Annotated in this window: 50 protein-coding genes and 1 riboswitch (1 of these 51 running past the window's edge); of the genes, 35 read left to right on the plus strand and 15 right to left on the minus strand. The window is 73.1% G+C overall.

All coding sequences use genetic code 11. The features are described 5' to 3' along the window. Positions 1-70 precede the first annotated feature (70 nt). Positions 71-589: a hypothetical protein gene (locus ABZ172_RS19995; RefSeq protein ID WP_356885066.1), complete on the minus strand. Its 519-nt coding sequence runs from the start codon at positions 587-589 to the stop codon at positions 71-73. Between the two features lie 647 nt (positions 590-1,236). On the opposite strand from ABZ172_RS19995, the gene fmt reads away from it, so the two are divergent. Beyond that, on the plus strand, positions 1,237-2,169 hold the full coding sequence (gene fmt, locus ABZ172_RS20000) for a methionyl-tRNA formyltransferase (RefSeq protein ID WP_356885067.1): 933 nt from the start codon (positions 1,237-1,239) through the stop codon (positions 2,167-2,169). A gap of 233 nt (positions 2,170-2,402) precedes the next feature. Further along, positions 2,403-3,836 carry a transcription antitermination factor NusB gene (locus tag ABZ172_RS20005; protein WP_356885068.1) on the plus strand — a complete coding sequence of 478 codons (1,434 nt, stop codon included), beginning with the start codon at positions 2,403-2,405 and terminating at the stop codon, positions 3,834-3,836. 49 nt (positions 3,837-3,885) lie between these two features. On the opposite strand, the gene ABZ172_RS20010 is transcribed toward ABZ172_RS20005, so the two are convergent. From ABZ172_RS20010 to ABZ172_RS20025, 4 genes are all read right to left on the minus strand, one after another. After that, a complete protein-coding gene (locus tag ABZ172_RS20010; protein WP_356885069.1) occupies positions 3,886-4,821 on the minus strand; it encodes a TauD/TfdA family dioxygenase in 936 nt (311 codons plus the stop codon). A 63-nt stretch (positions 4,822-4,884) separates the two neighbouring features. After that, positions 4,885-5,709, minus strand: coding sequence for an ABC transporter ATP-binding protein (locus ABZ172_RS20015; protein ID WP_356885070.1), 825 nt, complete (start codon positions 5,707-5,709; stop codon positions 4,885-4,887). Further along, complete coding sequence (locus tag ABZ172_RS20020; RefSeq protein WP_356885071.1) at positions 5,693-6,742, minus strand: ABC transporter substrate-binding protein; 1,050 nt, start codon at positions 6,740-6,742, stop codon at positions 5,693-5,695. The genes ABZ172_RS20015 and ABZ172_RS20020 overlap by 17 nt, the downstream gene beginning before the upstream one ends. A gap of 65 nt (positions 6,743-6,807) precedes the next feature. After that, entirely contained in the window at positions 6,808-7,692 is an 885-nt protein-coding gene (locus ABZ172_RS20025) for an ABC transporter permease (protein ID WP_356885072.1), read from the minus strand. Positions 7,693-8,428: 736 nt separating this feature from the next. On the opposite strand from ABZ172_RS20025, the gene rpe reads away from it, so the two are divergent. After that, entirely contained in the window at positions 8,429-9,112 is a 684-nt protein-coding gene (gene rpe, locus ABZ172_RS20030; protein ID WP_356885073.1) for a ribulose-phosphate 3-epimerase, read from the plus strand. A 139-nt stretch (positions 9,113-9,251) separates the two neighbouring features. Beyond that, positions 9,252-10,238 carry a sugar-binding domain-containing protein gene (locus ABZ172_RS20035; RefSeq protein WP_356885144.1) on the plus strand — a complete coding sequence of 329 codons (987 nt, stop codon included), beginning with the start codon at positions 9,252-9,254 and terminating at the stop codon, positions 10,236-10,238. A 220-nt stretch (positions 10,239-10,458) separates the two neighbouring features. Here ABZ172_RS20035 and ABZ172_RS20040 read toward each other — a convergent pair whose 3' ends face one another. Beyond that, positions 10,459-11,511, minus strand: a complete 1,053-nt coding sequence (locus tag ABZ172_RS20040) for a terpene cyclase (RefSeq protein WP_356885074.1) — start codon at positions 11,509-11,511, stop codon at positions 10,459-10,461. Between the two features lie 291 nt (positions 11,512-11,802). Between ABZ172_RS20040 and ABZ172_RS20045 the strand changes: the two genes are divergently transcribed. The 5 genes from ABZ172_RS20045 to ABZ172_RS20065 all read left to right on the plus strand — a co-directional run bounded on the left by ABZ172_RS20045 (position 11,803) and on the right by ABZ172_RS20065 (position 18,485). Beyond that, positions 11,803-13,269: a GuaB1 family IMP dehydrogenase-related protein gene (locus ABZ172_RS20045; protein ID WP_356885075.1), complete on the plus strand. Its 1,467-nt coding sequence runs from the start codon at positions 11,803-11,805 to the stop codon at positions 13,267-13,269. A 207-nt stretch (positions 13,270-13,476) separates the two neighbouring features. Beyond that, entirely contained in the window at positions 13,477-14,937 is a 1,461-nt protein-coding gene (locus ABZ172_RS20050; protein WP_356885076.1) for an aldehyde dehydrogenase family protein, read from the plus strand. A gap of 110 nt (positions 14,938-15,047) precedes the next feature. Then, on the plus strand, positions 15,048-15,506 hold the full coding sequence (locus ABZ172_RS20055) for an Lrp/AsnC family transcriptional regulator (protein ID WP_356885077.1): 459 nt from the start codon (positions 15,048-15,050) through the stop codon (positions 15,504-15,506). Positions 15,507-15,864: 358 nt separating this feature from the next. Next, positions 15,865-16,680: a carbon-nitrogen hydrolase family protein gene (locus ABZ172_RS20060; RefSeq protein ID WP_356885078.1), complete on the plus strand. Its 816-nt coding sequence runs from the start codon at positions 15,865-15,867 to the stop codon at positions 16,678-16,680. A 113-nt stretch (positions 16,681-16,793) separates the two neighbouring features. Further along, positions 16,794-18,485 carry an NAD(P)/FAD-dependent oxidoreductase gene (locus ABZ172_RS20065; protein WP_356885079.1) on the plus strand — a complete coding sequence of 564 codons (1,692 nt, stop codon included), beginning with the start codon at positions 16,794-16,796 and terminating at the stop codon, positions 18,483-18,485. A 65-nt stretch (positions 18,486-18,550) separates the two neighbouring features. Here ABZ172_RS20065 and ABZ172_RS20070 read toward each other — a convergent pair whose 3' ends face one another. The 3 genes from ABZ172_RS20070 to ABZ172_RS20080 all read right to left on the minus strand — a co-directional run bounded on the left by ABZ172_RS20070 (position 18,551) and on the right by ABZ172_RS20080 (position 22,536). After that, the gene (locus tag ABZ172_RS20070) at positions 18,551-19,318 is read right to left on the minus strand and encodes a DUF5995 family protein (protein WP_356885145.1); all 768 of its coding nucleotides are present in this window, start codon (positions 19,316-19,318) and stop codon (positions 18,551-18,553) included. Between the two features lie 312 nt (positions 19,319-19,630). Beyond that, the gene (locus tag ABZ172_RS20075) at positions 19,631-21,022 is read right to left on the minus strand and encodes a solute carrier family 23 protein (RefSeq protein WP_356885080.1); all 1,392 of its coding nucleotides are present in this window, start codon (positions 21,020-21,022) and stop codon (positions 19,631-19,633) included. A 284-nt stretch (positions 21,023-21,306) separates the two neighbouring features. Continuing rightward, a complete protein-coding gene (locus ABZ172_RS20080; RefSeq protein WP_356885081.1) occupies positions 21,307-22,536 on the minus strand; it encodes an MFS transporter in 1,230 nt (409 codons plus the stop codon). Between the two features lie 141 nt (positions 22,537-22,677). On the opposite strand from ABZ172_RS20080, the gene ABZ172_RS20085 reads away from it, so the two are divergent. Beyond that, a complete protein-coding gene (locus tag ABZ172_RS20085; RefSeq protein WP_356885082.1) occupies positions 22,678-23,877 on the plus strand; it encodes an ROK family transcriptional regulator in 1,200 nt (399 codons plus the stop codon). 382 nt (positions 23,878-24,259) lie between these two features. Here the strand turns inward: ABZ172_RS20085 and ABZ172_RS20090 are convergent, their stop codons facing one another. Continuing rightward, a complete protein-coding gene (locus ABZ172_RS20090; protein WP_356885083.1) occupies positions 24,260-24,916 on the minus strand; it encodes a DUF4157 domain-containing protein in 657 nt (218 codons plus the stop codon). A 601-nt stretch (positions 24,917-25,517) separates the two neighbouring features. Between ABZ172_RS20090 and ABZ172_RS20095 the strand changes: the two genes are divergently transcribed. The 11 genes from ABZ172_RS20095 (at position 25,518) to ABZ172_RS20145 (ending at position 36,005) form a co-directional block, all read left to right on the plus strand. Next, complete coding sequence (locus tag ABZ172_RS20095) at positions 25,518-26,741, plus strand: hypothetical protein (RefSeq protein ID WP_356885084.1); 1,224 nt, start codon at positions 25,518-25,520, stop codon at positions 26,739-26,741. A 357-nt stretch (positions 26,742-27,098) separates the two neighbouring features. Next, a riboswitch (FMN riboswitch) is annotated at positions 27,099-27,229 on the plus strand. Between the two features lie 159 nt (positions 27,230-27,388). After that, positions 27,389-28,489, plus strand: coding sequence for a bifunctional diaminohydroxyphosphoribosylaminopyrimidine deaminase/5-amino-6-(5-phosphoribosylamino)uracil reductase RibD (gene ribD, locus ABZ172_RS20100; RefSeq protein ID WP_356885085.1), 1,101 nt, complete (start codon positions 27,389-27,391; stop codon positions 28,487-28,489). Then, positions 28,490-29,107 carry a riboflavin synthase gene (locus ABZ172_RS20105; protein WP_356885086.1) on the plus strand — a complete coding sequence of 206 codons (618 nt, stop codon included), beginning with the start codon at positions 28,490-28,492 and terminating at the stop codon, positions 29,105-29,107. Continuing rightward, a complete protein-coding gene (locus ABZ172_RS20110) occupies positions 29,104-29,748 on the plus strand; it encodes a nicotinamide mononucleotide transporter family protein (protein ID WP_356885087.1) in 645 nt (214 codons plus the stop codon). The genes ABZ172_RS20105 and ABZ172_RS20110 overlap by 4 nt, the downstream gene beginning before the upstream one ends. After that, positions 29,745-31,031 (plus strand): bifunctional 3,4-dihydroxy-2-butanone-4-phosphate synthase/GTP cyclohydrolase II, encoded by a 1,287-nt coding sequence (locus tag ABZ172_RS20115; RefSeq protein ID WP_356885088.1) that lies wholly within the window; start codon positions 29,745-29,747, stop codon positions 31,029-31,031. The genes ABZ172_RS20110 and ABZ172_RS20115 overlap by 4 nt, the downstream gene beginning before the upstream one ends. A gap of 51 nt (positions 31,032-31,082) precedes the next feature. Continuing rightward, the gene (gene ribH / locus ABZ172_RS20120; protein WP_356885089.1) at positions 31,083-31,568 is read left to right on the plus strand and encodes a 6,7-dimethyl-8-ribityllumazine synthase; all 486 of its coding nucleotides are present in this window, start codon (positions 31,083-31,085) and stop codon (positions 31,566-31,568) included. 35 nt (positions 31,569-31,603) lie between these two features. After that, positions 31,604-31,876 (plus strand): phosphoribosyl-ATP diphosphatase, encoded by a 273-nt coding sequence (locus ABZ172_RS20125; RefSeq protein ID WP_356885090.1) that lies wholly within the window; start codon positions 31,604-31,606, stop codon positions 31,874-31,876. A gap of 51 nt (positions 31,877-31,927) precedes the next feature. Then, a complete protein-coding gene (hisG, locus tag ABZ172_RS20130) occupies positions 31,928-32,776 on the plus strand; it encodes an ATP phosphoribosyltransferase (RefSeq protein WP_356885091.1) in 849 nt (282 codons plus the stop codon). 90 nt (positions 32,777-32,866) lie between these two features. After that, positions 32,867-33,346, plus strand: coding sequence for a PH domain-containing protein (locus ABZ172_RS20135; RefSeq protein WP_356885092.1), 480 nt, complete (start codon positions 32,867-32,869; stop codon positions 33,344-33,346). Positions 33,347-33,531: 185 nt separating this feature from the next. Continuing rightward, positions 33,532-34,926: a hemolysin family protein gene (locus ABZ172_RS20140; protein ID WP_356885093.1), complete on the plus strand. Its 1,395-nt coding sequence runs from the start codon at positions 33,532-33,534 to the stop codon at positions 34,924-34,926. Further along, positions 34,923-36,005, plus strand: a complete 1,083-nt coding sequence (locus ABZ172_RS20145; RefSeq protein ID WP_356885094.1) for a hemolysin family protein — start codon at positions 34,923-34,925, stop codon at positions 36,003-36,005. The genes ABZ172_RS20140 and ABZ172_RS20145 overlap by 4 nt, the downstream gene beginning before the upstream one ends. A gap of 61 nt (positions 36,006-36,066) precedes the next feature. On the opposite strand, the gene ABZ172_RS20150 is transcribed toward ABZ172_RS20145, so the two are convergent. Together ABZ172_RS20150 and ABZ172_RS20155 are read right to left on the minus strand one after the other, a co-directional pair. Next, complete coding sequence (locus tag ABZ172_RS20150; RefSeq protein ID WP_356885095.1) at positions 36,067-37,971, minus strand: AAA family ATPase; 1,905 nt, start codon at positions 37,969-37,971, stop codon at positions 36,067-36,069. A gap of 366 nt (positions 37,972-38,337) precedes the next feature. Next, the gene (locus tag ABZ172_RS20155) at positions 38,338-38,952 is read right to left on the minus strand and encodes a hypothetical protein (RefSeq protein ID WP_356885096.1); all 615 of its coding nucleotides are present in this window, start codon (positions 38,950-38,952) and stop codon (positions 38,338-38,340) included. A gap of 214 nt (positions 38,953-39,166) precedes the next feature. Between ABZ172_RS20155 and ABZ172_RS20160 the strand changes: the two genes are divergently transcribed. The 14 genes from ABZ172_RS20160 (at position 39,167) to ABZ172_RS20225 (ending at position 52,957) form a co-directional block, all read left to right on the plus strand. Continuing rightward, the gene (locus ABZ172_RS20160) at positions 39,167-40,522 is read left to right on the plus strand and encodes a peptidase C39 family protein (protein WP_356885097.1); all 1,356 of its coding nucleotides are present in this window, start codon (positions 39,167-39,169) and stop codon (positions 40,520-40,522) included. Positions 40,523-40,836: 314 nt separating this feature from the next. Further along, positions 40,837-41,436: a snapalysin family zinc-dependent metalloprotease gene (locus ABZ172_RS20165; protein ID WP_356885098.1), complete on the plus strand. Its 600-nt coding sequence runs from the start codon at positions 40,837-40,839 to the stop codon at positions 41,434-41,436. Between the two features lie 293 nt (positions 41,437-41,729). After that, on the plus strand, positions 41,730-42,314 hold the full coding sequence (locus tag ABZ172_RS20170) for a TerD family protein (RefSeq protein ID WP_356885099.1): 585 nt from the start codon (positions 41,730-41,732) through the stop codon (positions 42,312-42,314). Positions 42,315-43,054: 740 nt separating this feature from the next. Next, positions 43,055-43,597 (plus strand): GNAT family protein, encoded by a 543-nt coding sequence (locus ABZ172_RS20175; RefSeq protein ID WP_356885100.1) that lies wholly within the window; start codon positions 43,055-43,057, stop codon positions 43,595-43,597. Positions 43,598-43,730: 133 nt separating this feature from the next. Then, on the plus strand, positions 43,731-43,892 hold the full coding sequence (locus ABZ172_RS20180; RefSeq protein WP_356885101.1) for a hypothetical protein: 162 nt from the start codon (positions 43,731-43,733) through the stop codon (positions 43,890-43,892). Between the two features lie 247 nt (positions 43,893-44,139). Beyond that, a complete protein-coding gene (locus tag ABZ172_RS20185; RefSeq protein WP_356885102.1) occupies positions 44,140-45,351 on the plus strand; it encodes a cupin domain-containing protein in 1,212 nt (403 codons plus the stop codon). Next, positions 45,348-46,313, plus strand: coding sequence for an arginase family protein (locus ABZ172_RS20190; protein WP_356885103.1), 966 nt, complete (start codon positions 45,348-45,350; stop codon positions 46,311-46,313). The genes ABZ172_RS20185 and ABZ172_RS20190 overlap by 4 nt, the downstream gene beginning before the upstream one ends. After that, positions 46,310-48,037, plus strand: coding sequence for a radical SAM protein (locus ABZ172_RS20195; RefSeq protein WP_356885104.1), 1,728 nt, complete (start codon positions 46,310-46,312; stop codon positions 48,035-48,037). The genes ABZ172_RS20190 and ABZ172_RS20195 overlap by 4 nt, the downstream gene beginning before the upstream one ends. Next, positions 48,018-48,797 (plus strand): cupin-like domain-containing protein, encoded by a 780-nt coding sequence (locus tag ABZ172_RS20200; RefSeq protein WP_356885105.1) that lies wholly within the window; start codon positions 48,018-48,020, stop codon positions 48,795-48,797. The genes ABZ172_RS20195 and ABZ172_RS20200 overlap by 20 nt, the downstream gene beginning before the upstream one ends. A 44-nt stretch (positions 48,798-48,841) precedes the next feature. Next, positions 48,842-49,591, plus strand: coding sequence for an aldo/keto reductase (locus ABZ172_RS20205; RefSeq protein WP_356885106.1), 750 nt, complete (start codon positions 48,842-48,844; stop codon positions 49,589-49,591). Beyond that, on the plus strand, positions 49,588-50,562 hold the full coding sequence (locus tag ABZ172_RS20210; RefSeq protein ID WP_356885107.1) for an ATP-binding cassette domain-containing protein: 975 nt from the start codon (positions 49,588-49,590) through the stop codon (positions 50,560-50,562). Before ABZ172_RS20205 ends, ABZ172_RS20210 begins: the two co-directional genes overlap by 4 nt. Further along, positions 50,559-51,377: an ABC-2 family transporter protein gene (locus tag ABZ172_RS20215; protein ID WP_356885108.1), complete on the plus strand. Its 819-nt coding sequence runs from the start codon at positions 50,559-50,561 to the stop codon at positions 51,375-51,377. Before ABZ172_RS20210 ends, ABZ172_RS20215 begins: the two co-directional genes overlap by 4 nt. Beyond that, positions 51,370-52,176 (plus strand): ABC-2 family transporter protein, encoded by an 807-nt coding sequence (locus tag ABZ172_RS20220; protein ID WP_356885109.1) that lies wholly within the window; start codon positions 51,370-51,372, stop codon positions 52,174-52,176. The genes ABZ172_RS20215 and ABZ172_RS20220 overlap by 8 nt, the downstream gene beginning before the upstream one ends. Positions 52,177-52,186: 10 nt before the next feature. Next, entirely contained in the window at positions 52,187-52,957 is a 771-nt protein-coding gene (locus ABZ172_RS20225; protein ID WP_356885110.1) for a phytanoyl-CoA dioxygenase family protein, read from the plus strand. 72 nt (positions 52,958-53,029) lie between these two features. Here ABZ172_RS20225 and ABZ172_RS20230 read toward each other — a convergent pair whose 3' ends face one another. From ABZ172_RS20230 to ABZ172_RS20240, 3 genes are all read right to left on the minus strand, one after another. Then, on the minus strand, positions 53,030-54,049 hold the full coding sequence (locus tag ABZ172_RS20230; protein WP_356885111.1) for a hemolysin family protein: 1,020 nt from the start codon (positions 54,047-54,049) through the stop codon (positions 53,030-53,032). Beyond that, positions 54,046-55,383, minus strand: a complete 1,338-nt coding sequence (locus tag ABZ172_RS20235; RefSeq protein ID WP_356885112.1) for a hemolysin family protein — start codon at positions 55,381-55,383, stop codon at positions 54,046-54,048. The genes ABZ172_RS20230 and ABZ172_RS20235 overlap by 4 nt, the downstream gene beginning before the upstream one ends. A 743-nt stretch (positions 55,384-56,126) precedes the next feature. Next, on the minus strand, positions 56,127-56,969 hold the 3' portion of the coding sequence (locus tag ABZ172_RS20240; protein ID WP_356885113.1) for a glycoside hydrolase family 18 protein. 429 nt of this gene lie beyond the right edge of the window; 843 of the gene's 1,272 nt are visible here — the last part of the coding sequence; the start codon falls outside the window, past its right edge; it ends in the stop codon at positions 56,127-56,129.

Genomic DNA, 56,969 nt, shown 5'->3' on the forward strand with positions numbered 1-56,969 from the left:
TACCCAGCGCCGGGCGCCCCCCCCCCCCCCGCCCCCCGGACGGGCCCGTTCGCCGTCTCCGCCGCCCTCCTCAGCCGTTGCGCGGGCCGGGGAAGGCGCCGGGACGGTCCGAGGCCTGCACCTGCGGGGGCATCGAGCGGGCCGCGGGCACGGTCGGCACCGCCGGGGCGGGGACCTGCGCGGCGGGTGCGCTCCGGGGCGCGTTCTCGGCCGTCGCCTCGGCGGCCGCCGGCTGCGGGGTCGCGCGCCGCGCGCCGTAACGGCGGTGCACCGCCTGCTTGGTGACCCCCAGTGCGGAGCCCACCGCGTCCCACGAGAAGCCCAGCGAGCGGTCGAAGTCCACCGCGGCGGTGACCAGCGTCTCGACGCTGTCGCGCAGTTCCTGGGCGAGCCGGACCGTCGGGGCGGGCGCCCTGCCGTAGACGACGAAGCCGGCGGACGGGCCCGTACGGCGGGGGCGGTAGACGTTGCCCAGCTGCGCGGTGAGGGTACGCAGCGCGTCCACCTGCCGCCGGACCCGCTCGATGTCCCGCACCAACAGATGCAGGCTGGCGCGAGCTTGGGCGTCGTGGGTTGCGTGGTCGGCCATGAACAAGCCTTTCGAACCGGCGTTGAAAGGGATCGGGCCGCACGGAGGCGGCCACCTTGGGTCAATCTCACTTGACCAACGCGGCACCCGGCCATGTGGTCACGCAACAGGGGCGTATGGGTATCCGCGCGGGGCGTGTGTCCCTGCGTACGCCCCCTGTCCGCCCTGCACGGAGCCGCGTACGCCCCCGGCCGCCGGGTCGTGCCGGGCCCGTGTCGGGTCCGCGACGGGTCCGCGCCGGGACGGGGCGGCGCGGTTCCAGGCGGGAGCGTGGGGCCGCCGGGGGCGGGGCGCGGCACTGCGGGAGCGCGGGGCAGCCCTCCCCGGGCGTCCGGCGACGGTCCCGCCCGTCCGGGCCCCGCCCGTCGGCGAAGGCCGTCCGGTGCCGCCGGGCAGGCACGTACCCGCCGCACGGCCGGGATCACCCCGGGGCACCCGGGACCGGGCGGACCTCCGTCGTGCGGACACGGGACCGGGCGGACCTCCGTCGTGCGGACACGGGACCGGGCGGACCTCCGCCGTGCGGACACGGGACCGGGGCGGCCCCTCCGCCGTGCGCGCGCAGGCACCGGGCGGCGTCCGGGCAGCCCTTAGACTGGTGCGCTGCCCGCCCCGTACGTTCCGCCCCGAGAGGCAGTGCGCCACCCATGAAGCTCGTCTTCGCAGGCACCCCCGAGGTCGCCGTTCCCGCCCTGGACGCCCTGATCGCCTCCGGCCGCCACGAGGTGGCCGCCGTGGTGACGCGTCCCGACGCACCGGCCGGCCGGGGGCGCAGGCTGGTCGCCAGCCCGGTGGCCGAACGCGCCGAGGAGGCGGGCATCGAGGTCCTCAAGCCTGCCAAGCCGCGCGACGAGGAGTTCCTCGCACGGCTGCGGGAGATCGCCCCGGACTGCTGCCCCGTCGTGGCCTACGGCGCGCTCCTGCCCAAGGTGGCGCTGGACGTTCCCGCGCGCGGCTGGGTCAACCTGCACTTCTCGCTGCTGCCCGCCTGGCGCGGGGCCGCGCCCGTGCAGCACGCCGTGATGGCCGGGGACGAGGTCACCGGAGCCTCCACCTTCCTGATCGAGGAGGGCCTGGACTCCGGACCGGTGTACGGGGTCCTGACCGAGGAGGTCCGGCCCACCGACACCAGCGGTGACCTGCTCACCCGGCTCGCCTTCGCGGGCGCCGGGCTGCTCGCGGCCACCATGGACGGCATCGAGGACGGCACCCTGCACGCCGTGCCGCAGCCCGTCGAGGGCGTCACGCTCGCACCCAAGATCACCGTCGAGGACGCCCAGGTGCGGTGGTCCGCTCCCGCGCTCCGGGTCGACCGCGTGGTGCGCGGCTGCACCCCCGCACCGGGCGCCTGGACCGTGTTCCGCGGCGAACGCCTCAAGCTGGTCCAGGTCAGGCCGGTGCCGGAGCGCGCCGACCTGGCCCCGGGCGAGCTCTCCGCGGGCAAGAACAACGTCCATGTGGGCACCGGCTCGCACGCCGTGGAGCTCCTCTGGGTCCAGCCCCAGGGCAAGAAGCGCATGAGCGCCGCCGACTGGGCCCGCGGGGTGCGCCTCGCCCCCGGCGAGCTGCTGGGACTCTGAGCCCCGGGACCGGGCGCCCCCGTCGCCCCTCCGGGCAGCCCCGCGGCGGGCGCCCGGCCTCCCGCACGGCCGTCCGCGCCCCGGCGACCGGATCCTGCCGCCGGGGCGCGGGGCCGCGGTGAGACGGCGCCGGGCCGGGGTGCCCCGGCGGTGACGGTCGCGGGGCGGGGCCCCGGTCGGCCGACGTACGCTGGACGGGTTCGCCCCCTCATCCTCAGCGGAGCACCTTTCACGTGAACGACCAGCAGCGCCGTCGTCCCGCCAAGCCCCACCGCCGTCCCCAGAAGGACCCGGTCCGGTTCCTCGCCTTCGAGGTGCTCCGGGCCGTCGACGAGCGCGACGCCTACGCCAACCTCGTCCTGCCCCCGCTGCTCAAGAAGGCCCGGGCCAAGGGGGACTTCGAGGGCAGGGACGCGGCGCTGGCGACCGAGCTGGTCTACGGCACCCTGCGCCGCCAGGGCACCTACGACGCGATCGTCGCCGCCTGCATCGACCGGCCGCTGCGCGAGGTCGACCCGCCGGTGCTCGACGTGCTGAACATGGGCGTCCACCAGCTCCTCGGCACCCGCATCCCCACCCACGCCGCCGTCTCCGCCAGCGTCGAGCTGGCCCGGGTGGTCCTGGGCGAGGGGCGGGCCAAGTTCGTCAACGCGGTGCTGCGCAAGGTCTCCGCGCACGACCTCGACGGATGGGTGGAGCGCGTCGCGCCCCCCTACGACGAGGACGCCGAGGAACACCTCTCCGTGGTCCACTCGCACCCCCGCTGGGTCGTCTCGGCGCTGTGGGACGCCCTGGGCGGCGGACGGGCCGGCATCGAGGACCTGCTGGAGGCGGACAACGAGCGCCCCGAGGTGACGCTCGTCGCCCGCCCCGGCCGCTCGACCACCGACGAACTGCTGGACGCGCTCGGCGAGGAGAGCGGGCTGCCCGGCCGCTGGTCGCCGTACGCCGTGCGGATGGCCGAGGGCGGCGAGCCCGGAGCCCTGGCCGCCGTCCGGGACGGCAGCGCCGGTGTGCAGGACGAGGGGAGCCAGCTCGTCGCCGCCGCCCTGGCCGCCGCACCGGTCGAGGGCCGGGACACCCGCTGGCTCGACGGCTGCGCGGGACCCGGTGGCAAGGCAGCCCTGCTGGCCGCCCTCGCCACCGGGCGCGGGGCCGCCCTGCTGGCCGCGGAGAAGCAGCCGCACCGCGCCCGGCTCGTCGAGCGCGCGCTCGCGGGCAACCCGGGGCCCTACCAGGTGATCACCGCGGACGGCACCCGTCCGCCGTGGCAGCCGGGCTCCTTCGACCGGGTCCTCATGGACGTGCCGTGCTCCGGCCTCGGCGCGCTGCGCCGCCGCCCCGAATCCCGCTGGCGCCGCCGCGCGGAGGACATGGAGGGCTTCGCCCCCCTCCAGCGCGGCCTGCTGCGCGAGGCGTTCCGGGCCGTACGTGTCGGCGGGGTCGTCGGCTACGCGACCTGCTCGCCGCACCTCGCGGAGACCCGGGTCGTCGTCGAGGACGTGCTCAAGGGACGCGGCGGGGCGCCCGTCGAGGCCGAGTGGATCGACGCCCGCCCCCTGATGCCCGGGGTGCCCGCGCTCGGCGACGGACCCGACGTGCAGCTGTGGCCCCATCTGCACGGCACGGACGCGATGTACCTGGCCCTGCTGCGCCGCACGGGCTGACCCCGGAGACGCCGGCGTGCGCCGGCCGGCCCCCGGGGCCCGCCGTCGGTCAGTGCGGGCGGTCGCCCGCGACGGCGACCCGCTCGGCCACCCTGCGGTGCGGGGCGTAGTCGTTCACCGCGTAGTGCTGGGTCGCCCGGTTGTCCCAGAACGCGACGTCACCGGCGCGCCACGAGAAACGCACCTGGTACTCGGGCACATGGGCCTGCTGGAACAGCAGCCGCAGCATCCGGTCGCTCTCGTCCCGGTCCCAGCCCACGATGCGGGTGGTGAACGAGGTGTTGACGAAGAGCATCCGGCGTCCGGTGGCGGGGTGCGTCCGGACCACCGGGTGCTCGACCGGCGGGAAGCGGTCCTGGAGGGCGGCCAGCCGCTCCCCGGGGGTGAACCGCGCGAACCCCGGGACGAAGTCGTGCACCGCGCGCGCCCCCTCCAGGCGCGCCCGCACCTCCGGCGCCAGGTTGTCGTACGCGGCCGCCATGTCGGCCCACATGGTGTCCCCGCCGTACGGGGGCACCTCGCGCAGCTGGAGCACCGCGCCGAGCGCGGGCCGCTCACGGAACGTCACGTCGGTGTGCCAGACGTTCTCGAAGCTCGGCGCCGACGCGCGGTCGAAGCGTGCCACCTCGGGGTCGTCCCCGGCCGCCAGCAGGGGATTGGTCTCCAGCTCGCCCCAGTTGCGGGCGAAGGCGCGCTGCTCGGCCGAACTGGGGTGCTGCCCGCGGAAGAAGAGCACCTTCCACTCCAGCAGCGCCCGGTCCAGCTCCTCGCGCACGGCGGGCGTGAGGGGACGGGTCAGGTCGACACCGCCGATCTCGGCGCCGATGAGCGGACCGAGCGGAACGACGTCGAACAGGGTGTACGGCCGGTCCGGCTGCCCCGGTGCCAGCCTGCGCAGCTCGCGCGGGCCCTCGTAGAGCCCGTCCGGAGGCAGCCGGACCGAGCGCAGTGCGGTGCCGGAACCGAGGGGCGTGGTGAGGGACATGGAGACTCCTGTCTGCGTGGGGTGTGCGAGGTGGGCCGCCCGCCGGGGGCGGCCCGTCCGTGCTCAGCGGGCGGCGTCGCGAACGGCGGCTCCGATCTCGGCGCGCAGCGCCGCGTATCCGGGCAGCCCCCGCAGGCCGTCCGGGTCCTCGTCCCCGGTCCGGGGCAGGTCGATGGCGACGTCCAGGGCGACCGTGCCCGGACCGAAGCTCAGGACCACCGCGCGGGTGCTGAGGAAGACGGCCTCGTCCACGCTGTGCGTGACGAAGACCGAGGTGATCCCGGTGCGTGAGCTGACCGTGCGCAGATCCTCCTGGAGCCGCTCACGGGTGAGCGCGTCCAGGGCCGCGAACGGCTCGTTCAGCAGCAGGAGGTCCTTGCCGCCGGCCAGGGCCCGGGCGATGGCCACGCGCTGCTGCTGGCCCCCGGAGATCTGCCAGGTCCTGCGGCGCGCGGTGCCGGCCAGTCCGACCCGCTCCAGCAACTCCTCGACGCGCTCCGGGCGTTCGGCCCGGGGGACGCCCGCGTAACGCAGGGCCAGGGAGATGTTCTCGCCGACCGTGCGCCAGGGGAACAGCCGCGGCTGCTGGAAGACGACACCCGCCTGGCGCCCCGGCTCGGGCGTCCCGCCGTGCACGGCGACCTCACCCGACGAGGGCCGCTCGAAGCCCGCGATCAGCCGCAGCAGCGTGCTCTTCCCGCTCCCCGACGGGCCCACCAGCACCAGGAACGCACCGGCCGGGACGTCGAGGGACAACGGGCCGAGGGCCGTCACGGCGTCCGCGCCGCGTCCGTAGCGGTGCGTCACCTCGCGCACGGACACCGCGGGCGCCTCGGCCGCCGTCCCCGTCGCGCGGGCACCGGTCCGCAGGTCATCGGGAGACGGCATCGCTCAGCCCTTCCACGTAGACGGCCTTCTCCAGCTCCGCGATGTCCGGTGCGGCCGGGATCTGCTTCTGTCCGGCCAGGAATTCTGCCGCGCTGTGCAGGTTCTCCGCCAGACCCCCCACCTTCCCGGGGCGGCCCAGCCAGGTGTCGTCGGCCTGTTCGGCCGGCTTCAGGAAGATGCCCTGCTCCAGCTGCGCGGCGGCGTCCGCCGGTGCGATCCCGAGCTGCTTGCCGACGGCCTCGGCGGCGGCCGGCGGGTCGTCGTGGATCAGGTCCAGGGCCTGCGCCTGGGCCTTGCGCCACGCGGCGATCACCTCGGGCTGCTTCTCGATGAAGGCGGTGGACGCCACCCCAAGGTCGAGGGTGGGCTTCCCGTCCGCGGCCAGTTCCCGGCTGGAGACGAGGGTCTTCCCGGTCCGGCCGAGTTCGTCGAGCGTGGGCAGCCACACGTAGGCCGCGTCGATGTCCCCGCGCGACCATGCGGCGACGATGTCCTGCGGTTCGAGGTCGAGCAGATCGACCTCCGACGGGTCCACCCCCGCCCGGTCGAGCGCGGCGAGCAGGCTGTAGTGCGAGGTGGAGCTGAAGGGGGTGGCGACCTTGTGGCCCGCCAGGTCGCCGACGTCCTCGACGCCGGAGCCGTCCCGCGCCACCAGCCCCTCGTTGTCACCGGCGACGTCCAGCACCCAGGTCACCTGGTACGGGATGTTCAGCGGCTCGGAGAGACCGCGGGCCACCGGGCTCGAGCCGATCGCGGCCAGGTCCAGCGAGCCCGCGACGAAGGCGGTGTTGATGCTGGCGCCGGAGTCGAATTTGATCCACTTCACCGTGTGGTCCGGCAGGGCCTTCTCCAGCAGGCCCTTCTCCTTCACGATCAGGTCGCCGCTGGGGAAGGCCTGGTAGCCGATCCGTACGGTCTTCTCGTCCTGGCCGCCGGCGCCTCCTCCGCCGGTGCCGCAGGCGGTGGCGACGAGGAGGGCTCCCAGAGCCGCGACGAGCAGGGAGGTGCGGCGCGGACCGCGTGTACCGGGCATGGGATGGTCCTTCGTTCGTGGGCCGGAAGGGGCTTGGCGGGGCGTGCGGGGCGGTGTCCGGCGGGTCACGACAGCCGGCGCCACGGAGCGAGGCGGTTCTCGGCGCCCCGCAGGAGCGCGTCGATCAGCAGGCCGGAGGCGCCGATGGCGAGGAGTCCCAGGACGACCACGTCGGACTGGTTGTAGCGCTGGGCGTCACGGATCAGCCCCCCGATGCCGGGCAGCCCGTTGACGGTCTCGGCGGCGACCACGGAGGAGTACGCGATGCCGAACGCCAGCCGCACGCCGACCAGGATCTCCGGCAGTGCGGACGGCAGGACGACGGACGCCACCACCTGCGGGCGGCGGGCCCCGATCGCCCGCGCCGCCTCCACCAGCGCGGCGGGCGCCGAGGCGACGGCGGAGGCGGTGGCCACGGCCACCGGCGGCATGGCGGCGATCGCCAGCAGCCACAGCTTGGGCGCCTCGTCGATGCCGAACCAGATGATCAGCAGGCTGAAGTAGGCGAGCGGCGGCAGGGTCCTGAGGAAGGCCACCGCCGGCTCGCACACCACCCGCACCCACGGCAGTGTGCCCATCAGGATCCCGGCCACCAGCCCGGCCAGGACGCCGGCGCCCGCACCGATCGCGATGCGGCGCAGGCTGACGCCGAGGTGCTCGACCAGGGTGTGGCCCTGGTAGCCGCGCACCCCGTCATGGGTGCCGGACGTCTGGACGAGCGCGTCCCAGACGGCCGCCGGAGGCGGCACCAGCAGCGGTGACCACAGCCTCAGCGCGGTCACGAGCTGCCAGAGGGCGAGCAGCACGACCAGCGCGACCAGCCGCAGCCCGGCCCGGCGCAGACGTGCCGACCTCTCCGGTGAGCGGCGGCGCGCCGGGGGTGCGGGGGCGGGTGCACCGGAGGGCGGCGCGCCCGGTGGCTGCTTCTCGGTGGCCAGGGGTGTGGTCATGGGGGCTCCGTCGGGAGGTGCCGGGGACCGCCGGGCCGCGCGGGAGGCGGACCGGACGGGCCGGGGGACGCGGGGCGCGTGCGACGGCGCCCGCGGGCAACGGGGGAGGGCCCTGCAGAACGCGGACGGCCGGGGACCGGGCCGGGCGTGGACACCCGGCCCGGCTCACGGACGGGTTCTGGAGGGATCACCGGCCCGCCCGAGGGGCGGCCGGAGGGCGCGCGGACGACGCCGCACAGTTCTGGAAGCGCTCAGCCCTGCCGGACCAGGCTCAACAGGAGCAGGTGGTCACACGGCAGAGGTCGATGCTGAGGCGCTCCTTCAGGAACTGGTCGCTGATCACGGGGAGTTTCTAACACAGCCGTACGGCGGGCACCAGGGTCTGTCCGCGCTCTTGTACGGACCGGAGCGGCACGCCGAACCCGGGAACCGGCGGACCCGCGTGGGCGGGCGGACTTGCGCGGGCGGACTGCGGGCAGCGGCGTCGGGAAGCGGGCGTCCGGCGGCGGGCGGCGTCGGGCGTCGGGCGGTGGGCGGTGGGCGGAGGCGGACCGGGACCGGGGCCCCGCCGGGCCGGCCGGACCCGTGGGCGTACCGCTGGGTGGCACCGGGAGCGGCGATCCAGGGTCATCCAGGGTCCCGGAGGGCCGGATCGCGCGAACCGTGATGATCCCGTGAGGCTTCGGGGCTTCCACCACGGCGAGGAAGAGGCGCCGGGCATGGCAGGCTTGGGGGCATGGCCCAGATCAACCCCAGCATCCTGTCCGCCGACTTCGCCCGCCTCGCCGAGGAGGCGAAGGCCGTCGAAGGCGCCGACTGGCTCCATGTCGATGTCATGGACAACCACTTCGTGCCCAACCTGACGCTCGGCGTGCCGATCGTGGAGGCGCTGAGCAAGGCCACGGACACCCCGCTGGACTGCCACCTCATGATCGAGGACGCGGACCGCTGGGCACCGCAGTACGTCGAGGCGGGCGCGGGCTCGGTGACCTTCCACGTGGAGTCCGCGGCGGCCCCGGTGCGGCTGGCCCGGGAGATCAGGGCCAAGGGCGCCCGCGCCTCGATGGCGCTCAAGCCCGCGACGCCCATCGAGCCCTACGAGGATCTGCTCCCCGAGCTCGACATGCTGCTGATCATGACGGTGGAGCCGGGCTTCGGCGGCCAGGCGTTCCTGGACATCATGCTGCCGAAGATCCGCCGCACCCGTGAGCTGATCTCCAAGCACGGCCTCGAACTCTGGCTGCAGGTCGACGGCGGGGTCTCCGCCGCCACCATCGAGCGGTGCGCCGAGGCCGGCGCGGACGTGTTCGTCGCCGGCTCGGCGGTGTACGGCGCCGGTGACCCGGCGGAGGCGGTGCGGGCGCTGCGCGCGCAGGCGGTCTCGGCCACCGCCGCCGCACCCTGGGCGTGCGGCCACTGAACGAAGAGGAGACGAACGCGGCCCGACGGGCCTGATCAAGGACCGCCGGATCTGACAGGATGAACGGCGTATCGAGCGTGTGAACAGCAGTGAGGAGATCGCGGTGTCTGGCATCTCGGCGGGTCGGTCAGCCATGCGGATGGGACCCGCGGAGCTGGTGCAGGCGGCGGCCATGGCCCGCCGGTTCTACCTCGAGGGAAAGTCGAAGATCCAGATCGCCGAGGAGTTCGGCGTCAGCCGCTTCAAGGTGGCGCGGGTCCTGGAGACGGCCCTCGAGCGCGATCTCGTACGGATCGAGATCCGGGTACCGGCGGAGCTGGACGCGGAGCGCTCGGACGCGCTCCGGGCGCGCTACGGCCTGCGGCACGCTGTCGTGGTCGAGTCCCCGGCGGAGGAACAGGACGACGCCGCCGACCCGGAGAACCTGGGCGAGGTGGCGGCCGACCTCCTCGGCGAGCTGGTCAACGAGGGCGACGTGCTGGGCCTGGCCTGGGGCCGCTCCACCATCCACACGGCGGCGGCCCTCGACCGGCTGCCCCCGTGCACCGTCGTGCAGCTGACCGGCGTCTACGACGCGGGCACGGCCGAGCGCGGCTCGGTCGAGGCGGTCCGCCGCGCCGCGCAGGTCTCCGGCGGCGAGGCGCACCCGATCTACGCCCCGATGCTGCTGCCCGACCCGGCGACGGCCGCCGCGCTGCGCCACCAGACGGGGATCGCCCGCGCCTTCGAGTACTTCGACAAGGTCACGGTCGCCGCGGTCTCCATCGGTTCCTGGGAGCCCGGCATCTCCACCGTCCACGACATGCTCTCGGACGAGGAGCGGGCCCACTACGCCTCGCTGGGAGTGGCGGCGGAGATGTCCGCGCACCTCTTCGACACGAACGGCCGCCGGGTCGGCCGGGACCTCGGCGAGCGGTGCATCACGGTGGAGGCGGACCGGCTGCGCCGGATCCCCGAAGTGGTGGCCATCGCCGGGGGACAGCGCAAGGCCGCGGCGATCGGCGCGGTGCTCCGCTCCGGGCTGGTCACCAGCCTGGTCACCGACACCGCGGCGGCCGACTACCTCCTGACGGAGTCCGCCGCCGGGCAGCGTCCGGCGCTGGAGCGGGCCGACCCCGACGACTGACCGGGACCGCCGGACCGGCCGCGGGGGCCCTCGGGGCGGGACCCCGGGGCCGCCGGGGGAGACGGAGGCACGGGGACGGCCGATGGTGGCGGGGGCCGGACACCCGCAGCAGGTGCCCGGCCCCCAGCGCCACCGGCCGCCGTCATGAACCGGGCCGCCCTGCCGTGCGGCTCCCGACTCCCGGCCGCCGCGACTCCCGCCCGGCCTCACCCGTGCCCGGTCAGAGGCCCTTGCACGCGCCCAGGCGTGCGTGGTCCTCGCGCACGCCGAGGACGGACTCCTCCAGATAGGCGCCCGGCTCCGCGTACTGGCTGACGTCCGCGGGGTTGTAGCGGGGGGTCTGGCGAGACCAGTCCAGGTTCCCGCGCATCCAGCTCCGCATCCCGTCGAGGTAGGGCACGAGCATGCCGGCGAGCTCCGGGTACAGGCCCAGCAGCTCGCTCTCGGCCGCGAGGAACCGCCTGGTCTCCGCGGCGATCTCCTCGCACACGTGCTCCAGCGCCTCGTCCTTGCCGTAGCCGCGGTGGTGACGGACCAGGTGGACCAGGTTGTGGATCTCGCCCAGCACCTGTTCCTTCTCGTAGGAATACACGTCGTTGGCCCAGCACACGACGTTGCAGGAGGCTTCCAGGGCCGTGATGAACCGGGCGTCGTTGTGGATCGACTCGGGCGCCTCGGCGCCGGTCACGATCTCGATCAGGTCCATGCACACATGGATCGCACCGGTGTGCCGGCGGTGGGTGATGTACGCGGCCTCGGACGGCACCACCCCGTCGGCGCGGTTCCCCGCCTCCCAGGTGGTGGCCGTCGTCAGGTACATCATGAGGTGCCAGGTGAAGCGGGTGCGCCAGTGCGGAGCGGCGCGGTGCACCGTGCGTTCCCACAGGTCGACCAGGGCGACCAGCGCGGCAGGCGCCTCCTCGTCCGGACCCGGGCCGGGCGACCCGCCCTCGACCACGGCGCGCATCCGCTCCACCACGTCGCGCACCCGCTCGGGGGTGCGCCCCAGGTGTCCGTCGTCGAGCTGGTCGTCGACGAGGAACAGCCAGACGAACCAGTCGGCGACCAGGTCCAGGTGCTCGCTGCTCGCCGTCGGATAGACCATGCCCACGAAGGCGCCGAAGTCCGCCTGCTCGAAGCGGCGTCTGGCCGAATCCCGGTGCACCAGACCGGTGCGCCGTGTCCAGTCGTCGAGGTGCTCACGGGTGCGGTCCACGTGCGCATTGCTCTGCTGGGGGAACGGGCAGTAGATATCGGGCAGTTCGCTCTCCACGGGCGGTACCCATCCTCTCCGGCCGAACGCGTGACAGGTGTTCCGGGCTCGTGGACGGCGTCGCGCCCACCGCGGGACCTGCGGATTTGAAGCTACCTGACCCCTCGTCACCCGGTCCAGGGATAGAGATCACGGAGGAGCGAATCGTGTTCGGGTAGGGTCCCCCGGTAAGGCGGGTTCCACTTGCCCGGCCCCCGGGCGGCCTCCTTGGAGGAACCGACGAACGCGGGGGCCCATCGCTGTGTCTTCGTGGAGACGACCTGCACCGTTTCCTATGAAAAAATGGGCGTTATGCGTTTTCTCGAACCCGGTACCGGTCGTTACACGGCCTCCCCCTCGGTCCCCTACGACCTCACGTACGACGATGTCTTCATGGTCCCCGGCCGTTCCGCGGTCGGCTCCCGGCAGGCCGTGGATCTCTCCTCGCCGGACGGCAGCGGCACCACCATCCCGCTCGTCGTCGCGAACATGACCGCCATCGCGGGCCGCCGGATGGCCGAAACCATCGCCCGTCGCGGCGGCCTCGTCGTGATCCCCCAGGACATCCCGATCGAGGTCGTCACCGAGGTCATCGGCTGGGTCAAGAAGCGCCACCTCGTGCTCGACACCCCGATCGTGCTGGCCCCGGGGCAGACCGTCGCCGACGCGCTGTCCCTCCTGCACAAGCGGGCCCACGGGGCCGGTGTCGTCGTCGACGCCGGACACCGGCCGGTCGGCATCGTCACCGACCACGACCTCACCGGTGTGGACCGGTTCACACAGCTGTCCGAGGTGATGTCCAAGGACCTGGTGGTGCTCCCCGCGGACATCGATCCGCGGGAGGCCTTCACCACGCTCGACGGCGCCAACCGCAAGCTCGCCCCGGCGGTCGACGCGGACGGCCGGCTCGTCGGCATCCTCACCCGGAAGGCCGCGCTGCGGGCGACGCTCTACACCCCCGCGACGGACGCGGACGGCAGGCTGCGGATCGCGGCGGCCGTCGGCATCAACGGCGACGTGGCGGGCAAGGCCGGGCAGCTCCTCGCCGCGGGCGTCGACACCCTCGTCGTGGACACCGCGCACGGCCACCAGGAATCCATGATCAGCGCGGTCGCCGCCGTACGGGCGCTCGACCCGGGCGTGCCGGTCGTCGCGGGCAACGTCGTGGCGGCCGAGGGCGTGCGGGACCTGATCGAGGCCGGCGCCGACATCGTCAAGGTCGGTGTGGGCCCGGGCGCGATGTGCACCACGCGCATGATGACCGGCGTGGGCCGGCCCCAGTTCTCCGCCGTGCTGGAGTGCGCCGCCGAGGCGAGGAAGCACGGCAAGCACGTCTGGGCCGACGGGGGCGTCCGGCACCCGCGCGACGTGGCGATGGCGCTCGCCGCCGGTGCGTCCAACGTGATGATCGGTTCCTGGTTCGCCGGCACGTACGAGTCGCCCGGCGACCTCCAGCAGGCCGCCGACGGGCGGTACTACAAGGAGTCGTTCGGGATGGCCTCGGCGCGTGCGGTCAGGAACCGCACCTCGGAGGAGTCCGCCTACGACCGCGCCCGCAAGGCACTGTTCGAGGAGGGCATCTCCACCTCGCGGATGTTCCTCGACCCCGCCCGCCCCGGTGTGGAGGACCTGGTCGACTCGATCATCGCCGGTGTCCGCTCCTCCTGCACCTACGCGGGAGCGTCCTCGCTGGAGGAGTTCGCCGAGAAGGCGGTCGTCGGTGTGCAGGGCGCCGCCGGCTACGCGGAGGGCAAGCCGCTCCACGCCAGCTGGAGCTGACGGCGGCGGGCCACGACGACCCGCGGTACCGAGGTGCCCCTCATCGGCGTTCGCGCCGGGAGGGGCACCTTTCGCATGGGTCCCTGAGTGCCGCCGCCCCCGGTCCCCACGCACCGGTGGTCCCGTCCGTAACCCCTCCAACATGGTTGAAACGTAAGTAATATGAGCCGGGATCAGTCCGCCCGCCCCTCTGCGGTAAGGGATTCCATGGCTTCCTTCTTCACCGACCTGGCCCAGCAGTACGTCGACGGCGAGTGGCGGACGGGCAAGGGATCCTGGGACATCATCGACTTCAACCCGTACAGCGGGGAGAAGCTCGCCTCGATCACCGTCGCGACGGCCGAGGAGGTCGACCAGGCCTACCGGGCCGCCGAGCGAGCCCAGCCGCAGTGGGCGGACACGAACCCGTACGACCGGCGGACCGTGCTGGAGAAGGCGCTGCGCGTCGTCGAGGAGCGCGAGCAGGAGATCGGCGAGGCGATCGTCGCGGAGCTCGGCGGCACCCGGCTGAAGGCGGGCTTCGAGCTGCACCTGGCCAAGGAGTTCCTGCGCGAGGCGGCCATGCTGACGCTGACGCCCACCGGGCAGATCCTCCCGTCGCCGACCGAGGGCAAGGAGAACCGCGTCTACCGGCTGCCCGTCGGTGTCGTGGGCGTCGTCAGCCCCTTCAACTTCCCCTTCCTGCTGTCGCTGAAGTCGGTCGCTCCCGCGCTGGCCCTCGGCAACGCCGTGGTCCTCAAGCCGCACCAGAGCACCCCGGTCTGCGGGGGCACCCTGATCGCCAAGGTCTTCGAGGAGGCGGGTCTGCCCGCCGGGCTGCTGAACGTCGTGGTCACCGACGTCGCGGAGATCGGCGACAGCCTGCTGGAGCACCCCGTCCCCCGGGTCATCTCCTTCACCGGTTCGGACCGGACCGGCCGCCACGTCGCACGGGTCTGCGCGGCCCACCTCAAGCGCGCGGTGCTCGAACTCGGCGGGAACAGCGCACTGATCGTCCTGGACGACGCCGATGTGGACTACGCCGTCGACGCCGCCGTCTTCAGCCGCTACATCCACCAGGGCCAGGTCTGCATGGCGGCCAACCGCATCCTGGTGGACCGCGCCGTCGAGCGGGAGTTCACCGAGAAGTTCGTCGCCCGGGTCGCCGCGCTGCGGGTCGGCGACCCGGCCGACCCCGCGACCCACATCGGTCCGCTGATCAGCTCCTCGCAGGCCGACGCGGTGTCCAGGCTCGTCGACGAGACGGTGGCGGCGGGTGCCACGGCACTGCTCCACGGCCGGGCCGAGGGCAATCTGGTCGGCCCGTCCGTCCTGACAGGTCTCGCCGCCGATTCCCCCGTCCTCCGGCAGGAGATATTCGGGCCGGTGGCCCTGCTCGTCCCCTTCGAGGGCGAGGACGAGGCCGTCCGGATCGCCAACGACACCCCCTACGGGCTGAGCGGCGCGGTCCACACCGGGAGCATCGAGCGCGGGATCAGGGTGGGGCACCGGATCCGCACCGGCATGATCCACGTCAACGACGGCACCGTCCACGACGAGCCCCTGGTCCCCTTCGGCGGCGAGAAGAACTCCGGCCTCGGCCGGCTGAACGGCGCCTCGATGCTGGAGGCGTTCACCACCCAGAAGTGGATCTCGGTCCAGCACGGCCGCTCGCCGTTCCCCTTCTGACCGGCCGCCGCCTGCGGCGAGGCGCGCCCCTGCGGGGCGCCCGTGGTCTACTTCGGAGGGGGCACGCGCCGCCCCGAAGCCCTCCGCCGCAGAGAAGTGATCCGTCCGCAGTGCGCCTCAACGACCTCGACGAACGCATCGTCCACGCCCTCGCCGAAGACGCCCGCCGCTCCTACGCGGACATCGGCGCCCTGATCGGCCTCTCCGCCCCCGCGGTCAAGCGCCGGGTGGACCGCCTGCGCGCCGAAGGCGCCATCACGGGCTTCACCGTGCGGGTGGACCCCGCGGCACTCGGCTGGGAGACCGAGGGTTTCATCGAGATCTACTGCAGCCGCAACACCGCCCCCGAGGCGATCAGGCGCGGGCTGTCCACGTATCCGGAGATCGCCGCCGCCTCCACGGTGACGGGCGACGCCGACGCGATCGTGCAGGTCTTCGCCGCCGACATGCGCCACTTCGAACAGGTGCTGGAACGCATCGCGGGCGAGCCGTACGTCGAGCGCACCAAGTCGGTTCTGGTGCTCTCCCCACTGCTGCGGCGGCGCTTCTCCTCGGGCCCGCCCGGCTGATCCGGCTCCCGGGCGCCCGGCCGTGCTTCTGCCGGGCCGGGCCGCCCGCCCTGCCCGCCTCCGGCCGGGCCGGCCCGGGCGACCCGCGCGGCCCGGCAGGACCGGCTTCGGACTCCCCGGCTCCCGGCTTCCGCCCGCCCGGTTCCCGGCCGCCGGTCACCGGCGCCCGGCCACCGGGCGAGACCGAGATCACGTGTCCGACCTGCGGAAACGTGTGACGCAACGAATCGCCGGGATGCGCCCCGGCCGCGCAACGGATCGACGGTGAACGCGCAACGAACGCGCCTTGTCCGCCGTGATCCCCGCGCCGTACCTTCGATACGTCTCCCCACACCGCCCGCCCCGCCCGAGGTCAGCCATGCCGCCGTTGCGCACCGCCCTGCTCCAGAGCTCCGGACGGACCGGTTCCGTGGACGCCAACCTGGCCGCGCTGGACGAGGCCGCCGCGCGCGCCGCCGACGCGGGTGCCCGGCTGCTCGTCTGCCCGGAGCTGTTCCTCACCGGATACGCCATCGGCGCGGCCGTCCCCGAGCTGGCCGAGCCGGCGGACGGGCCCTCCGCGGAGACGATCGCCGGCATCTGCGCGCGCCACGGCCTCGCCGTCCACTACGGCTACCCGGAGCGGTCGGGCGGCGCCGTCTTCAACGCGGCGCAGCTCATCGGCCCCGACGGCGCGCCGCTCGCCCACTACCGCAAGACCCACCTCTTCGGCCGTTTCGAGGAGGAGTGGTTCACCCCCGGTGAGCGGCCGGTGGTGCAGGCCGAGCTGGACGGCGTACGGCTGGGGCTGCTGATCTGCTACGACGTCGAGTTCCCGGAGAACGTGCGCGCCCACGCCCTGGCCGGGACGGAGCTGCTGCTCGTCCCGACCGCACTGATGCACCCCTTCCCGTTCGTCGCCGAGTCCGTCGTGCCGGTCCGCGCCTTCGAGAGCCAGCTGTACATCGCCTACGTCAACCGGGCGGGCCGGGAGGGCGAGTTCGACTTCACCGGGCTGAGCTGCCTGGCCGGCCCCGACGGCACGGTCCGGGCCCGCGCGGGACGCGGCGAGGAGCTCGTCGTCGGCGAGGTGGACCCCGGTCTCCTCGCCGCGTCCCGTGCCGCCAACCCGTACCTCCGGGACCGCGTTCCCGGCCTGTACGGCTCCCTCGTCCACCCCCGCACCTCCGTCTGACGCCGCCCGCCCGCTCCGCCCTGCCCTCGGCCCTCCGCCGGACCCCGCACCCGGCCCGCCCCGCACCGCCGCCCGATCCCCGTCGCACGTTCCCCCGCCAGGAGTCCCCGCCCATGACGTCCACCGTGCCCAACGCCGTCCAGCACACCGACGCGCAGCCGCCGATCACCATGTTCGGGCCGGACTTCCCCTACGCCTACGACGACTTCCTCGCCCACCCGGCGGGCATCGGGCAGATTCCGGCGACCGAGCACGGCACCGAGGTCGCCGTCATCGGCGGCGGGCTCTCGGGCATCGTCGCCGCGTACGAACTGATGAAGATGGGGCTGAAGCCCGTCGTCTACGAGGCGGACCGGATCGGCGGGCGTCTGCGGACCGTAGGCTTCCAGGGCTGCGACCCCTCGCTGACCGCCGAGATGGGCGCGATGCGCTTCCCGCCCTCGTCCACGGCGCTCCAGCACTACATCGACCTGGTGGGTCTGGAGACCAGGCCGTTCCCCAACCCCCTCTCCGCGGCCGCCCCGTCGACCGTCGTCGACCTCAAGGGCGAGTCCCACTACGCGCGGACCATCGACGACCTGCCCCCGGTGTACCGCGAGGTGATGGACGCCTGGAACACCTGCCTGGAGGAGGGCGCCGACTTCTCCGACATGAACCGGGCGATGCGCGAGCGCGACGTACCGCGCATCCGGGAGATCTGGTCGAAGCTCGTCGAGAAGCTCGACGACCAGACCTTCTACGGCTTCCTCTGCGGCTCCGACTCCTTCTCCTCCTTCCGGCACCGCGAGATCTTCGGCCAGGTCGGCTTCGGCACGGGCGGCTGGGACACCGACTTCCCCAACTCGATCCTGGAGATCCTCCGCGTCGTCTACACCGAGGCCGACGACCACCACCGGGGCATCGTCGGGGGCAGCCAGCAACTGCCGCTGCGCCTCTGGGACCGCGAGCCGCAGAAGATCGTGCACTGGCCGCTCGGCACCTCCCTGGCCTCGCTGCACGACGGGCAGCCGCGCACCGCGGTGACCCGGCTCGACCGCACCGCCGGGAACCGGATCACCGTCACCGACTCCACCGGTGACATCCGGACCTACCCGGCCGCCGTCTTCACCGGGCAGTCCTGGCTGCTGCTCTCCAAGATCGCCTGCGACGACGCGCTCTTCCCGATCGACCACTGGACGGCGATGGAGCGCACCCACTACATGGAGTCGTCCAAGCTGTTCGTGCCGGTCGACCGGCCGTTCTGGCTGGACAAGGACGCCACCACCGGCCGCGACACCATGTCCATGACGCTCACGGACCGGATGACCCGGGGGACGTACCTCCTGGACGACGGTCCGGACCGGCCGGCGGTCATCTGCCTCTCCTACACGTGGTGCGACGACAGCCTGAAGTGGCTGCCGCTCTCCCCGGAGGAGCGCATGGACGTCATGCTGAAGTCGCTCGGCGAGATCTATCCGGGCGTCGACATCCGCAAGCACGTCATCGGCAACCCGGTCACCGTCTCCTGGGAGAACGAGCCCTGGTTCATGGGTGCGTTCAAGGCCAACCTGCCCGGCCACTACCGTTACCAGCGACGGCTGTTCACCCACTTCATGCAGGACCGGCTGCCCGCCGACAAGCGCGGCCTGTTCCTCGCGGGCGACGACATCTCGTGGACGGCCGGCTGGGCCGAGGGGGCCGTGCAGACCGCGCTGAACGCCGTCTGGGGAGTGATGGCGCAGTTCGGCGGGGCCACCGACCCGACGAACCCCGGCCCGGGAGACGTCTTCGACGCGATCGCGCCCGTCGAGCTCCCGGAGGGCTGACGAGGACACACGGCGGGGGACGAGAGGCGCGCCGCGGAGCGGTGCGGGGGAGAGGCCCGGGAGCCTCAGCAGCGGGGCGCAGCCGTACCGCCCCGGCGGCACGGGGTGAGCAGGATGCGCCCCACCAGCCCGGCGTCGGCGGCCGTCCGCGCCCCGAACTCCCCGGCCAGCGCCGGTACGCCGCGCAGCCGCCACAGGATCCGGGCCGACGACCAGGAGGCCTCGCGGGCCCGATCCAGGTTCCAGGCCCCCGCGAGGTGGGTGAGCGGATCGGCGACCTCCAGCAGCTCGGGACCCGGCGTCAGGTCCTCGCGGATCCGCTCCTCCAGCAGCACGAGGAGATCGACCACCCGTTCGAACTCCTCCTCCAGATCCGCCGGGGCGCAGCCGCGCGCATGACAGGCGTCCACCACGGCCAGCGCGAGGTCGTGCCCGACGAGCGCGTGGATACCGGCGAGGGCGAACTGCAGCGGACGTACGTCCGGATGGCGCCGGAACTGGAACAGGGGGCGCCAGCACTCCGGCGGAAGGCCGCCGGAGACGGCCGTGCCGACCGCCGTCAGATAACGCTCGGCGAGCCGCACGTCCAGTGCGGACCCGGACTCCCCGCCGGCCGGAGCGCCCTGCCCGCCGGCCGGTCCCGGAGCCTCGCCCCGTATCGCGCCGTCCGTGAAGCGACGGCCGCGTGTCTCCATGACCGCCAGATAGGCCTCGTTGAATACCGCCACCCCGTCTCCGGGCGGCCATCCCGAGCGGAGGCCCCGCATCCGCTCGATCACCGTGCGGGCGCCGGTCACCGTGGGGTCATCGGCCACGGCGCGGGCGCGGGCCATGGCGTCGGCTTCCCTCACCGTGCGGGCGCCCGTCACCGTGAGGTCATCGGCCACTGTGCACGCGCCGGGCACCGTGGCGCTCCCGGTCGCTGCTCCGGCGCCGGCCGGCGGGCCGGGGGCGCCGGTCGGCGGGGCGAACTGCTCGATCCTGTCCATGCGGGCAGCGTCCCAGGCATGGGCACGCCACGGTGGCGACCGCCGAGGGACTTCATCGGAACGGGCGAACACCGGGCGCCGGGGGAGCGGGGGGAGGCCGCCGGGTGTAGGCGTACGGGGCGGTGCCGGACGCGGCTGCCTCGCCGCGCCCCGGGCTCAGGAGGTCCCGGCCGGCGGCTTCTCGTCGTACTGCGAGGTGCCGGAGTCCAGCAGCGGTTCCTGGGTCTTCAGGTGTGCCGGGGCGAAGGCCCGCAGCGCGTGGTAGCCGGTGATCACGACGAGCGTGCCGAGGGCGATGCCGCTCAGCTCGAAGTTGTCGGTGATCTTGAGGCTGACCCCGCCGACACCGATGATGATGCCCGCGGCGGCCGGTACGAGGTTGAGGGGATTGCGCAGGTCGACCTTGGCGTTCAGCCAGATCTGGGCACCCAGCAGGCCGATCATGCCGTACAGGATGACGGTGATCCCGCCGAGCACCCCGCCGGGAATCGCGGCGACCACCGCACCGAACTTGGGGCAGAGGCCGAAGAGCAGCGCGAAGCAGGCGGCGGCCCAGTAGGCGGCGGTGGAGTAGACACGGGTCGCGGCCATCACCCCGATGTTCTCGGAGTAGGTGGTGTTCGGCGGACCGCCCACGGCCGTGGACAGCATCGAGGCCGCGCCGTCCGCGGCGATGGCGGTGCCCAGCTTGTCGTCGAGCGAGTCGCCGGTCATCTCCCCGACGGCCTTCACGTGCCCGGCGTTCTCGGCGATCAGCGCGATGACGACGGGCAGTGCGACGAGGATCGCCGACCACTCGAAGCTCGGCGCGTGGAAGGACGGCAGCCCGATCCAGTCCGCGTGGGCCACCGCCGACAGGTCCAGCCGCCAGTGGTCGACCGCCTCGGCACCGCCGGCCGGGGAGTGGATCTTCCCGAGGACCAGGTCGAGCACCCAGGACAGCACGTAGCCGAAGACGAGCCCGAGGAAGATGGCGATACGGGAGAAGAACCCGCGCAGGCAGACCACGGCCAGACCGGTGAACAGCATCACGAGCAGGGCCGTCCACTGGTCCTGCGGCCAGTACGTCGAGGCGGTGACGGGCGCCAGATTGAAGCCGATCAGCATCACCACGGCACCGGTCACCACGGGCGGCATCGCCGCGTGGATGATGCGCGCGCCGAACCGCTGCACCAGCAGCCCCACCAGGAACAGCACGGCGCCGACCACCAGGACCGCGCCCGTGACGGTGGCGCTCGTGCCGCCGGTGGCCCGGATCGTGGCGGCCACACCCACGAAGGAGAGCGAGCACCCCAGGTAGCTCGGGACCCGGCCCTTCGTCGCCAGCAGGAAGATGGCGGTGGCGACGCCGGACATCATGATCGCGAGATTCGGGTCGAGGCCCATCAGCACCGGCGCCACGAAGGACGCGCCGAACATGGCCACCACGTGCTGGGCGCCGAGCCCGAACGTCCGGGGCCAGGAGAGCCGCTCGTCGGGGCGCACCACGGCCCCCGGTGCGGGCGTCTTCCCGTCGCCGTGCAAGGTCCAGCGCACGCCGAGGCCCATGGTCGCTCCCTGATTGGTGTGTGCGGTGCGCCCTGGGGGTCCATCCGCGGAAAAAGATCAGAGCCATGGTAGTGCCGCCGCGCGGTGGCCCCGCGCCCGGCCCCGCCACGAGCGGAGCCGCCCGTTCCGTCTGCGGCTGCCGCCCCCGGCCGACTGCCTGAGGCTGCTACCGGATGCCGGGTGCCGACCTCCGCCGCTGAACGCAGCCCGCCGGGCCGAGGACGGTCCGCAGCCCGCAGCCCGCAGCCCGTCGGGCCGGGCGCCGTCCCGGCCGCCTCCCGCCGTCAGCCGTCCGTGGCGCTCCTGGTCGGCGCCGGCCGCGCAGTGGTGCCCGCCGCGACCTTGCGGTCGCCCGCCCGCAGCACGCCCGCGCCGAGGACCAGCCCGAACGCCAGCACCGACACCAGGCCGAACGACACGAGCAGCGAGGTCGCCTCGGCCAGCGAACCGATCGCGGACGGCGCGATGAGCCCGGAGGTGTACGTGATGGTGGCGACGCCCGCGATGGCCCGGCTCGGGTTCGTCCCGCTGCGGCCGGCCGCGGCGAACGCCAGCGGGACGACCACCGCCACGCCGAGACCCAGCAGCCCGAAGCCGCAGAGCGCCAGGGCCGGACCGGACGACAGGACCACGAGCAGCCCGCCCACGGTGGCGAGGACACCGCTGACCCGGACGGTGCGCACCGCGCCGAACCGGTCGACGACCCGGTCGCCGGCGATCCGGGCGATGGCCATCATGAGGGCGAACGCCGTGGTGGAGGCGGCGGCCAGCCCGGCCGAACTGCCCATGACGTCGCGGAGGTAGACCGCCGACCAGTCCATGCTGGCCCCCTCGGCGAACACCGCGCAGAAGCCCACCGCGCCGATGACCAGCGCGGACTTCGGCGGCAGGGTGAAACGCGGCGGCGGTTCCTCGTCGGGTTCGCTGCGCAGGTCCAGCACGCTCTGGCAGGCGGCCAGGCCGAGCGCCGTCAGCACCACTGCGGCCAGGGCGTGGTGCAGCCGCGCGTCGGAGCCGAGATGCGCGGCGACCGTGCCGGCCGCCGAACCGGCCAGGGCGCCCACGCTCCACATCCCGTGCAGCCCGGACATGATCGACCTGTCGAGCCGGTTCTCCACCTCGACGCCGAGTGCGTTCATCGCCACGTCCGACATGCCCGCGGTCGCCCCGTACACGAACAGCGCCAGGCAGAGCGTGAGCAGGTTCGGGGCCAGGGCGGGCAGCACCAGTGCCAGCGTCCAGAGCGACAGCAGACCGCGCAGAGCGGTCCTGGCGCCGAAGCGGTGGCTGACGCTGCCGGCCAGCGGCATGGCCAGCGAGGCCCCGATCGCCGGGAAGGCGAGGGCCAGACCGAGCTGGCCCGCGCTCACCGACGCGTGGTCCTGGATCCACGGCACCCGGGTCGCGAAGCTGCCGGTCACCGCCCCGTGCACGGCGAAGACCGCGGCGACCGCGTACCTGGCCCGCCTGACCTGCTCCGTACCGAAGACCGGGAGCTTCGAGTCCTCCGTCATACGCCGTGCCCTCCCCTGGAGTACTGCGGCCGTCCGGTTCCCCGGCGCCTGTCGTGCGATGCGGGCCGTAAACTATCAGGAACCCTGCCTGATAAATAACCCCATGGCGGCGGACCGTCAGAGATCTGGAAGGATCCCGGCATGCCCGCATCCCCGAGCACCGCCCGGGCCATCAACGACCGGCTCGCCCTGCGACTCCTCGAGCAGGACGGTCCCCTGACGGCCGCTCAGCTGAAGACCCTGACCGGCCTGTCCCGTCCCACGGTCGCCGATCTGGTGGACCGCCTGCAGGACGCCGGTCTGGTCGAGGTCGTCGGGGAGAGCGGCTCGGACCGCCGGGGCCCCAACGCCCGGCTGTACGGCATCGTCGCCGACCGCGCCCACCTCGCCGCCCTCGACGTACGGACGGACAGCGTCGCCGTGACCGTCGCGGACCTGCTCGGCGTCACGCGGGCCGAGGCGACCCTGCCGATCGGCAGCCACACCGGCACCCGGTTCGCCGTCGAGCGGGCCGTGGCCCTGCTGGAGCGCACCGCCCGTACGGCGGGCAGCGCCCCGCTGCACAGCGTCGGCATCGGCGCCCCCGGCCTGATCGACCCGGTCACCGGAGAGCTGAGGGACACCGCGGGCCTCCCCGCCTGGCACAGGGGCCTGGTCAGGGAACTCCAACGACGGCTGTCCGCCACCGTCCTCGTCGAGAACGAGACCAACCTCGCCGCCGTCGCCGAACACCGCAGCGGCGCCGCCCGGGACCGCGACACCTTCGTGCTCCTCTGGCTGGGCCACGGCGTCGGCGCCGCCGTCATGCTCGACGGCAGGCTGCGGCGCGGGGCGTCGGGCGGTGCGGGAGAGATCGGTTTCCTGCCGGTGCCCGGCACCTCCGGGGTCCCCTCGTCGGTCAACTGCGAGGGCGGATTCCACTCCCTGGCCGGCTCGGCCGCGGTCTGCGCGCTGGCCGCGGAACACGGCATCGGGGCGGGCGACCCCCCGGCCCGGGACGGGCTGCGGGAACAGGACCCGGCCGCCGCGTTCGCCGTGCGGGCCGCGCTGCACGCCGGTGCGGACGGCGAGGCCTTCCTGGACGAGCTGGCCGGCCGCCTCGCGCTCGGAGCCGCCGCCGTCGTGTCCGTGCTCGACCCCGGCTGCCTCGTCCTCGCCGGAGAGGTCGGCCGTGCGGGCGGGGAGATCCTCGCCGCACGGGTCGCGGAACGGCTGGCCCGGATGTCACCGCTGCGCACGGAGGTCAGGGCGGGGACGCTGGGCGGCGGCGCGGTCCTGCACGGCGCCCTGTTCGCCGCCCGGGACGCCGCCCAGGACGCGGTGTTCGGCACCGGAGGGTAGAGGGAACCGCCGGCGCGGCACGGCAGTCGACACCGAGATCCCGCACCAGCGTGCCGGGGCCGGTCCGACGCGGGGCCGGGGCGGGCTCTTCAGCCCATGCGGGTCCGGTGTTCGTCGGAAGGGTCTGAGGCCTGTCCGACGGATCAGCGGTGACCCGCCTGCCGGACGATCGTCTGTCCGGAGCGCGGCGAGCTCGTCTTTCCGGAGGCGAGCGGGCTCGACCCGAATCAGGTCCGCCCGCGAACGTGGGGAACGGCGGACGTCGGTGGTGCCATCGGCGTGCGATCAACCGGCTCACCGCGTAGGAGCCGCAAGGACCGGCTGCCGAGCAGGGCCCTTCCTGTGGTGCCCGCTCCCGGCGGCTTCTGCCGTCGGCCGGAAGCTACTTCTTTTCGTCCGCGTGATCCTCTTCGGAGCGCTGCACGGCCACGGAGGGGGCTGTGTCGACGCCGGACATGAAAGCGTCGCTGTCGGACACTGCGGCGACCTCGGAGTCCTGTGCCGGGCTGGTGATGGTGACGCCGGCCCCGTTGCCGTTGCCGGTCTCCTTGACGCCCCTGCTGTTCTTGTCGAGGTGGCTGGCTTCATGGGCGAGGATCTTCGTGTTGCCGACGGCGGAGGGGCCGAGGAAGACGTCCATGCCGACGGTCATGGCTTCGGCGCCCATGGCCGCGGTCGCACGCTGAGCGACCGGGTCCGCATGGACGCGCCCGGCGGCGATGTTCGGGTTCTGGTAGAACTCCTGCGCCTTGGCGAGGAATGCGCTGGGCAGCGGGGAGCCGGGTGTCTTCTGGGCGGCTGCGAGAAGCTGGCTCTGCCCCTCCGGGCTCCGGTCGTCGATGCCGCCGTGCCCGCAGCCGGCGCCGTGCTGGTGCTGATCCGTTTCCGCGCGACGCTGGATCATGCGGCTCACCGCCGCGTTACCGACCTGCCGCTGCAGGGCCAGCACGCGGTCTGCCACGCTTCCCGGCGAGCTGACGCGGCGTGCGGGAATTCTGCCTGGTGCCTGCTGGGCAGCCTTGGTTTCGCGTGCGTGCACAGCACTCCTTCGTGAATGACGAGTCGGCACATCGTCAGGGGACCCTCGCAGGTCTACCCGGAGCGCTCGCCCGGTGCAAGGCTTCAGGGGCAGACTTGAGGGCAGGCCGACGCGGGGCAAGTCGCGCAGGCCGAGGGGCCGTAGGGGTCGGTGCGTGCCCTCGGCCGGGCGCGCAGCCGGCGCTCTCGACGGTTACCGTCCAGGCCGACGGCGGAACCTTCGGCCCACGGGGGACGGACCTGCTCAGTGACGGTCATGCCGACCGACCGGTTCGGCGACTGCCCACCCGTCAGGCGTCCCACGAGGCTGCCCTCACGGGCACGGGCGAATGCCCTGGAGGCTCTGGACCACGCTCGTACAGAAAAGAGATGCTGAAGGACTCACTTACGAAGGCGCAGAGGAGCCCGTCGCCTTGCACGTACATGAAGAACGACAGCCAGTGGTGCGACGGACACCGCTGCAGCGTCCGTCGTCCCGGGCGGTCGCCCGGTCTGCTGCCGCGGACCTTCCCGCTTCGCCCGCATCGATCCTCGGACTTCAGCAGTCAGCGGGCAATGCCGCCGTCACCCGGGCGCTGTCAGGACAGTCGGCCGGCCTGCCGGTGCAGCGTGTGGCCGGTGCGCCCGTGCAGCGGGTGCGGGACGACGAGTATCCGGAAGGGACCTACGGAAAGCGGGCCAAGGAGAGGAGGTACCTGGAGGACGAGTACGACCTGGACATGGGTGGTTCGGCCTTCCAGGTCGAACACGCACACGGGTACGCATCCACCGCTCGCCGCGCCCCTCGAGCGCGCAAGCACAACACGCGGCACGAGGGCGAGATCCTGGCGTACCACGAGACGCTGGACGCCCACCGCGATCATCCGGGCACCGGCTCCGGTCTCAAGCGCCGCACCACCGGCCTCAACAGCAGGGACTATCGCGAGCGGCAGGAGGAGTACCTGCTCAACGACGACCCGTACAGCTCGCTGGAGATCAATCAGCTCGAGTACAACACGCTGCCGTCCTTCCACGCGGCGAGCGGGTCGCGTCAGGCCGAGGCGGCGGACGCCAGCTTCCGGCGCTCCATCAAGGCCAATCCGCGCACCCCGATCTACGACACTGGCGGCAGCCGCCGCCACACCCGCTCGCTGCGTCCCGGTGAGCAGGCACAGCTCGACATCGGGCGTACCTCGATGCGTGAACGCAGAGAGGTCCCCCACGCGGAGCGCGTGCGCGTGCTGCGTGACGAGTACGGCGGATCACGGTTCGACGAGTACCCCACACGGTCACGTGGCCCGGCCGACGGGGACGAGCTGACCGACTTCTTCGACGCGCCGCGGGAGAAGAGCAGTTCGCAGCGCAGGGCGCTCAAGAAGCTCGCCAAGACTCCGTACACGGGAGGCCGCGACTTCGATCTCGATGACCATGACCGAGGGCGGAGCCGGAGCCCGTACATCTCCGACCGCGACTACGACCGGCCGCGCGCCAAGAGCAGCGGGCGCGGCCTGTCCGACCGGGACTACGGCGACGACCGGCCGAGCAGGCGGGACAAGAGCAGCGGGCGGGGTCTGTCGGACCTGGACTACTACGACGACCGGCCGAGCAGGCGGGACAAGAGCAGCGGGCGGGGTCTGTCGGACCGGGACTACTACGACGACCGGCCGAGCAGGCGCAGCAAGAGCAGCGGACGCGGCCTGTCCGATCGGGACGCCTATGCCGGCAGCAGTCGGTACGACGCCCCTCCGGAGGACGATTTCCTGCTGAGCCAGCCCAGCGACATGCCGTTCAGCCGGCCCTACCCGACGTACGACGACGACTACGGCTACGGGAGCGGTCGGTACTGAACCGCTGTCAGCAGTGGAAGAACCGGCCGTGCGGAGACGCACGGCCGGTTCTGTCGTCGAGGGCCCCTCCCTCGGGGGCGACCGCAGGACCATCGTGACGGCCCGTGCCGGCCCTCGGGGTCCGGGTGGGGGGCGGGACACCCGGGCCTGCCCGCAGGCCGGGCCCCGCACGAAGGACTCCGTACACCGGCGCAGCGTGCCGGGCCCCTACCCGTACGCGGGACCCACGCGTCCGCGCCCGGCACGGACCGGCCTCCGCGGCCTCGGCCTCGGCCTCGGCCACGACTGTGAGTCGTCCCACAGTGACCACCCGTTCGGATCACTGCCCGCCGTGGCACAATGACCCTGTACCAGCAGCAGCGCACTCCGGGGTCGGTGTAATTCCGAACCGGCGGTTATAGTCCGCGACCCGACCGCATCCAGCGGCCGGTTGACCAGGTGAGATTCCTGGACCGACGGTGAAAGTCCGGATGGGAGGCAGTGCGCGGCGGGCCGTCACAGGTACGCCGCCGTAGGCGGATGTGTTCCGGGATTCCCGGGACGACCACATCCTCGCCGTCGGTTTCCGGCGTTCCCTGTTGCGTTCCGCTATCTCTGTCGTCATCGACAGGCCCCGGAGTCCGTGCCCGAAGAGGCAGGAGGACCCGGTGGCCACCGCAGCCGAAGAGACCGCCATGCGGCGTGCGATCGCGCTCGCCGCCCGCGGACTCGGCGCCACCAGCCCGAACCCGGTCGTCGGATGCGTCATCCTCGACGCCGCCGGGGACCCGGTCGGCGAGGGGTATCACCAGCGCGCCGGAGGGCCGCACGCCGAGATCCACGCCCTGCGCGCGGCCGGCGAGCGGGCCCGTGGCGGTACCGCCTGCGTCACCCTCGAACCCTGCAACCACACCGGGCGCACCGGCCCCTGCGCCCGGGCGCTCGTCGAGGCGGGCGTGCGCCGGGTCGTCCACGCGGTGGCCGACCCGAACCCGCAGGCCACCGGCGGTGCGGAGACCCTGCGCGGCGCCGGGGTCGAGGTGGAACAGGGCCTCCTCGCCGACGAGGCCGAGGCCGGCAACACCGCGTGGCTCACCTCGGTCCGCCTCGGCCGCCCGTACGTCCTCTGGAAGTACGCGGCCACCCTCGACGGCCGGATCGCCGCCGCCGACGCCACCAGCCGCTGGATCACCTCTCCCGAGGCCCGCGCCGACGTCCACCGCCTGCGGGCCGAGGCCGACGCGGTGCTGGTCGGCTCCGGTACCGCCCGGGCCGACGACCCGCAGCTGGCCGTCCGCGGCGTCGAGGGCGCCACCCAGCCGCTCCGGGTGGTCGTCGACACCGGCGCCACCGCCGTGCGGCCCGGGGCCCGGGTCCTCGACGGGTCGGCGCCCACCCTGGTCGCGGTCGCCGCCGACGCCGGGGCGGGCCACCTCCCCGACGACGTCGTGCTGCGCCTGCCGCGCGCCGCCGGCGGCCCCGGTCTGGACGTCGACGCCCTGCTCGCCGCCCTCCACGCCCGCGGGGTCCGCTCCGTACTCCTCGAAGGCGGCCCGGTCCTGGCCGGCTCCTTCGTCGCCGCGGGGGCGGTCGACACCGTCGTCGGCTACCTCGCACCCGTCCTCCTCGGCGCGGGCCCCGCCGCCCTCGCCGACGCCGGAATCTCCACCCTCTCGCAGGCGTTGCGCCTCGACGTGACCGAGACCGTCCGTATCGGCCCCGATCTGCGCATCACCGCCGTCCCCGTCCCTGCTCGGAAGGGAAACTGAGTGTTCACCGGAATTGTCGAAGAACTGGGTGAGGTCACCGCCGTCGAGAAGCTCGACGACGCCTCCCGCTTCCGACTGCGCGGCCCCGTCGTGACCGAGGGCGCCGGACACGGCGACTCCATCGCCGTCAACGGCGTCTGCCTCACCGTCGTGGACCTCGGGGAGGGCGAGTTCACCGCCGACGTCATGGCCGAGACCCTGGACCGGTCCAGCCTCGGCGCGCTGGTGCCCGGCTCCCGGGTCAACCTGGAGCGCCCCATGGCCCTCGGCGGACGCCTCGGCGGCCACCTCGTCCAGGGCCACGTGGACGGCACCGGCCGCATCACCGGCCGCGAGGTCTCGGAGCACTGGGAGATCGTCACGATCTCGCTGCCCGCCGGCCTGAGCCGCTACGTGGTGGAGAAGGGCTCGATCACCGTCGACGGTGTGAGCCTGACCGTGGTCGACGCCGGCACCGACCACTTCACGGTCAGCCTCATCCCCACCACGCTCGCCCTGACCACGCTCGGCCTCAAGGGGGCCGGCGACCCGGTCAACCTGGAGGTGGACGTCCTCGCGAAGTACGTCGAGCGGCTGCTCGCCCACGGTTCCGCCCCGGACGCCGGGGAGCCGGCATGAGCGCCCTGGACTGGCTGAACTCGGAGGCCTTCGCCGTCCTCGGGCAGCACATCATCTGGTCGGACATGATCGGCAACACGGTCGGTCTGATCGCCCTGGCCCTCGGCTGGCTGCGCTCGGTGTGGACCTGGCCCGCCCAGCTCCTGTCCGGCGCCGTCCTGGTCGCCGCCAACGTCTCCGTGCAGCAGGCCGGCAGCGTCGGCAAACAGCTGATCGTCGTCGCCGTCGCCGTCTGGGGCTGGCAGCAGTGGACCCGCGGCAGGCAGCGGGCGCAGGACGGCTCCATCGCCGTGCGCTTCGCCACCTGGCGCGAGCGCGGGTACCTGGTGGGCGGCGCGGTGCTCGGCACGCTCGCGGTCGGCGGGCTGTTCACGGCCTTCCCGTCGCTCTCCTGGAGCCCGTGGGCGGACGCCTACATCTTCGCCGGCACCCTCGTCGCGATGATCGCCCAGGCCCGCGGCATGGTCGAGTTCTGGTTCGCCTGGCTGCTCGTCGACCTCGTCGGCGTACCGCTCAACTTCCACAGCGGACTCGCCTTCTCCGGCCTCATCTACGTCGTCTACGGAGCCCTCGTGCTGTGGGGCATGCGCGACTGGTGGCTGCGTACCCGCACACCCGCTCTGGAAGGAGCCACGGCATGACCGCCCAGCCCGCCCGGTCGCACGACCTGCCCCTCGACGACCTCTCGCTCGACCCCGTCGAACAGGCCGTCCGCGACATCGCCGCGGGCCGGCCCGTCGTGGTCGTCGACGACGAGGACCGCGAGAACGAGGGCGACCTCGTCATCGCCGCGGAGAAGGCGACCCCCGAGATCATCGCCTTCATGATGAGCGAGTGCCGCGGACTGATCTGCGCGCCCATGGAGGACGAGGAGCTCGAACGCCTCGCACTCCCGCAGATGGTCACGGACAACACCGAGTCGATGAAGACCGCCTTCACCGTCTCCGTGGACGCCTCCGCCGCGCACGGGGTGAGCACGGGGATCTCCGCGGCCGACCGGGCGACCACGCTCAGGATGCTGGCGGGCGGCAGGGCGGGCCCCGGCGACTTCGTACGCCCCGGCCACGTCTTCCCGCTCCGGGCCCGCACCGGCGGCGTCCTCGTCCGCAACGGCCACACCGAGGCCGCCGTCGACCTGGCCCGGCTCGCCGGGCTGCGTCCCGCCGGGGCCATCGTCGAGATCGCCGGCGAGGACGGGGTGATGCTGCGGCTGCCCGAACTCGTCCCCTTCGCCCGCAAGCACGGCCTCACGATCATCTCCATCGAGGACCTGATCGCCTACCGCCGCAGCGCCGAACCCACCGTGCGCCGCGAGGCCGAGGTCCGGCTGCCCACGAGCTTCGGCGCGTTCACCGCGTACGGCTACCGCTCCGTCGTCGACGGGGTCGAGCACGTCGCCCTCGTCCACGGAGACCTCGGGGACGGCCGGGACGTCCTCGTCCGGGTCCACTCCGAGTGCCTGACCGGCGACATCTTCCAGTCCCAGCGCTGCGACTGCGGCCCGCAGCTGCACGCCTCCATGGAACGCATCGCGGCCGAGGGCCGCGGAGTCGTCGTCTACCTGCGCGGACACGAGGGCCGGGGGATCGGGCTGCTCTCCAAGCTGCGCGCCTACGAACTCCAGGAACGCGGCTCGGACACCCTCGACGCCAATCTGGAACTCGGCCTGCCGGCCGACGCCCGGGACTACGCGGCGGGCGCCCGGATCCTGAGCGACCTCGGCGTGCGGAGCCTGCGTCTGATGACCAACAACCCGGACAAGACCGCCGCACTCGTGCGCCACGGTCTGGAGATCACCGGGCGCGAGCCGATGCCCGTCCAGGCCGGCGAGCACAACCTGCGGTACCTGCGCACCAAGCGGGACCGGATGGGGCACGACCTGCCCTGGCTCGACGCCGCGGCGTCGGCCTGCGGCAACCAGTGAACCGGCCGGCCCGCGGCACCCAGTGAGCACCGACGAACACACAGGAGAGACATGAGCGGCAAGGGCGCACCCGAACTGTCCGTACGCAACTGCGGGGACCTGCGGGTCGCGGTGATCGCGGCCCAGTGGCACGAGAAGGTGATGGACGGACTCGTCGACGGGGCCCTGCGCGCCCTGCACGACCTCGGCATCGACGAGCCGACGCTGCTCCGGGTCCCCGGCAGCTTCGAGCTGCCGGTCGTGGCCAAGGTGCTCGCCGGCCGCGGCTACGACGCGATCGTCGCCCTCGGAGTGATCATCCGCGGCGGCACCCCGCACTTCGAATACGTGTCCCAGGGCGTGACCAGCGGCCTCACCCAGGTCACGGTCGACACCGGGGTCCCCGTCGGCTTCGGCGTCCTCACCTGTGACGACGAGGAGCAGGCACTGGACCGCGCCGGGCTCGAAGGCTCCACCGAGGACAAGGGGCACGAGGCCGTCACCGCCGCCGTGGCCACCGCCGCCACCCTGCGCACCGTCAGCGAACCCTGGCGCTGAGCGGCGCTCCGGGACCCCGTATTCTAAGGACCATCATGGCCAACAAAACCTTCGAAGAGCTCTTCGCCGAGCTCCAGCTCAAGGCCGCCGAAGGCGACCCCTCCACCTCCCGCACCGCCGAGCTGGTGGGCAAGGGCGTGCATGCCATCGGCAAGAAGGTCGTCGAGGAGGCCGCCGAGGTCTGGATGGCCGCCGAACACGAGGGCAAGGAAGCCGCGGCCGAGGAGATCTCCCAGCTGCTCTACCACGTCCAGGTGATGATGGTCGCCCGCGGGATCTCCCTCGACGACGTCTACGCCCACCTCTGAGCACACCCCGCACGTCCCGGAACTCCCTCCGCACAAAGGAAACCTGACCTCATGCTGCGCATCGCCGTCCCCAACAAGGGTGCAATCTCCGGGCCTGCGATGGCGATGCTCCATGAGGCGGGGTACCGGCAGCGCAAGGAGTCGAAGGAACTGGTCCTCGTCGACCCGGCCAACGAGGTCGAGTTCTTCTACCTGAGGCCGCGCGACATCGCGATCTACGTCAGCTCCGGCCGGCTCGACATCGGCATCACCGGCCGTGACCTGCTGCTGGACTCCGGGGCCGAGGCCGAGGAGATCCTCCAGCTCGGCTTCGCGCGCTCCACCTTCCGCTACGCCACGAAGCCCGGCACGGCCACCGGTCCCCAGGACTTCGCCGGCATGACGGTCGCCACGTCCTACGAGGGCATCGTGGCGAAGCACCTCGCCGACGAGGGGGTCGACGCCTCCGTCGTCCACCTCGACGGCGCCGTCGAGACCGCCATCGAGCTGGGCGTCGCGCAGGTCATCGCCGACGTCGTCGAGACCGGCACCAGCATGCGCAACGCGGGCCTGGAGATCATCGGCGAGCCGATCATGAAGTCCGAGGCGGTGGTGATCCGCCGCAAGGGCGCCCCCGTCGACGACCCGAAGGTGCAGCAGTTCCTGCGCCGCCTCCAGGGCGTCCTGGTGGCCCGCAGCTACGTGATGATGGACTACGACTGCCGGGTCGAGCACCTGGAGCGGGCCGTCGCCCTCACCCCCGGGCTGGAGTCGCCGACCATCTCGCCGCTGCACCACGAGGGCTGGGTGGCCGTGCGCTCCATGGTCGCCTCGAAGGAGGCCCAGCGGATCATGGACGACCTGTACGAGCTGGGGGCGCGCGCCATCCTCACGACGGCGATCCACGCCTGCCGCCTCTGACGGCCGCCCGGGCCGCCGGCTCCGACGGCCCTCCCTGCCGACCGCCTCCGACGGCCGGACCCCCGCACAGCTAAGGACGACAGCGCCGCCATGTCCGCTCCCGCTCCCCGGGCTCCCGAACCCCCCGCCCTTCCGGTCACCTTCCGGCCCACCCTCACCCGGGTGGTCCTGCTGGCCGTGGGGGCGGCGATGTTCGTCGTCATCACCGCCGTCGCGCTGATCCTGGAGAACCTGGGTCCGGGGGAGCGGATCAGCTTCGTCTTCGTCGCCCTGCTCTTCCTCGGGGTCCTCGCCCTGCTGAGCAGGCCCCACGTGACGGCCGACGAGGCGGGGGTGACCGTCGTCAACATCACGCGTACCCGCCGCCTGGACTGGGCGGAGATCCTCCGCGTCAACCTGCGCGCCGGGGACCCGTGGGTCTTCCTCGACCTCAGCGACGGCACCAGCATGCCCGCTCTCGGGATCCAGCCCGGGATCGCCCGGGAGCGGGCCGTCACCGACGCCCGCGCCCTGCGCGCGCTCGTCGAACTGCACGGCAGCGGAGTGAACAACGCCACGGAGAACGGCTGAGCACTCTGTCCCGTACGGCCGGATCCCGATTATTCTGGGACCGGCGGCGCACCGGGTGCGCCCCGCCCCGCCAGAAGGCCCCCGAGGCCGCGGGGCACCTTCCTGCGACCCAAGGAGTGACTCCCTCCAGCAATGGACGGATCGTCCGGTAGTACCTGCGCCGCCCTCTCCCCGGAGGCGGCGGCATGACCACCCCCCTGCTGCTGCTTCTCGCGGCATTCCTCCTCATCCTCGCCAACGGGTTCTTCGTGGCAGCCGAATTCGGGCTCGTCACGGTGGAACGGCCGGACGCCGAACGCGCCGCCGCCGAAGGCGACCGCCGGGCCCGCACCGTCGTCGCCGCCCTGCGCGAACTCTCCTTCCAGCTCTCCGGCACCCAGCTGGGCATCACCATCACCTCACTGGTCGTCGGCATGCTCGCCGAACCCGCGCTCGCCCAGCTGCTCGCGGGACCGCTCACCGCCACCGGACTGCCCGACGGGGCCGTCCCCGGTGTGAGCGTCGTGATCGGCATGCTGCTCGCCTCCGCCGTCCAGATGGTGATCGGCGAGCTGGTGCCGAAGAACTGGGCGGTCTCCAGGCCGCTCCAGGTCGCCCGGTTCGTCGCCGGGCCCCAGCACCGCTTCTCCACCCTCCTGCGGCCGGTGATCACCGCCCTGAACGCCGTCGCCAACCGGCTCGTCCGGCTGCTGGGCGTCGAACCCGCCGAGGAACTCGCCTCGGCGAGGACCCCGGGCGAGCTCGTCTCGCTCGCCCGGCACTCCGCCGAGGCCGGCACCCTGGAGCAGGACACCGCCGATCTGTTCGTGCGGACCCTGTCCCTCGCCGGTCTCACCGCGCAGCACGTCATGACCCCGCGGGTGAAGGTCAGCGCGCTGCAGGTCTCGGCGACCGCCGCGGACGTCCTCAACCTCACACGGGCCACCGGCCTGTCCCGCTTCCCGGTCTACCGGGAGCGCATCGACGAGGTCGTCGGCATGGTCCACCTCAAGAACGCCCTGGCCGTCCCCGCCCAGGACCGGCTGCGCGTCCCGGTCGGCCGGATCGCCGTGGCACCGCTCCTGGTGCCGGAGACCCTGCCCGTCGAGCAGCTGCTCCAGCGGCTGCGCAGCGAGCAGCCGATCGCCGTGGTGGTCGACGAGTACGGCGGCACCGCCGGTGTCGTCACCCTGGAGGACATCGTCGAGGAGCTCGTCGGCGAGGTCAGGGACGAGCACGACGCCGAGGGCGCCGACCGTCCCGAGCTGACGTCCGTCGTCGCCGAGGACGGCCGGGCCGGCTGGGACGTCGAGGGCAGCACCCGGGTGCTGACCCTGCGGCGGATCGGCCTCGACGTCCCCGAGGGTCCGTACGAGACCGTGGCGGGGCTGGTTGCCGACCTGCTGGGACGCATCCCCGCACCCGGCGACCGCACCGAGCTGCCCGGCTGGCGGATCTCGGTCCGCCAGGTCGGCCACTACCGGGCCGAACGGGTCCGCTTCGTCGGACCGGCGGACCTCCCGCTGCCCCCCGCGGGGCGTCCGGACCAGCCGGAGGGCTCCGAGCCGCTCACCCAGGACCTCCTGGAGGCCGTGCGATGAGCCTCGTCCAGCTGATCCTCGCCGGCCTCCTCGTGCTGGCGAACGGCTTCTTCGTCGGGGCCGAGTTCGCTCTCGTGTCCGTCCGGCGCAGCCAGGTCGAACCCCTCGCCGCGGGCGGTTCGAGCCGGGCCAGGCAGGTGCTGTACGGCCTGGAGAACCTGCCGCAGATGATGGCCGCCGCGCAGTTCGGCATCACCGTCTGCTCGCTCACCCTCGGCGCCGTCGCCGAGCCGACCGTGGCGCACCTGCTGGAGCCGGTGTTCCACGCGGTGCACGTGCCCGACGGGCTCGTGCACCCGCTGGGCTTCGCGGTCGCCCTGGTGGCCGTGGTCTTCCTCCACCTCGTCATCGGCGAGATGGTCCCGAAGAACCTGGCGATGGCCGCGCCCGAGCGGACCGCGATGTGGCTCAGCCCCGGCCTGGTCGGGTTCGCCCGGCTGTGCCGGCCCGTGACCTCCGCGCTCGGGGCCTGCGCCACGCTCGTGCTGAGGCTCTTCAAGGTGGAGCCGAAGGACGAGGTCGAGGCCGTCTTCACCAGCGAGCAGCTCAACCGGCTGGTCGAGGACGCGGGGATGGCCGGCCTCCTGGAACCGGAGGCGCGCGAGCGCCTCGGGGACGCCCTGGAGCTCGGCAGCAGGCCCGTCACCGAGGTGCTGCTCGACCGGGCGTCCCTGGTCACGGTGGATCCCTCCGTCACCCCGCGCGGCATCGAGGAGCTGACCGTGCGCACCGGCTACTCGCGCTTCCCGGTCTGCGCCGAGGGCGGCGGGTTCATGGGCTATCTGCACGTGAAGGACGTCCTGGAGCTGGAGGACGGCGAACGTGCCGTGCCGCAGCGGATCTGGCGTCCGATGGCCACCCTCCGGTCCGAACTCCCCCTGGACGACGCCCTGACGGTGATGCGCCGCGCGGCCACGCATCTCGCCCAGGTCGCCGACGCGTCGGGCAAGGTGCTCGGCCTGGTCGCCATGGAGGACGTCCTGGAGAAGCTGGTGGGCGAGGTGCGCGACCCGGCCCACCGCGTCGCGGTGCCCCGCCGCAGGCCGGACGCGCCGAAGGCCATGGCCCCGCTGGGCTGACCGCCGCGGGCCGGTCGTCCCCGCCGCCGGGCGGTCCCCTCGGGGACCGCCCGGCGGCTTCTCACAGCGCTCCGGGTTCCGGGGTCCCCCGGCCCGCGGGACCCCGCCCGGACAGCACCTCGCCGTACGCCTGCATCAGATCCGGCAGCCGCAGCGTGGCCAGGTCGTCCCGGGTCGGCGCCGCGGTGTATCCGGAGAGCCGCAGATCACGGTAGGCGCAGCTCTTCTCGTACAGGGTGCGCAGGAAACGGCCGTTGCCCAGCTCGTCGATCCACCCCTGGTCGACCACGTGGCCGCTGATGCTGCGCAGTTCGTCCAGGGACTCCTCGTCCCACACGTCGTCGTTGTCGGCGGCCAGCACCCCGCCGATCGCGGTGAGTTCGAGGGGGCGGTAGCTCGGGAAGTCGACCCGGGTGGTGAACCGCGAGGAGAGCCCCGGGTTGGTGGACAGCAGCCGGTCCATGCCCTCCGGATAGCCCGCCAGGATGACGACGAGATGGTCCCGGTTGTCCTCCGCCCGCTTCAGGAGGACCTGCAGCGCCTCGTCGCCGTACGCGTCGCCCTTGGTGTAACCGGAGTTGGAGAGGCTGTACGCCTCGTCGACGAACAGCACCCCGCCGAGTGCCGAGTCGATCAGCTCATTGGCCTTCACCGCGGTCTGCCCGAGGAACTCGCCGACCAGATCCGAGCGTTGGGCCTCCACCAGATGGTCACCGCCGAGGAGGCCCAGCGCGTAGAACACCCGGCCCAGGATGCGGGCGACCGTGGTCTTGCCCGTCCCGGACGGCCCGGAGAAGACGAAGTGACGCTTCGGCGGCTGCACCGGCAGCCCCTGCTCCGCCCGCAGCCGTGCCATGTTCAGCTGCGCGGAAAGAGCTTTGACCTGGCGTTTCACCGGTTCGAGCCCGACCATCCGCTCGAGCTCCGCCAACGCCTCGGCCAGCAGCGCCGGATCGCTCGGCCCCGCGGGGAACACCGCGCCCCGCGGCGCGCCCCGCGCGGCCCGCGCCCCGCCGTCCGGCACGGACGAGGGCACCACCGCACCGGGGAGGACCAGCGGGTCCCCGGCGAGCCGGGGCTCGCGGCCGTCCACCAGCCCGGTGTCGAGCGCGGTGTCCCCGTCCGTCCGCGCCTCCACCCCCGTGCCGTCCGCGCCGAAGCCGGCCGGCGAGACCGAGGCGAGGTCGACCGCCTCGTCGTAGCCGTCCCCCTCGGAGATCGCGGCGAGTCTCGCCGAGGTGTCCATGAAGGCCGGGTCCACCCGGTGCACCGCCCGGTAGAGCGGGAGGGCCGCCGCGCTGCGGCCGGTGCCCTCGTGGGCCCGCGCCAGCCAGTAGCGCAGCTCCTTGCGCTGCGGCTGCTCGCTGCGGCAGCGCATCAGCGCGGCCGACAGGAGCGGCTCCGCCTGCCCGTACATCTCCAGCCGGACCCGCGCCATGCCGCCGAAGAGGCCCGCCTCGATACCGAGCAGCGGATCGTCCACGAGCTGCTCCGTGGTGCGTACGAGCTGCTCCCAGTCCTTGACCAGATAGGAGCGGCAGGCGTGCAGGAAGCGCACCTGGGGATCGGCGTCGACCGGCGGCAGCCCCACCAACGCCCGGTCCAGCTCCGCGACATGGCGGCCGTCCAGCCAGTGCGAGGCGTGCGCGAGGAGCAGGTCGCGCGGGCTCTCCAGCACCGGCTGCACCCACCAGCCCAGCCAGTACCAGGAGTTGAGCGTGCGGCGGTGGCGGGTGCGCTGCTCGCCGAAGCGGTCGCGGTGGCGGAACATGCGTAACAGCGCCGTGCCGGTGTCGATCCGCAGGGCGTGCAGACCCAGCCAGCCGTCCGCCATGCCGGGATCGAGGCGTACCGCCGCTCTGAACTCCTCCTCGGCCTGCGGGTACGCGCCCATCGTGTAGGCGTCCACCCCGCGCAGCCAGGCAAGGTCGGCCGGGGCCTGTGCGCCCGGCGTGCCGATGTCCATCAGGTCCCCCACAAACCGAGCCCCCAGAATGTCCCGCTCGCACAGCATGCCCGGCGCGGCGCCCCTATCACCGCAACGGGAACGGGAATTGACCACATCCGAGAGGCATCGTACCTGTACGGGGAGTGAGCGGTTAAGTACGTAACCGGCGCTTCGGGGGCGGTGACCGAGGGTGAGCGGAGGGCCGTCAGGGCGGCTGCGGCAGGGCAGAACGAAGCCCCCGGTCACGGGGGAACAACCGGGGGCTTCGCGATCACGAGGGCTCCGAAAAGCCGTACATTGAGAACGTAGAACCTCTACGGCCCCTCGGTCAAGCCGAGTTGGGGCAGGGGGGCGGCCGGGTCCGGCAGACCGCCGAGACGGCCCTCAGGCCTCACCGTCCGTGACGGGACGACTCGTCCCCGCTGCCGGGTGAGGCCCTTCCAGCCACTCGTATCCCATGGGTCCCCGCCGTATCACCGCGTCCGCGAACGGGAGTGAGGGATCACCGGCGAAATGGCGCTGCTCCGCGACGGTCCAGCCGTCCCAGAACTCCGCGAGCTCCGGCCCGTCGCGCAGCCGGCCGCGCTCCCAGGACTCCGCATCGGCCCCCTCCATCCACAGCAGCCCCGCGAGGAACGGCCGCACCGCGGCGCGGCCCGCGCCCACCCCCTCGACCAGCACCACGGGAGCCGGATCCAGCGTCCGGGGCGGCCCGAAGCGCCGCTCCGTCCAGTCGTACGGGAGGTACCGGGCCCGCTGCGCCCGGGAGAGGGGGGTCAGGACCTGGTCCCGGAGCCGGTCCGTCCAGCCGAAGAGCTCCTCGTGCGTGGCCAGGTCGTCCAGGTGCAGCACCGGTGCGCCGCCGAGCGCCGCGGCCAGGCGGCCGGCGAACGTGCTCTTGCCCGATCCCGCGTGACCGTCGACCGCGATCAGCCGCACCGGCCCGCAGGAGGGGGCCAGGGTGCGCAGCCGGCGCGCGCGGACCGCCAGGTCGTTCATGTCCCCCACCCTACGAGACCCCGCGGGCCGCCCCGGGCCCGCTCCGGCTTTCGACGGGCGCATCCCCCGGCGCAGGTCACATCAGTGGACGAGACCAATATTGCTGCGGCGGCGCGGGCCGAATCACTGGCCGGGAGCGGCCGGGAACCGCGATAGTTGGCGCACCGATCGGCACCCGCAGCGCCCATCCGTCCCACGACCGGGGGTCTCGCCCATGACCAGACCGACTTCACGCAGGACCGTGCTCACCGCCGCGCTCGCGGCCGGGGCGGGCGTCGTCGCCTCCGCCGGCCCGGCGGGCGCGGCCCCTCCCCGTCCCTCCTCGTCCCCGGTGGGGGCCTCGCTCGTGGACAACCGTTTCTGGACCACCTGCGCCGACTGGCGCCTCGGCTCCGCGGAGGGGACCCGCGCCGTCGCCGGCCGGCGTCCCGGCCTGGTGATCTCCACGCCCGCCGGAAGCGCCGACTACACCGACCCGCACACCGGCAGAACCTCAGGCTGGGACTACGCGACCTGGACCTCCCCGGTCCACCGCTCCTCCGTCCCGGCCACCGAGGTGATCGCCTCCTGGAACGCCGACACCCCGCAGGGCACCTGGATCCGCGTCGAGCTGCGCGGCGGCTACTCGGACGGCACCGAGACCCCCTGGTACGTCATGGGCCGCTGGGCCTCCGCCGACACGGACATCCGGCGCACCTCCGTCGACGACCAGACGGACGGGAAGAGCACCGTCTGGACCGACACCCTCGCGCTCGACGACGCGACGAGCGGGCTGCGCCTGGTGTCGTACCGGCTGCGGCTCACCCTGTACCGGACCCCCGGCACCCGTCTCACCCCCACCGTCCACCGGGCCGGCGCCATGGCCTCGGACGTCCCGGACCGCTTCACCGTCCCGGCCAGTACGCCCGGTGCCGCCCACGAGCTCGTGGTGCCCCGCTACTCGCAGAACGTCCATGTCGGGGAGTACCCGGAGTACGACAACGGGGGCGAGGCCTGGTGCAGCCCCACCTCCTCGCAGATGATCATCGAGTACTGGGGGCGCCGGCCCACCGCCGAGGACCTGGCCTGGGTCAAGCCGGGCCTCGCCGACCCGCAGATCTGCCACGCCGCCCGCTACACCTTCGACTACCAGTACGAAGGCTGCGGCAACTGGCCCTTCAACGCCGCCTACGCCGCGACGTACGAGGACATGAACGCCGTGGTCACCCGGCTCGGCTCGCTGACCGACGTCGAACGGCTGGTCGCCGCCGGCATCCCGGTCATCACCTCGCAGTCGTTCCTCAAGGGCGAGCTGACGGGCGCGGGTTACGGCACGTCCGGACACCTGATGACGGTCATCGGCTTCACGCCCGACGGCGACGTGGTCGCCAACGACCCCGCCTCGCCGTCCAACGACGCGGTGCGCCGGGTCTACCGGCGGCGCGAGTGGGAGAACATCTGGCTCCGCACCAAGCGCCACGACGCGAACGGTGCGGTCAGGAGCGGCACGGGCGGGGTCTGTTACGTCTACTGGCCGTCCGATCCGAGCGCGGGTCAGCGCCGGGTCCTGGCCTCGCTCGGCCTGGTCTGAGACCGCGGGGGCCACGGCCGGAGCGGGGGAGAGCCCCGGTCCGCGCCGTGACCCCGGCCGGCCGCTCCTTGCGGACGGGCCGACGTGCGGTCCCGGGCGGCCCGTCGCGGGTCCGAACGGACGCCCGGGGGAGTGGACGTGGCCGGTCCGGCGCTCCTTTTCGGCCCTTCGTAGTGACAGGTGCATGATAAGTGCGGAAGGGTGGGAAGGGTTCTGTGGCCCCGGGAGTCCGCAGCCGGCCCCTTCGCCGACGCGGTCTCCCTCCGCTCCCGGCCTCTGGCGGGCCGGGTCCCCCACGAGTGAAGGGACGGCACATGCCGTACTCCTTTTGGCTGAAGACAGCCGGCACGGCTGCCGCGGTCACCCTGTCCGCGGTCACCGCGACGGCGGCGCACGCCGCGCCCGTACCGGAACCCGCCGCGGCGAAGCAGGCGGCAGCGGTGGTGACGCTCCATTACGACGACAGCCGGGCGGGCGGATGGGAGGCGGCGATCGCCGCCGGGGTCGCCTCGTGGAACCAGAACGTCGCCAACGTCAAACTGGTCGAAGCCGCCGCCGGCACCCGCGCCGAGATCCAGATCGTCGCGACCACGGGCTGGCCGCAGGCGACGCTCGGCCCGGTGCGTCCGGGTGGTCAGGTGCGCGTCGAACTCGGCAGCCAGGCGGTGTCCGAGGGGCACGACAAGACCCGTATCGCCGCCCACGAGATGGGGCACAGCCTCGGTCTGCCCGACACCAAGCCCGGCCCGTGCTCCCAGCTGATGTCGGGTTCCAGTGCGGGCACCTCGTGCCGGAACGCCGTCCCGAACGCGACCGAGCGGTCCCGCGTCGACTCCGCCTACGCCAACGGCCTCGCCCGGCTCGTCCCCGCGGACGGCCGGACCCTGGTGGACGCGTCGTCCTCCGCAGGCTGACCGGCCGGTCCTCCGCCCGTCCCGCGGAGCGGTGAGCCGGGCCCCGTCCTCGCCCGACTCCCGTACGGCGACGCCGTCCTGTCCGGCCGGAGGGGCCCGGTCCGCGCCGTGCGACCGGACCGCACGGCCCGTCGGCCGGTCCCCGAGCGCCGCTGACCCGTCCTCCACCCGGGCCCGCCGTCCTGAGCGCGGCCGGCCCGGGGCGGAGGATGTGGGGGCCCGGCGCGGGCAACCGCCCGGGCGCCAGGCAGACTCGGTGTATCGCAGTTCGACCACCAGAGGATGATCCACGCATGATTACGCTCAGCAAGGAAGACGGGCCTGCGGACCTGGACGGCGTCACCCACCTGTCCATAGGCGTGTCCTGGGACCCGACGGCCGGGACCAGCGGAGGGGTCATGGGCATGCTCCGCCGCAAGACCGGTACCGACCTCGACCTCATCGCGATCGCCATGCAGGGCGCCGACCCGGTGCGCCTCGCGGGCCTGGACTCGCTGGACCCCATGGGCAACGGCTCACTGGTGCACAGCGGCGACAACCAGACCGGCCGCGGCGACGGCGACGACGAGACGGTCACGGTGGAGTTCGCCCGCATCCCCGCCAACATCACCTCGATCGTGTTCGTCGCCGCCGCCTTCAAGAAGGCCAGCTCCTTCCAGAAGGCACGCAACATCAGCTTCAAGGTCTACGACGCGACCGGCGGCACCACTCAGCAGGTGGCCGACATCTGGCCCAGCCTCCTGACCCAGGACAACGGCTGCGCCGTGGCCAAGGCCGTACGGGTCGGCGCCTCGTGGAAGCTCGAAGTGATCAACGTGACGGGGAAGATCAAGCAGGGTGACGAGCACGCCCTGATGCGCTTCGCGATCAGCAAGTAGGCGACGGCCGGGCGTTCGTCCGGCCCGAGGGGCGGCGGTACGTGCCGCCCCTCGGGCAGGACCGCCCGGACCTCCTGGGGGCGGGGCGCCTCGGTCTGCCGCCGGTCCGGTCCGCCCGGTACGGCCTCGGAGTCCGGGCCGCCCTCGGTCCCGGCTGTCCTCGGCCCGGGCCGCCCCGGGCTGTTCTCGGTCGGGGCGCCTTCGGTTCGGGGCAGCTCGCGCGTCCCCCGACCCGGGGCGGGACGAGCCCGGGGCCGCAGGGCGTTGCCCCTGTCCGCGTTCCGGATCCCGGGTTCCGCCCGAACCGGTGCGCACGGCGAATGCACGGCCCGTGCGCCGGAGCGCGTCCTTCTCCCGCCGCCCGATTCTCCTTCGTGCCGTGAAATGGCCGGTTCCGGCTCGGTGAGACCCTTTCCCGGGTGAGGCCGGCCCGCATCATCCGGAGTGTCCGGTCGTGGCGGGCGGCGGGGCCTTCGCCTCCGTCGGAGCCACCGGGCGGGCCGAAAAAGGCGGGCACGTGCGACGGCGTCCTTTCCGGGGCGCCGAAAACCCGGAATCCGCCGCCCGGAAGAAGTAGTTGAATTCACTCCCGCCGCTTCCGTCGGCGGTGCGCGCATTATTCCCCGCACGGAAAGTTTTCCAGCGTTCATATCCGGCCTCTGACTCTCTGCCACTCCTTGGCCCAGGACTTATTGCCCGAGGGTTTTCACCGGGGGATCGCACGCCGTACGGTGGCGATCATGAATATGTCCTTCGAGCGCGTCTCCGCCTCCGATTCTCTTCCGCTGATCAGCTTTCTGACCAGCGACAACTGGCCGTTCCACGCCCTTCCCGAGGTGGACCGGGAGACCGCGGGCCAATGGGTCGCCGAGGGTCGCTTCGCGAGCGAGGAGAGCAGGAGTTTCTGGGTGCGTGCCGACGGGGCGACCGCCGGTCTGGTCCGCCTCATGGACCTGGGCGACAGGACCCCGCTGTTCGACCTGCGGCTGCGCGCGGCCGACCGGGGCCGGGGGATCGGTACCGCGACGGTCACCTGGCTGACCAGGTATCTCTTCGAGGAGTTCCCCGGTGTGCACCGCATCGAGGGCACCACCCGGCAGGACAATCGCCCCATGCGCCGGGTCTTCGTGCGCTGCGGCTACGTCAAGGAGGCGCACTACCGGGACGCGTGGCCGTCCGCGGATGGCGGGATCCACGACGCGGTGGGATACGCGGTTCTGCGCAGGGACTGGCTGTCGGGGACGGTGACCACCCCTCAGTGGGACGACGAGCCCGCCGAATAGAACGCGCATTCCTGCTACAGAATGGCGAATGCATTCGTCTCCCTTCGTGCTCGGAATATCGCCTCTTGTTCGCCCGGGAATTGCTGTCGTACGCTCGCTGAGAACTGCCGGCAACGTCGCTTTGGAGGCGAACATGGCTGACAACTCCGCACGCAATAACCCGGAGCAGGAATTCCCGGAGGTCGAGATCCAGGTCTCACCCGTGGCCGAGAGGGCGCGGGCGACCTTCGCCAAGACGCACAACCGTGCGGGTGTCCCGGACTTCACCCAGATGTTCGGCGACTCGGCGAAGTAGGGACGCCCGAGGGTTCCGCGTGCGCCGGCCCGCCAGGTCCCGGCCCACGCGGAACCCGTCCCCGCAGCCGCTTCACGCCGTACGCCGCCGAGACGATCAGCGGCGCGGCATCCCTCCGCCTCGCGACGCCCCCGCCTCGCGACGCCCCCGCCTCACGACGCCCCTCCGCCTCGCGCTGCACCGCGTCCGACGCCGCGCGCCGCTCCAGCAGCGACAACGGGACAGCCCTTAGGGAGACATCGGGATCATGACGGCACCCGCCTCAGCACTCGGCCGCGCACTGGAGGCCGCTTTCGGCCCGGACTTCGTGGTGCACCACCTCAGCACCGAGGTGGTGCTCCGGCATCTCGATCCTGAGCTGCTCCGGGAGCACTTCTCCTGGCGCGACCTGAACGAGATCCTCTCCCGGGGCCGGGTGGAGCCCGCGGAGCTGAAGCTGTGCACCGGAGGCAGATCGCTGCCCGAGCACGCGTACACGGTGACCCGCGCGGGGCACCGTGTCGTGGACCTGAGCCGGACGTTCTCCCTCATGTGGTCCGGCGCCAGCCTCGTCATCGACTCGCTGGACCGGATCCATCCGGCGGTCCGCGCCGCGACCGACGACGTCATGCGGATGGTCGGCGAGACAGCCTCCTGCAACCTCTTCGTCACCTTCGACGACGCGCAGGCCTTCGCCAGCCACTTCGACGAGGTGGACACCTTCGTCGTCCAGGTGCTCGGCACCAAGAGCTGGCAGGTGCACGGGCCGTCGGAGGAGCACCCTCTGCCCGAGTACGGGGACAGCGACCCGGCCCGCTGCCCGCAGACCGTGCTCTTCGACCGGACGCTGGAGCCGGGCGACGTGATCCATGTGCCGCGTGGGTGGTGGCACACCGTGCGCGGGGGCGGCGAGTCCAGCCTCCACCTCACCTTCGCCTTCACCCGGCGCACCGGCTACGACTGGCTGCGCTGGGTGGCGTACCGGGCCCTGGACAGTGCCGACGTGCGGGAGAGCCTGGCCCGTGCGGGCACGCCGGAGGAGCAACGCGCCCAGGCCGAGCGGCTCGTCACGGCGTTCGTGAACGAGGCGAAGGGGGCGTCGCTGCGGGACTTCTTCGACGCCGAGCGGCGCAGGAGCGGCGGGCGGGACACCGCCGGGCTGCCCTGGGACGTGCTGACGGCGCGCCCCTCCTCCGGGACGGTCGTCGAACTCACCACCGTGCAGCCCCCTTTGCTCGAAATCCGGGGTGACCGCCTGGTGCTCACCGCCGCCGACCAGGAGTTCGTCCTGCCCGCCGCCCACCGGGCCGCCTGCGAGGCACTCGTCCGGGCGCGGCGGGTCGGACTGGACGAGCTGGCCGGACGGGCGGGTGCCCCGCCGGCCGCGGTGTCCGCCCTGGTTTCGGCCTTGCTGCGGGCCCGCCTGGTCACCGTCTCGGACAGCCGGGCCGAAGCGGGCGAGGGGTGGCGGGCCTCGTGACGCACCCCTCGATCCGCCCTGGTGCAGGTGCCCTGGGACTGCCGGCGGCCGAGGTCGGCCCGGTGGTGTCCGGCGCCCTCGCGGCCGACGCGGTGATCCTGGGCCTGCCGTTCGACGCAGGGGTGACGGGTGTGCCGGGCCAGCGCCACGGCCCCGAGATCTTCCGCAAGCTGAGCCCCGGCCACGCGTGGAGCCTCGACGCGCACGGCGCGCTGGGCGGGCTGATCGACCCGACGACCGGGGGACCGGTGCTCGAAGGCCGCCGGGTGTTCGACCTGGGCGACCTCGGGGCCGTACCGATCGACCCCCGTGTGGACCGGGCCGCGTACTACCGGGCGCTCACCGGGCTCGCCGAGCGGCTCACCCGGACACGGGCCGTCCCGCTCTTCGTCGGCGGGGACCACAGCCTCACCGCCCCCGTCGTGACGGGGCTCGCCGCCGCACACGGTCCGGTGCGCCTCGTGTGCTTCGACGCCCACTGCGACTTCAGCGGCCGGCCGATGCCCGCGCTCGCCGACATCACGCACGGGGACTTCCTGGGCCATCTGCTGGGAGCCGGCGCCGTCACCGGGTGCGAGCTGTACGGCGTACGCACCCTGCTGCCGGGCTCCTGCGGACCGCTCCCGGCGTCCCTGCGCTGCACGTACGCGTACGGCTTCCCGGAGCCGGCAGACCCCGTCGCCGGGGAGCCGACGCACCTGTCGATCGACCTCGACGTCATCGACCCCACGGAGTTCCCGGCGACCGGGCACCCGGAGGCGGGCGGCTACCGCCTGCGGGAACTGCTGGCCGCCGTCGAGCACGTGTGCCGTACGCGCCGCGTGGTCGCCGTCGACCTCGTGGAGGCCCTCCAGGACGACCGCGAGAACCGGGCGACCAGCGCCACCGTCTCCGCGCTCGTCCTGAGCTGCCTCCGGGCACTGCTGGACGACCACGACCGAGGAGGGGAGCGGGACCGATGAGTACGGACACCGCGGACCGGAGCGGGACACGCCGGCTGCACGACTGGCAGACCGAACTGATCGAGCGGACGGACCGCCCCGGCACCCGGACGCACGGGAGCTCCACCACCGGCGTCAACCCCGGGGAGGACGAGGTGTCGATCCGTCAGGTGGACGGCCGGACCTGGCTCTACAAGGTCTGGGAGAGCGACCGCCGGCCCGGACGCTTCCACCTGTACGCACCCGCCACCGGTGAACTCCACCGGATCACCGCCCGGCAGGCGGCCCTGCTGCGCGCGGACGACTGGGACAGGCCCGGTCCGGGAACGGACCCGGAGGCGTCCCCGGCCGCGCCCGCCGGTGCGGCCACCGAGCCGGAGCTCGCGGAACTGGCCGCACTGGTCCGGCCGTTCGACGGACCGGGCTGGCAGTTCCCCGACCTGCCGCAGGACGCCCGCCTGGAGCAGCCCCGGGTCCGGGTGCTCATGCTGAACCCCACAGAACAGTGCAACATCCGCTGCACGTACTGCTACTACGGTGGCGCCTACCCCGGGACCCGCCCCCATCAGACCGCGTCGGCCGGGACGGACACGGTCAGGGCGGCGATCGACCTGTTCGTCACCGGCGAGGAACGGCTGGAGCCCGCGCAGCGGGCGGTCTACTTCTTCGGCGGCGAGCCGCTGCTGGCGTTCGACCGGCTCAAGGAGGCGGTGCTCGCCCTGGAGGAGCGGAAGCGGGAGGTCGGCTCGCAGCCGGAGAACCTGATCGTCCAGGTCAACTCCAACGGCATGCTCCTGACCCCGGACATCGTCGACTTCCTCGTCGAGCACGACATCTACCTCAACATCTCCGTCGACGGGCCCAACCACGACCGGTACCGGGTCGACCGGCGCGGCAGGGGCACGCACGACCGGGTGCGGGAGCGCACCGACTGGCTCGCGGACCACCGCCCCGACTACTTCGCCTCGCGCGTCGCCCTCATCTGCGTCCTGTCGGCACCGCTCGACGAGGCGGCCCTCTACCGGTACTTCAGCGAATGGCCGGCCGCCCGGCGCGCGCTGGCCTGGGACTTCGACCTGCTGCTGCCGGGCGGCGAGGAGTCGTACGCGGACTTCCGGCAGATGTTCGCCGAGCAGCGCCGGGTCTGGGACCTCTTCGTCGCCGCGCACCGGCTGCCCGGTGGCGAACGGGAGCGGTCCGGCCGCTACCGCTTCGCCTTCAGCCACGGCTTCCTGCACCGGTCCTTCCACCGGGCGCTGAACCAGCCCGCGCGGGACGGCGGTCCGCGCCTCGGCCACCTGCTGGGCGTCCAGCTCGTGCCCGGCAACGAGTACCTCGTGCTCGGTGCGGACGGGACGCTGTACTCCTCGTACGAGTACCAGTCCCCGGACTTCGCCGTCGGCCACACGGACCGCGGTGTCGACCCGCTGGCCGGGGCCGACCAGCTCGGTATGTTCCGGGACGCCGTCCAGGCCGGCTCCTGCCGCACCTGCTGGGCCGCGCCGATGTGCACGGTCACCGTGCCGGAGGCGCCCTTCCGGGCGTCGGACTCCGCCGGGACCGTGGCGGAGAAGGTGACCGCGAAACGGGCGCGCTGCATGTCGGAGCGGGAGAACCTCGGACAGGGCCTGCGCGCGCGGGCCGACATCGAGGACGCCTTCGGGCCGCAGGCCCTGCGGGACCACCGCGAGGACTGGGCGCGCCAGGCCGAAGGAGGCGGCCGCGTTGACTACTTCCACGCCTGACGACTCCGTCACCGCCACCGGGATGTGCGGCGACCGGCCCACCGTGCTCCGCGGCGCCGGCCGGGACTGGCCGGTGTACGCCCGGCTGGACGAGGCGCGGCTGCGGGAGCTCGGGGACCGCCCCGTGGTGGCCAGGGACGCCGGGAACCGGCCGGTGACCGTGCCGCTGCGGGAGGTCGTCGACGAGCTGCGGGCCGAGCGCCCGCGGGGCCTCTACCTGCGTGACCAGCTGGTCTCGGAGTTCGAACCCGGCCTGTGGAACCTGGTCCCGCGCGAGGTCCGCAGACTGAACTGGCTGCTGGCCCTGCCCGAGGACGAACGCCCCGACTGGGTGTGGCTGATGATCGGCGGCGCCGGCACCGGTTCCCCGCTCCACGTCGACACGATGGCCAGCTCCGCCTGGAACCTGCTCGGCTCGGGACGCAAGCGGTGGACCTTCCACCCGCCGCACCGCGCGGAGGAGCTGGGCCTGCTGCCTCCCGGCTGCGCCGGACCCCCGGGCGGGCGCAGCGCCGCGGCCGTCACCCTGGTCCAGGAAGCGGGGGACGTCGTGGTGACGCCCAGCGGCTGGGCCCACGAGGTGCACAACCTGACCGGCACCGTCTCCCTCACCGCCAACTTCGTCAACGGTTCCAACCTCCGCTTCGCGCAACGGTACTTCGAGGTCCAGGGGGACCGGGCCAACCACGGGCTGCTCACCTCGGTGGGGGCCGCGTTCGAGCGGCTCGACGCCGTGACCGGCGGGGGCGGCGTCCGGTGAACGGGACCCCCGCAGGGGCAAGCCTGCCGTTCGCCCTCCCCCCGGTGAGTCTGGGCACCTGGCAGCTGCGCGGCGGGGCGGCGCGCCGCGGGGTCGAGGAGGCGCTCGCCCTCGGTTACCGCTGCGTCGACACCGCCACCGGTTACGGCAACGAGCGGGAGGTGGGAGCCGGGATCCGTGCCTCGGGCATCGAGCGCGCCGACCTGCTCCTGGTCACCAAGTTCCCCGAGGAGGACGCCGGACGCGAACGGGAGACCCTGCTGCGCAGCCTGGACCTGCTCGGCGTGGACCGCCTGGACCTCTGGCTGGTGCACGGGCCGCTGGACGCGGACGGTTCGCTGGCGGTGTGGGAACGCTTCATCGAGGCACGGGAGGGCGGACTGGTCCGCGCCATCGGCGTGAGCAACTTCCGGACCGACCAGGTGGACGACCTCGCCGCCCGCTCCGGCGTGGTCCCGGCGGTCAACCAGATCGCCTTCGGGCCCCGCCGGTTCGACCCCGCCCTCGTCCGGCACCACGCCGCGCTGGGGACCGTGGTCCAGGGACACAGCCCGTTCAGCGAGAACGACCTCGGGCACCCCGTGCTGAAGTCCGTCGCCGCGCGCCTCGGCCGCAGCGTCCACCAGGTCCTGCTGGGCTGGCACCTCGCCCACGGGGTGCCGGCCGTGGCCAAGGCGGCGTCCGCCGCCCGCCTCGCCGAGAACCTCTCGGTCCGCGGGTCCGCCCTGACCGCCGCCGAGGTCGCGGCGCTCGACCGCATCGCCGACGACGCAGGGACGGGAGCACCACGGTGAGGGTCCAGCTGGAGTCCGTGCACCGCTCCTACCGGGTGCGCCGGGCGCCCGAGAACGGAGGCCGGCTCGCCCGGCTGGTCCGCAGGGTCGGCGGGGAGGTGCAGGCACTGCGGGGGATCGACCTGCGGGTGGACGAGGGAGAGGCCGTCGGCTACATCGGGCTCAACGGCGCCGGCAAGTCGACCACCATGAAGCTCGTCGCCGGGATCCTCACACCGACCGCCGGCCGCGTCACGGTCAACGGCCGCGACCCGCACGCGGACCGCCGGCGTCTCTCCGCCGAGCTGGGCTATCTCGCCGCTCAGCGTGCCAGCCTCTGGTGGGACCTGCCGGTGAAGGACTCCTACGAGCTGCTCCAGCGGGTCTACGACATCGAACCGGCCGTCTTCCGCCGCCGCCGCGACGACCTCGTCGGCCGCCTCGGCATCGGACGGCACCTCGGCACCCCGGTGCGGGAACTCTCGCTCGGCAACCGCACCCGGGCCGAACTCGTGGGCACCCTGCTCCACGCCCCGCGGCTGCTCCTGCTCGACGAACCGACCATCGGCCTCGACGTCTTCGCGCGGGAGGCCATCTGCGAGGTCCTGCGCGACCTGCGCCGGGACACCGCGCCCACCGTCCTGATGGCCAGCCACGACCTGCGCGACGTGGAGGCCGTCTGCGACCGCATCGTCATGATCGACGACGGCCGGCTGGTGTACGACGGGAAGATCGACGAGCTCCGGGCCCTCGGCGGCGGCCGCCGCACGCTGGTGATCCACCACGCGGCGGGCCACCGGCTGCCCCCGCTCCCCGGACCGGCCCGTGTCCAGGAACGGACCCGCACCGTCACCACGTACGCCTTCGCCCAGGGGGACCTGCCCGAGGGGCTCCTCGCGGCGCTCTTCGCCGACCCGCGGATCGACGACGTACAGATCGAGGCGCCCAGTCTGGAGACCCTCATCAAGGACCTCTACCTGGAGGGCCTGTGACGGACGCCCTGCGGCGCCGTTGGCAGACCCAGCGGGCCATCGCCCGCATGCAGGTCAAGCTCGCCCTCCACTACCGGACCCGGGCCTTCGCGCAGGGGATCGGCGCCCTCCTGCTGATCGGCCTCCAGGCCGCCCTGTGGAGCGCCGTGTACGCCGGTGGCGACGGCCGGGTGCGGGACGGCGGGCTGACCCTGCACCAGACGACGGTGTACGCGGCGGCCGGGACCGTCTGGGTGCTCTGCCTGCCGGGCCTCGCGCTGGCCCGGCAGCTGGAGGCGAAGATCAGGGACGGCCGGATCGTCACCGAACTCCTGCTGCCGACCGGGTTCCTTGCGCAGTGGTTCTCCGCCGCCCTCGGCCGCACCCTCGGTGTCACCGCGCTGGTCGGGGTGCCCGCGTCGCTCGCCGGCGGCGCGCTGCTGTACCCCTTCGCCCTCGACGCCGCACACGCCGGACGCCTGGTGCTGACGACGGTCATCGCCTTCGTCATCCTGTTCGACTTCAGCTACCTGATCGGTCTGTCGGCGTTCTTCGTCCGCCGGGTCGAGGGCCTCAACGAGGTCCGCGAGGCGCTCCTGCTGCTGCTCGGCGGCTCGATGATGCCGATCTCGCTGTACCCGGCCCCGCTGCGTGACGCGGCGGTCCTGACCCCCTTCGTGCACGGCTTCTACACCCCGCTCGGCACCCTGGTGCGCGATCCCTTCGTCGACGGCCGGGTCGTCGCCCTCGGCGCCTGCTGGGCGGTCCTGCTGTCCGCGGCCGCCGCGCTGTGCACCCGCGCCGCCCTGCGGAAGCTGGTGATCGCCGGTGGCTGACACCCCGGTGGGGCTGCGGAAATCGGCCGGGATCGCACTCCTCGCCACCCGGATGAACTTCCGCAGCCACCTCGTGCACCCGGGCGAGGTCCTGCTGGCGAACCTCGGAGCCCTCGTCCAGTCGGTGTCCGGAGCGGCCGTCCTCATGCTGGCGCTCTCCGCGTCGGACGGCATCCACGGCTGGACGCTCGCCGAGTGGGCCGCGCTCACCGGATTCACCACGGTGGCCCGCGCGCTGTGGAACACGGTCTTCTTCGGCACGCTCGACATCCCGGACATGGTGCGCAGCGGCGAACTCGACCACTACCTGGTCCGTCCCGCCGACCCGCTGGTGCTCATCCTGTTCTCCAAGGTCGACACCGACGTCTGGGTCGAGATCCTCGTCGGTGCGGGCATGCTCGGCGTCGCCCTCCACGTCAGCGGGGCCGAGCTGTCCCTGCCGGTGCTGCTCTTCCTGCCGCTCGCGCTCGCCGGTTCCGCGCTGGTCTTCGCGGCCATGCACCTGGCGGTCACCGCGCTGTCCTTCTGGCTGCGGCAGGACGCCATGCTGAGCATGCTGATCTGGCGTCTGGACACCTTCACGCAGCTGCCGATGAGCTTCTACCCCACCTGGCTGATGACGGTGTTCTGCACCGTCGTGCCCTTCGCCTTCGTCGGCTGGTTCCCCTGCCTCTACATCCTCGGCAGGACCGACTCGCCGTTCGTCTGGCTCCTGCCCCTCGCGGGGCCCCTGTTGTTCCTGTCCGCGGTCCTGCTCTGGCGGAGCGGGGTCGACCGCTATTCCAGCACCGGTTCATGAGGAGCCCCTGATGCAGTACCGCGACACGTTCGAGCGCGACGGATACCTCGTGGCCGACCTCTACTCGGAGGCCGAGGTGGCGCAGCTGAAGACGATGCTGTCCGGCCTCATCGACCCGCCGCGCCGCACCCACCCCCGGCTGCACGTGCACGCCGCGTCCGAGACCCCGCTGCCCCACCTCGACCCCTACAACCCGTACGCGGTGTGGAAGATCGTCAACACCCCGCTGGCCGGCGACGACTGGTACGCGCTCATCCACGACGAGCGGGTCCTGGACGTCGTGGACGCCCTGCTGGGGCCCGACATCAACTTCCACATGGGCTTCGCACGGCTGCGCCCGTCCGGCCTGCGGGCCGAGGAGGGCTGGCACCGCGACCTGGACACGGACCGGCACACCCGGCCTGAACTGGTCACCGCGCTGATCTACCTCGACGACATGGACGCGGAGTCCGGGGCCACCCTCGTACGCCCCGGGAGCCACCTCCCCCGCGCGTCCGGGGCCGAGGAGCACGAGGCGGTTCCGGTCCGGGTCCGGCCGGGGGCGGTGCTGTTCCTGCACTGCCTCACCCTGCACCGCGCCAGCAGCAACACGACGGACCGCCACCGGTCCATCCTGATCCACGAGTACAAGAGCGCGCGGACCGTGGAACTGACCCCCAACGACGCCGCGTTCGGTGATCTGCCGCTGCGCCGGGGCGGCCGGCCCGGTCCCGGACGGCGGCCCGGCGCACCGGACGACGGCACGGGCCGCCGCACCGACGGCCGGCACCGGCGGGGATGACGGTGCCTGCGGCCCGCAGCGCAGCCGAGCGCCCCGGCACGGGGCCGGGGCGCTCGGGTGGGTGCCCGGGACCTACGCGGGCTGGGGCTGGAGGAAGCGGGCCAGCAGGTCGTCCAGGCTCACCATGCCGGTGAGCCGTCCCGAGGCGTCCCGCACGACGGCGAGCGAGGCCCGCCGCCGGCGCAGCAGCTCGATGGCCTCGGCGACCGTGGCGTCGCCGGTGAGCTCGGGCACGGGGCGCGCCAGCTCACGGGCGGAGGCGGACCGGCCCTGGGCGCGCGCCACGAGGACGTCGCGCGCGTGCACCGACCCGAGGACGGTCCCGTGCCGGAGGACCAGCAGCCGGGTGCGGTCGGTGCCGGCCGCCAGGCGCAGGATCTCCTCCGCGTCCGCGTCGCCGTCGACGGAGGAGATGCCGGAAGCGGGGACCTGGAGCTCACGCACCGGGGTGTCCGGCTCGGTCAGCGAGCGCGTCAGCAGCTCGGAGTCGGTCTCGCTGATCAGGCCCAGCCGCTCGGACTCCTCCACCAGACGGGTGAGCTGCTCGCGGTTGTGGACGGAGGTCAGCTCGTCGCGCGGGGTGACCCGGCACAGCCGGACCAGGCCGTTGCTCATCCTGTTGAGGACCCAGATCAGCGGGCGCACCGCCTTCACCACGCTCCGGAAGGGCGGGGAGAGCAGCATCGCGGAGCGCTCCGGGTGCGCGATGGCCCAGGACTTGGGCGCCATCTCGCCGAGCACCATGTGCAGGAACACCACCACGATCATCGCCACGGCGAACGCGACGCCGTAACTCAGGGCGGTGGGCAGGCCCAGGTCGTGCAGCAGCGGGTCCAGCTCGTGGGAGATCGCCGGTTTGGACACCGAGCCCAGGCCCAGGGTGCACACCGTGATCCCGAGCTGGGCGCCGGCCAGCATCAGCGACAGCTCGCGCATGCCGGCCAGCGCCGCCTTGGCGCCGCGCCGGCCGTCGGCCACGGCCTTCTCCATGCGGTGGCGTCTGGCGGCGACCAGAGCGAACTCGGCCGCGACGAAGAACCCGCTGCCGATCAGCAGCAGCACGGTGACGAAGAGTGCCAACGGGAAACTCATGCCTGCTCCTCCTGCTGCCCGGCCAGCCGCTCGATGCGGATCCGCTCCGGCACGTGCCGGTCGAGGGCCCGTACGTCGATGACCGCGGACGCTCCGTGGGCCAGCGGCACCGTGAGGCGGTCGCCGATGGCCGGGAAGCGCCCGAGTCGGTCGACGATCAGGCCGGCCACCGTATCGAAGTCCTCCTCGGCGGGCAGCGCGATACCGGTGGTCTCCGCCACCTCGTCCAGACGGCGCCCGGCGTCCACGATCCAGCCGTCGCCGTCCGCCACGGCCACCTCGGTGACCGTGTCCGACTCGTCGGCGATGTCACCCACGAGCTCCTCGGCGATGTCCTCGTAGGTGACGACCCCGGCGACGCCGCCGTGCTCGTCGAGCACCACGGCGAACTCGTCGTCCCGCTCGCGCATCCGCTCCACGGCACCCGGCAGCGGCAGGGTGTCCGGCAGCAGCAGCGCCCCGCGCGCCACCGCGCCGGCGGTCGCGGTGGTGAGCCGCTCGGCGGGCAGCCCCATCAGTTCCCGCACGCCCAGCACACCCGCGACGTCGTCGGGGTGGTCGCCGAGCACCGGGTAGTTGGAGTGGCCGTGCTTGCCGATGAGGCCGATGGCCTCGGCGGCCGTGGCGTCCTTGCGGACGAAGACCGCGTCCGCGCGCGGCACCATCACCGCGTGCAGGGTCCGCTCCGAGAACTCCAGGGCGTGGTCGAGCAGCTCGGCCGTCCCGCGCGGCAGCTCGCCCTGTTCGTGGGACTCGCCGATCAGATGGCCGAGCTCTTCGAGGGTGGCACCGTGGTGCAGTTCCTCGACCGGTTCGATGCCCACCTTCCGCAGCAGCCGGTTCGCCGCTCCGTCGAAGATCCGCACCACCGGGCCGACGACCTTGAGATACGCCAGGGTCGAGCCGGCGAGCGACTTCGCCAGCCGCTCCGGGACGGCGATGGCCAGGTTCTTCGGGGCCAGCTCGCCGAGCACCATCTGCACCACGGTCGCCAGGACGAAGGCGAGGACCACCGAGATGCCGCTGACGGCGCCGTCGGGGACCCCGACGCCGGACAGCACCGGCCTCAGCAGCACGGAGACGGACGGCTCGGCAAGGAAACCGACGACCAGCCCGGTCACCGTGATGCCGAGCTGGGCGCCCGACAGCATGAACGACAGCCGCCCCAGGACCTTCAGGGCCCGGGCGGCCCTCCGGTCGCCGGCCTCGGCCTCCCGGGCCAGGGCGAGCCGGTCGGCGGAGACGTACGCGAACTCCTGGGCGACGAAATAGCCGGTGCCCGCGGTCAGGACGAAGACGGACAGCACGCCCAGCCAGGCCTGCACGGCACTCATCCGACACCACCCCGCCGTGTGCCGTGCTCAAGGAGCGAGGGGCGGGACGGGCGGGGACTGTGTCCCGAAGGGTCCGTCGATCTGGCGGACAAGCGAGAGCTCCTCATGTAGGCGTGCACACACACAACGATTCTGACCGAAACCGCGTTCCCGGCCACCGAGAGCGCCGTCCGGGGGCACCGGTGCACCGGCGCCTCCGGCCAGCGGAACGGTGACCGCCGCGGAGCGAGAGGCCGCCGGCCCCGCCCGGGGGCGTCCCGGCTCGCGGGGGCAACTCTATGCTTCTACGCGCCTGTAGAAGAAGGCCGGTCCGCGGTCCGGCCCCGGGCGCCCCCGCCGGCACGTGCGCGCGGGGACCGGTGAGGTCGCGGCACGGGCCGGGCCGGACGCCCCCGCATACGGAACGCCGGAGCCCTGGAACGCCGGGCCCCGGAACCCCCGCGCATCCGGGCACGCACGGCACCCGCATCCGGAACACCTCAGCCCCGGACACCCGCGCGCACGCAACCGGAACGCACGCGCACCCGTGCGCACGCCGGACGTCCGGCGTGCGCACGGGTGCGGTGGCGCGGTGGTGGGGGCGGTGCGAGGGGTGCGACGAGGGAGAGGCGCGGGACGCGGGCGTCCGGTGTGCCTCGTGGAGGGCGGGACCGGCGTCGCGGTCCCGTCGCGACAGGTGGGGCGGGGTGCCCGCCCGGCACCCCGCCCCTGACCCGCCCTGCGCTCCGTGTACCCCGGCGCGGCTAGTTGATGGCCTTGATCAGCTCACCGTTCGCCGTGTCGCCGCTGAGCTCCCAGAAGAAGGTGCCTCCCAGGCCCTGCTCGTTCTTGTAGTCCATCTTCGTCGAGATGGTGGCCGGGGTGTCGTAGCTCCACCAGTCGGTGCCGCAGTGGGCGTACGCGGTGCCGGCGACCGTGCCGGTGGCGGGGCAGCTGTCCTTCAGGACCTTGTAGTCCTCGATGCCCGGCTCGTACGTCCCCGGGGCCGCGCCGGTGGCGGTGCCGCCCGGCTCGGACTCCGTGACGCCGGTCCAGCCGCGGCCGTAGAAGCCGATGCCCAGCAGCAGCTTCTCCGCCGGGATGCCGAGCCCCTTGAGCTTGGAGATGGCCGCGTCGCTGTTGAAGCCCTCCGTCGGGATGCCCGGGTAGGAGGTCAGCGGGGAGTGCGGCGCCGTCGGTCCCTGCGCGGCGAACGCGCCGAAGAAGTCGTACGTCATCGGGTTGTACCAGTCGAGGTACTGCGCGGCCCCGGCGTAGTCCACCGCGTCGATCTTGCCGCCGTCGGATCCGTCCGCGGTGATCGCCGAGGTGACCAGATTGTCGGTGCCGAACTTCGACCGCAGCGCCGACAGGAGGTCGCCGTACGCGTCGCGTCCGCTCGTGTCACAGGTCAGGCCGCAGGCGTTCGGGTACTCCCAGTCGATGTCGATGCCGTCGAAGACGTCGGCCCAGCGCGGGTCCTCGACCAGGCCGTAGCAGGACTCCGCGAAGGCCTCCGGGTTCTGCGCGGCCTCGGCGAAGCCGCCGGACCAGCTCCACCCGCCGAAGGACCAGATGACCTTCAGGTCGGGGTGCAGCTTCTTCAG

This window comes from Streptomyces sp. NPDC006296 (assembly GCF_040613235.1).
Classification (GTDB): Bacteria; Actinomycetota; Actinomycetes; order Streptomycetales; family Streptomycetaceae; genus Streptomyces.

What these genes read in the sequence shown, in the direction of transcription:
- ABZ172_RS20020 (WP_356885071.1), bottom strand. Translation starts at nt 6,742, where the DNA reads ATGCCCGGTACACGCGGTCCGCGCCGCACCTCCCTGCTCGTCGCGGCT.
- ABZ172_RS20035 (WP_356885144.1), top strand. Translation starts at nt 9,252, where the DNA reads ATGGGACCCGCGGAGCTGGTGCAGGCGGCGGCCATGGCCCGCCGGTTC.
- ABZ172_RS20140 (WP_356885093.1), top strand. Translation starts at nt 33,532, where the DNA reads ATGACCACCCCCCTGCTGCTGCTTCTCGCGGCATTCCTCCTCATCCTC.
- ABZ172_RS20170 (WP_356885099.1), top strand. Translation starts at nt 41,730, where the DNA reads ATGATTACGCTCAGCAAGGAAGACGGGCCTGCGGACCTGGACGGCGTC.
- fmt (WP_356885067.1), top strand. Translation starts at nt 1,237, where the DNA reads ATGAAGCTCGTCTTCGCAGGCACCCCCGAGGTCGCCGTTCCCGCCCTG.
- ABZ172_RS20065 (WP_356885079.1), top strand. Translation starts at nt 16,794, where the DNA reads ATGACGTCCACCGTGCCCAACGCCGTCCAGCACACCGACGCGCAGCCG.
- ABZ172_RS20125 (WP_356885090.1), top strand. Translation starts at nt 31,604, where the DNA reads ATGGCCAACAAAACCTTCGAAGAGCTCTTCGCCGAGCTCCAGCTCAAG.
- hisG (WP_356885091.1), top strand. Translation starts at nt 31,928, where the DNA reads ATGCTGCGCATCGCCGTCCCCAACAAGGGTGCAATCTCCGGGCCTGCG.
- ABZ172_RS20085 (WP_356885082.1), top strand. Translation starts at nt 22,678, where the DNA reads ATGCCCGCATCCCCGAGCACCGCCCGGGCCATCAACGACCGGCTCGCC.
- ABZ172_RS20180 (WP_356885101.1), top strand. Translation starts at nt 43,731, where the DNA reads ATGGCTGACAACTCCGCACGCAATAACCCGGAGCAGGAATTCCCGGAG.
- ABZ172_RS20235 (WP_356885112.1), bottom strand. Translation starts at nt 55,383, where the DNA reads ATGAGTGCCGTGCAGGCCTGGCTGGGCGTGCTGTCCGTCTTCGTCCTG.
- ABZ172_RS20155 (WP_356885096.1), bottom strand. Translation starts at nt 38,952, where the DNA reads ATGAACGACCTGGCGGTCCGCGCGCGCCGGCTGCGCACCCTGGCCCCC.
- ABZ172_RS20145 (WP_356885094.1), top strand. Translation starts at nt 34,923, where the DNA reads ATGAGCCTCGTCCAGCTGATCCTCGCCGGCCTCCTCGTGCTGGCGAAC.
- ABZ172_RS20195 (WP_356885104.1), top strand. Translation starts at nt 46,310, where the DNA reads ATGAGTACGGACACCGCGGACCGGAGCGGGACACGCCGGCTGCACGAC.
- ABZ172_RS20230 (WP_356885111.1), bottom strand. Translation starts at nt 54,049, where the DNA reads ATGAGTTTCCCGTTGGCACTCTTCGTCACCGTGCTGCTGCTGATCGGC.
- ABZ172_RS20185 (WP_356885102.1), top strand. Translation starts at nt 44,140, where the DNA reads ATGACGGCACCCGCCTCAGCACTCGGCCGCGCACTGGAGGCCGCTTTC.
- ABZ172_RS20010 (WP_356885069.1), bottom strand. Translation starts at nt 4,821, where the DNA reads ATGTCCCTCACCACGCCCCTCGGTTCCGGCACCGCACTGCGCTCGGTC.
- ABZ172_RS20150 (WP_356885095.1), bottom strand. Translation starts at nt 37,971, where the DNA reads ATGGACATCGGCACGCCGGGCGCACAGGCCCCGGCCGACCTTGCCTGG.
- ABZ172_RS20115 (WP_356885088.1), top strand. Translation starts at nt 29,745, where the DNA reads ATGACCGCCCAGCCCGCCCGGTCGCACGACCTGCCCCTCGACGACCTC.
- ABZ172_RS20060 (WP_356885078.1), top strand. Translation starts at nt 15,865, where the DNA reads ATGCCGCCGTTGCGCACCGCCCTGCTCCAGAGCTCCGGACGGACCGGT.
- ABZ172_RS20165 (WP_356885098.1), top strand. Translation starts at nt 40,837, where the DNA reads ATGCCGTACTCCTTTTGGCTGAAGACAGCCGGCACGGCTGCCGCGGTC.
- ABZ172_RS20015 (WP_356885070.1), bottom strand. Translation starts at nt 5,709, where the DNA reads ATGCCGTCTCCCGATGACCTGCGGACCGGTGCCCGCGCGACGGGGACG.
- ABZ172_RS20075 (WP_356885080.1), bottom strand. Translation starts at nt 21,022, where the DNA reads ATGGGCCTCGGCGTGCGCTGGACCTTGCACGGCGACGGGAAGACGCCC.
- ABZ172_RS20025 (WP_356885072.1), bottom strand. Translation starts at nt 7,692, where the DNA reads ATGACCACACCCCTGGCCACCGAGAAGCAGCCACCGGGCGCGCCGCCC.
- ABZ172_RS20045 (WP_356885075.1), top strand. Translation starts at nt 11,803, where the DNA reads ATGCGTTTTCTCGAACCCGGTACCGGTCGTTACACGGCCTCCCCCTCG.
- ABZ172_RS20225 (WP_356885110.1), top strand. Translation starts at nt 52,187, where the DNA reads ATGCAGTACCGCGACACGTTCGAGCGCGACGGATACCTCGTGGCCGAC.
- rpe (WP_356885073.1), top strand. Translation starts at nt 8,429, where the DNA reads ATGGCCCAGATCAACCCCAGCATCCTGTCCGCCGACTTCGCCCGCCTC.
- ABZ172_RS20070 (WP_356885145.1), bottom strand. Translation starts at nt 19,318, where the DNA reads ATGGCCCGCGCCCGCGCCGTGGCCGATGACCCCACGGTGACCGGCGCC.
- ABZ172_RS20080 (WP_356885081.1), bottom strand. Translation starts at nt 22,536, where the DNA reads ATGACGGAGGACTCGAAGCTCCCGGTCTTCGGTACGGAGCAGGTCAGG.
- ABZ172_RS19995 (WP_356885066.1), bottom strand. Translation starts at nt 589, where the DNA reads ATGGCCGACCACGCAACCCACGACGCCCAAGCTCGCGCCAGCCTGCAT.
- ABZ172_RS20135 (WP_356885092.1), top strand. Translation starts at nt 32,867, where the DNA reads ATGTCCGCTCCCGCTCCCCGGGCTCCCGAACCCCCCGCCCTTCCGGTC.
- ribH (WP_356885089.1), top strand. Translation starts at nt 31,083, where the DNA reads ATGAGCGGCAAGGGCGCACCCGAACTGTCCGTACGCAACTGCGGGGAC.
- ABZ172_RS20050 (WP_356885076.1), top strand. Translation starts at nt 13,477, where the DNA reads ATGGCTTCCTTCTTCACCGACCTGGCCCAGCAGTACGTCGACGGCGAG.
- ABZ172_RS20160 (WP_356885097.1), top strand. Translation starts at nt 39,167, where the DNA reads ATGACCAGACCGACTTCACGCAGGACCGTGCTCACCGCCGCGCTCGCG.
- ABZ172_RS20175 (WP_356885100.1), top strand. Translation starts at nt 43,055, where the DNA reads ATGAATATGTCCTTCGAGCGCGTCTCCGCCTCCGATTCTCTTCCGCTG.
- ABZ172_RS20110 (WP_356885087.1), top strand. Translation starts at nt 29,104, where the DNA reads ATGAGCGCCCTGGACTGGCTGAACTCGGAGGCCTTCGCCGTCCTCGGG.